The 54,508-nt window shown below is 61.5% G+C and carries 48 protein-coding genes and 1 riboswitch; of the genes, 27 read left to right on the top strand and 21 right to left on the bottom strand.

Annotated features, from left to right (window positions below):
* From ENJ54_03165 to ENJ54_03155, 3 genes are all read right to left on the bottom strand, one after another.
* On the bottom strand, positions 1–843 hold an 843-nt coding region (locus ENJ54_03165), incomplete at its 3' end, for a hypothetical protein (GenBank protein ID HFC08848.1).
* Between the two features lie 31 nt (positions 844–874).
* Positions 875–2,230, bottom strand: a complete 1,356-nt coding sequence (locus ENJ54_03160; protein HFC08847.1) for an HlyC/CorC family transporter — start codon at positions 2,228–2,230, stop codon at positions 875–877.
* Between the two features lie 223 nt (positions 2,231–2,453).
* Positions 2,454–3,653 carry a hypothetical protein gene (locus tag ENJ54_03155; GenBank protein HFC08846.1) on the bottom strand — a complete coding sequence of 400 codons (1,200 nt, stop codon included), beginning with the start codon at positions 3,651–3,653 and terminating at the stop codon, positions 2,454–2,456.
* A gap of 205 nt (positions 3,654–3,858) precedes the next feature.
* Between ENJ54_03155 and ENJ54_03150 the strand changes: the two genes are divergently transcribed.
* The gene (locus ENJ54_03150; protein ID HFC08845.1) at positions 3,859–4,920 is read left to right on the top strand and encodes an ArsR family transcriptional regulator; all 1,062 of its coding nucleotides are present in this window, start codon (positions 3,859–3,861) and stop codon (positions 4,918–4,920) included.
* Complete coding sequence (locus ENJ54_03145) at positions 4,772–6,226, top strand: MFS transporter (protein ID HFC08844.1); 1,455 nt, start codon at positions 4,772–4,774, stop codon at positions 6,224–6,226. The genes ENJ54_03150 and ENJ54_03145 overlap by 149 nt, the downstream gene beginning before the upstream one ends.
* A 157-nt stretch (positions 6,227–6,383) precedes the next feature.
* On the opposite strand, the gene ENJ54_03140 is transcribed toward ENJ54_03145, so the two are convergent.
* A complete protein-coding gene (locus ENJ54_03140; protein ID HFC08843.1) occupies positions 6,384–6,725 on the bottom strand; it encodes a hypothetical protein in 342 nt (113 codons plus the stop codon).
* A gap of 103 nt (positions 6,726–6,828) precedes the next feature.
* On the opposite strand from ENJ54_03140, the gene thrB reads away from it, so the two are divergent.
* Positions 6,829–7,749 (top strand): homoserine kinase, encoded by a 921-nt coding sequence (thrB, locus tag ENJ54_03135; GenBank protein HFC08842.1) that lies wholly within the window; start codon positions 6,829–6,831, stop codon positions 7,747–7,749.
* Between the two features lie 12 nt (positions 7,750–7,761).
* Here thrB and ENJ54_03130 read toward each other — a convergent pair whose 3' ends face one another.
* Entirely contained in the window at positions 7,762–8,253 is a 492-nt protein-coding gene (locus ENJ54_03130) for a metallophosphoesterase (protein HFC08841.1), read from the bottom strand.
* 145 nt (positions 8,254–8,398) lie between these two features.
* On the opposite strand from ENJ54_03130, the gene ENJ54_03125 reads away from it, so the two are divergent.
* From ENJ54_03125 to ENJ54_03080, 10 genes are all read left to right on the top strand, one after another.
* The gene (locus tag ENJ54_03125) at positions 8,399–8,818 is read left to right on the top strand and encodes a universal stress protein (protein HFC08840.1); all 420 of its coding nucleotides are present in this window, start codon (positions 8,399–8,401) and stop codon (positions 8,816–8,818) included.
* Positions 8,819–8,895: 77 nt separating this feature from the next.
* Positions 8,896–9,876: a diphosphomevalonate decarboxylase gene (gene mvaD / locus ENJ54_03120; GenBank protein HFC08839.1), complete on the top strand. Its 981-nt coding sequence runs from the start codon at positions 8,896–8,898 to the stop codon at positions 9,874–9,876.
* A 176-nt stretch (positions 9,877–10,052) separates the two neighbouring features.
* Positions 10,053–11,915: a formate--tetrahydrofolate ligase gene (locus ENJ54_03115; protein HFC08838.1), complete on the top strand. Its 1,863-nt coding sequence runs from the start codon at positions 10,053–10,055 to the stop codon at positions 11,913–11,915.
* A 34-nt stretch (positions 11,916–11,949) separates the two neighbouring features.
* Positions 11,950–12,792 carry a twin-arginine translocation signal domain-containing protein gene (locus ENJ54_03110; protein HFC08837.1) on the top strand — a complete coding sequence of 281 codons (843 nt, stop codon included), beginning with the start codon at positions 11,950–11,952 and terminating at the stop codon, positions 12,790–12,792.
* Positions 12,793–12,809: 17 nt separating this feature from the next.
* The gene (locus ENJ54_03105; GenBank protein HFC08836.1) at positions 12,810–13,799 is read left to right on the top strand and encodes an ornithine cyclodeaminase; all 990 of its coding nucleotides are present in this window, start codon (positions 12,810–12,812) and stop codon (positions 13,797–13,799) included.
* Positions 13,800–13,881: 82 nt separating this feature from the next.
* The gene (locus tag ENJ54_03100; GenBank protein HFC08835.1) at positions 13,882–15,036 is read left to right on the top strand and encodes an FAD-binding oxidoreductase; all 1,155 of its coding nucleotides are present in this window, start codon (positions 13,882–13,884) and stop codon (positions 15,034–15,036) included.
* A gap of 59 nt (positions 15,037–15,095) precedes the next feature.
* Entirely contained in the window at positions 15,096–16,259 is a 1,164-nt protein-coding gene (locus ENJ54_03095) for a CinA family nicotinamide mononucleotide deamidase-related protein (protein HFC08834.1), read from the top strand.
* On the top strand, positions 16,256–17,131 hold the full coding sequence (gene folD, locus ENJ54_03090) for a bifunctional methylenetetrahydrofolate dehydrogenase/methenyltetrahydrofolate cyclohydrolase FolD (GenBank protein HFC08833.1): 876 nt from the start codon (positions 16,256–16,258) through the stop codon (positions 17,129–17,131). The genes ENJ54_03095 and folD overlap by 4 nt, the downstream gene beginning before the upstream one ends.
* 14 nt (positions 17,132–17,145) lie before the next feature.
* Entirely contained in the window at positions 17,146–17,427 is a 282-nt protein-coding gene (locus tag ENJ54_03085) for a DUF3592 domain-containing protein (GenBank protein HFC08832.1), read from the top strand.
* A gap of 11 nt (positions 17,428–17,438) precedes the next feature.
* Positions 17,439–17,654: a hypothetical protein gene (locus tag ENJ54_03080; protein ID HFC08831.1), complete on the top strand. Its 216-nt coding sequence runs from the start codon at positions 17,439–17,441 to the stop codon at positions 17,652–17,654.
* A gap of 120 nt (positions 17,655–17,774) precedes the next feature.
* Here ENJ54_03080 and ENJ54_03075 read toward each other — a convergent pair whose 3' ends face one another.
* The 4 genes from ENJ54_03075 to ENJ54_03060 all read right to left on the bottom strand — a co-directional run bounded on the left by ENJ54_03075 (position 17,775) and on the right by ENJ54_03060 (position 21,606).
* The gene (locus tag ENJ54_03075) at positions 17,775–18,875 is read right to left on the bottom strand and encodes an aminopeptidase P family protein (GenBank protein ID HFC08830.1); all 1,101 of its coding nucleotides are present in this window, start codon (positions 18,873–18,875) and stop codon (positions 17,775–17,777) included.
* Positions 18,876–18,949: 74 nt separating this feature from the next.
* Positions 18,950–19,276: a hypothetical protein gene (locus tag ENJ54_03070; GenBank protein HFC08829.1), complete on the bottom strand. Its 327-nt coding sequence runs from the start codon at positions 19,274–19,276 to the stop codon at positions 18,950–18,952.
* Between the two features lie 201 nt (positions 19,277–19,477).
* Positions 19,478–19,687, bottom strand: coding sequence for a cold-shock protein (locus ENJ54_03065; GenBank protein HFC08828.1), 210 nt, complete (start codon positions 19,685–19,687; stop codon positions 19,478–19,480).
* A 206-nt stretch (positions 19,688–19,893) separates the two neighbouring features.
* Positions 19,894–21,606, bottom strand: coding sequence for a long-chain fatty acid--CoA ligase (locus tag ENJ54_03060; GenBank protein HFC08827.1), 1,713 nt, complete (start codon positions 21,604–21,606; stop codon positions 19,894–19,896).
* Positions 21,607–21,767: 161 nt separating this feature from the next.
* Between ENJ54_03060 and ENJ54_03055 the strand changes: the two genes are divergently transcribed.
* From ENJ54_03055 to ENJ54_03025, 7 genes are read left to right on the top strand one after another with little or no spacing between them, the layout of a single operon-like run.
* Positions 21,768–23,738, top strand: coding sequence for a serine/threonine-protein kinase (locus ENJ54_03055; GenBank protein ID HFC08826.1), 1,971 nt, complete (start codon positions 21,768–21,770; stop codon positions 23,736–23,738).
* A gap of 39 nt (positions 23,739–23,777) precedes the next feature.
* Positions 23,778–24,326 (top strand): hypothetical protein, encoded by a 549-nt coding sequence (locus tag ENJ54_03050; GenBank protein HFC08825.1) that lies wholly within the window; start codon positions 23,778–23,780, stop codon positions 24,324–24,326.
* A 45-nt stretch (positions 24,327–24,371) separates the two neighbouring features.
* Positions 24,372–25,409 carry a serine/threonine-protein phosphatase gene (locus ENJ54_03045; protein ID HFC08824.1) on the top strand — a complete coding sequence of 346 codons (1,038 nt, stop codon included), beginning with the start codon at positions 24,372–24,374 and terminating at the stop codon, positions 25,407–25,409.
* 12 nt (positions 25,410–25,421) lie between these two features.
* Entirely contained in the window at positions 25,422–26,876 is a 1,455-nt protein-coding gene (locus ENJ54_03040; protein HFC08823.1) for a VWA domain-containing protein, read from the top strand.
* On the top strand, positions 26,873–27,391 hold the full coding sequence (locus tag ENJ54_03035; protein ID HFC08822.1) for an FHA domain-containing protein: 519 nt from the start codon (positions 26,873–26,875) through the stop codon (positions 27,389–27,391). The genes ENJ54_03040 and ENJ54_03035 overlap by 4 nt, the downstream gene beginning before the upstream one ends.
* Before the next feature lie 3 nt (positions 27,392–27,394).
* Positions 27,395–27,637: a hypothetical protein gene (locus tag ENJ54_03030; GenBank protein ID HFC08821.1), complete on the top strand. Its 243-nt coding sequence runs from the start codon at positions 27,395–27,397 to the stop codon at positions 27,635–27,637.
* 12 nt (positions 27,638–27,649) lie between these two features.
* Entirely contained in the window at positions 27,650–28,390 is a 741-nt protein-coding gene (locus ENJ54_03025) for a response regulator transcription factor (GenBank protein HFC08820.1), read from the top strand.
* Between the two features lie 21 nt (positions 28,391–28,411).
* Here ENJ54_03025 and ENJ54_03020 read toward each other — a convergent pair whose 3' ends face one another.
* The gene (locus tag ENJ54_03020) at positions 28,412–29,395 is read right to left on the bottom strand and encodes a serine/threonine protein kinase (protein ID HFC08819.1); all 984 of its coding nucleotides are present in this window, start codon (positions 29,393–29,395) and stop codon (positions 28,412–28,414) included.
* 12 nt (positions 29,396–29,407) lie between these two features.
* Entirely contained in the window at positions 29,408–30,727 is a 1,320-nt protein-coding gene (locus ENJ54_03015) for a signal recognition particle protein (protein ID HFC08818.1), read from the bottom strand.
* A gap of 138 nt (positions 30,728–30,865) precedes the next feature.
* On the opposite strand from ENJ54_03015, the gene ENJ54_03010 reads away from it, so the two are divergent.
* From ENJ54_03010 to ENJ54_02980, 7 genes are all read left to right on the top strand, one after another.
* Entirely contained in the window at positions 30,866–31,882 is a 1,017-nt protein-coding gene (locus tag ENJ54_03010; GenBank protein ID HFC08817.1) for a LacI family transcriptional regulator, read from the top strand.
* An 83-nt stretch (positions 31,883–31,965) separates the two neighbouring features.
* Positions 31,966–33,417 carry an extracellular solute-binding protein gene (locus tag ENJ54_03005; protein HFC08816.1) on the top strand — a complete coding sequence of 484 codons (1,452 nt, stop codon included), beginning with the start codon at positions 31,966–31,968 and terminating at the stop codon, positions 33,415–33,417.
* A 74-nt stretch (positions 33,418–33,491) separates the two neighbouring features.
* Positions 33,492–34,427 (top strand): sugar ABC transporter permease, encoded by a 936-nt coding sequence (locus tag ENJ54_03000; GenBank protein HFC08815.1) that lies wholly within the window; start codon positions 33,492–33,494, stop codon positions 34,425–34,427.
* A 42-nt stretch (positions 34,428–34,469) separates the two neighbouring features.
* Complete coding sequence (locus ENJ54_02995) at positions 34,470–35,336, top strand: carbohydrate ABC transporter permease (protein HFC08814.1); 867 nt, start codon at positions 34,470–34,472, stop codon at positions 35,334–35,336.
* A 248-nt stretch (positions 35,337–35,584) separates the two neighbouring features.
* Positions 35,585–35,700, top strand: a riboswitch (SAM riboswitch).
* 146 nt (positions 35,701–35,846) lie between these two features.
* Positions 35,847–39,398 carry a methionine synthase gene (locus ENJ54_02990; protein HFC08813.1) on the top strand — a complete coding sequence of 1,184 codons (3,552 nt, stop codon included), beginning with the start codon at positions 35,847–35,849 and terminating at the stop codon, positions 39,396–39,398.
* A 207-nt stretch (positions 39,399–39,605) separates the two neighbouring features.
* Complete coding sequence (locus ENJ54_02985) at positions 39,606–40,358, top strand: hypothetical protein (protein ID HFC08812.1); 753 nt, start codon at positions 39,606–39,608, stop codon at positions 40,356–40,358.
* A gap of 153 nt (positions 40,359–40,511) precedes the next feature.
* A complete protein-coding gene (locus tag ENJ54_02980; GenBank protein HFC08811.1) occupies positions 40,512–42,407 on the top strand; it encodes a bifunctional homocysteine S-methyltransferase/methylenetetrahydrofolate reductase in 1,896 nt (631 codons plus the stop codon).
* A 54-nt stretch (positions 42,408–42,461) separates the two neighbouring features.
* Here the strand turns inward: ENJ54_02980 and ENJ54_02975 are convergent, their stop codons facing one another.
* The 10 genes from ENJ54_02975 to ENJ54_02930 all read right to left on the bottom strand — a co-directional run.
* Positions 42,462–43,469 carry a rod shape-determining protein gene (locus ENJ54_02975; protein ID HFC08810.1) on the bottom strand — a complete coding sequence of 336 codons (1,008 nt, stop codon included), beginning with the start codon at positions 43,467–43,469 and terminating at the stop codon, positions 42,462–42,464.
* 8 nt (positions 43,470–43,477) lie between these two features.
* On the bottom strand, positions 43,478–43,930 hold the full coding sequence (gene atpC, locus ENJ54_02970) for an ATP synthase F1 subunit epsilon (GenBank protein HFC08809.1): 453 nt from the start codon (positions 43,928–43,930) through the stop codon (positions 43,478–43,480).
* 8 nt (positions 43,931–43,938) lie between these two features.
* A complete protein-coding gene (atpD, locus tag ENJ54_02965; GenBank protein ID HFC08808.1) occupies positions 43,939–45,345 on the bottom strand; it encodes a F0F1 ATP synthase subunit beta in 1,407 nt (468 codons plus the stop codon).
* A 168-nt stretch (positions 45,346–45,513) separates the two neighbouring features.
* Positions 45,514–46,437 (bottom strand): ATP synthase F1 subunit gamma, encoded by a 924-nt coding sequence (atpG, locus tag ENJ54_02960; GenBank protein HFC08807.1) that lies wholly within the window; start codon positions 46,435–46,437, stop codon positions 45,514–45,516.
* Between the two features lie 12 nt (positions 46,438–46,449).
* Positions 46,450–48,117 carry a F0F1 ATP synthase subunit alpha gene (locus ENJ54_02955; GenBank protein HFC08806.1) on the bottom strand — a complete coding sequence of 556 codons (1,668 nt, stop codon included), beginning with the start codon at positions 48,115–48,117 and terminating at the stop codon, positions 46,450–46,452.
* Between the two features lie 16 nt (positions 48,118–48,133).
* The gene (locus ENJ54_02950; protein HFC08805.1) at positions 48,134–49,204 is read right to left on the bottom strand and encodes a M42 family peptidase; all 1,071 of its coding nucleotides are present in this window, start codon (positions 49,202–49,204) and stop codon (positions 48,134–48,136) included.
* A gap of 194 nt (positions 49,205–49,398) precedes the next feature.
* Positions 49,399–50,415 (bottom strand): ABC transporter permease, encoded by a 1,017-nt coding sequence (locus ENJ54_02945; GenBank protein HFC08804.1) that lies wholly within the window; start codon positions 50,413–50,415, stop codon positions 49,399–49,401.
* A gap of 54 nt (positions 50,416–50,469) precedes the next feature.
* The gene (locus ENJ54_02940) at positions 50,470–51,534 is read right to left on the bottom strand and encodes an ABC transporter permease (GenBank protein ID HFC08803.1); all 1,065 of its coding nucleotides are present in this window, start codon (positions 51,532–51,534) and stop codon (positions 50,470–50,472) included.
* A 70-nt stretch (positions 51,535–51,604) separates the two neighbouring features.
* On the bottom strand, positions 51,605–53,620 hold the full coding sequence (locus ENJ54_02935) for an ABC transporter substrate-binding protein (GenBank protein ID HFC08802.1): 2,016 nt from the start codon (positions 53,618–53,620) through the stop codon (positions 51,605–51,607).
* Positions 53,621–53,748: 128 nt separating this feature from the next.
* Positions 53,749–54,508: ATP-binding cassette domain-containing protein (locus tag ENJ54_02930; GenBank protein HFC08801.1), on the bottom strand; the 760-nt coding region annotated here is incomplete at its 5' end.

Genomic DNA, 54,508 nt, shown 5'->3' with positions numbered 1-54,508 from the left:
GGGGGGGGGGCCGGGGGGGGGGGGTTCGGTCAGGTCGGCGAGGGGGGCGCGGCGGCGGGTTTCGGTGTAACGTTCCACCAGGCCGAGTCTGGCAAGGGCTTCCAGGTCGCCGGGGCGGGCATCGGTTTCGGCGCGCAGGGCGGCAACTTCGCGGGGGCTTTGGGCGGCTAAGGCTTCCAGCACCTTCCGGCGGCGTCGGGCCGTGGCTTCACGCCGCGAAAGGTGCTCCAGGGGCAGGCCCAGTGCCTCGGCCTGCGGCACGGCCAGGCGCGCCATGCGGACGGTGTTGCGGGGAAGATGAGGCTTAGGCAGCACCGGCTCGCTTTCCAGCCAGCCGCGGCGCTGCAGGCGGGCGGCGGCAGCGCGCCAGTTGTGGCGGGGCAGGGCGCGGTCGAACTGGCGGCCGCGCAGCGGGCCGCGAGTGTGCAGCAGGGCCAGCAGGCGGCGCTCGGTCTCGTGCAGGTCGGGCGGCAGGGCGTCAGCAGCAGGGGCTTCGGCGGTGAGATGGTAGCGGGTGTCGGCAGCCTGCAGCACGCCGGGCGGCAGCATCAGGGCAATGCAGGCCGAGAGGGAGGCCAGGGTGTCGGCAGCAATTTGTTCGGCCAGCCGCAATTGCAGCGGCGTCAGCGCCACTTCGGGGGCTGGCACGCTCAGCACCGGTTTGGTTTCCGGCACTGCGGGGGTGGGCAAAAGCCGCAGCACCACGCCATAGACCTGCCGCTGGCCGAAAGGCACCACGACCACTGCCCCTGGCTGCACCGCTTCGGCCAGTTCGGGGGGAATGTGGTAGTGAAACACGCCCTGAATTTTAGGTTCGTGAACGGCAATTTCGGCGTAGTGCATGAGCAAGGCTCAACAAGGGACAGCGGAAGCCTCACCCTGCCTGCGAGGCGTCTTCCTCTGCTTCGTCGGCGTCGGCGGGCAGGCGCTCGATCTTCAGGCGAGAGACGCGCAGACCGTCCATGGCCAGCACGGTGAGGCGCGCTCCGTCTTCTTCGACAACATCGCCCACTGCAGGAATGCGCCCCAGTTTGTCGAGAATGTAGCCGGCGATGGTGTCGTAATAAGGGGTGGTGAGGTCCAGCCCCAGGGCTTCGTTGACCTCTTCCAGCAGCGCGCGGCCGTCCACAATGGCCGTGCCGTCGGGATGAGGCTGGATTTCGGGGGTGGCTTCATCGAAGGGGTCGCTCACTTCGCCCACGATTTCTTCCAGCAGGTCTTCCAGGGTAACCAACCCGGCCGTGCCGCCGTACTCGTCCACCACAATGGCAATGTGGCGGCGGGTTTCCCGGAAACGGCGCAGCACGTCAATGACCGGCAACGTTTCGGGCACGAAAAGCGCCTCGCGCGCCAGGTCCCCCGCGGTGCGCTGGTCGAATTCTTCGCTTCCCCACAGCCGCACGACGTCTTTGATGTGCAAAATGCCCACGATGTCGTCCAGGTCTTCGCCGTAAACAGGGAATTTGGTGACGGCGTGGCGGGAAAACAGGCGGATAATCTCTGGCAGAGGGGTGGCTGCCTGCACGGCGATGATGTCGGTGTGGGGCACCATGACCTGCCGCACCAGCAACTCGCCGAAATCGAGTACGGCCGAAAGCATTTCGCTGCTTTCGGGCTGCAAATCGGCTGGCGGCGTTTCTTCCACCAGGTGTTTGAGTTCCTCGACGGAAAGGTGGCCGTGGGTGGCATCGGCTTCAGGAATGCCCAGCAACCGCAAGGTGAAGTGGGTTGCCCAGTCGAGCATATCCACAAACCAGCGGAAAGTGGTCTCGAACAGCCGCATGGGGTAGGCCGCGCGCAGGGCAAAGGTTTCGGGCGAGCGGAGCGTGGCGACTTTGGGCACCTGTTCGCCAAAGACGACATGGAAACTGGTCACAATGGTGAGGGAAAGCAGCAGGGGCAGGCTGGGCAGTATCCCTTGCAAAAAACTCAGTGCGGGCGGCAAAGCAGCCTGGTGGACGAGAGGCGCCAGCGCGCTCTCGAAGGCTTTTTCGCCCACTGCCCCTAATGCCAGGCTGACGATAGTGATGCCGAGTTGCGTGGCGGCAATCAGGCGGTCGCGCTCGGCTGGGCTGGAAAGCCATACCCGCACGATGCGCGCCGCCCCAGAGCCTTGTTGCGCCAGCGCGTCAATGCGATGGTAACGGGCTGCCACCGCGGCGAATTCCACCGAAACGAAGAAGCCGTTCAGCGCAATGAGCGCGAAAATCAGTACGAAATCCCAGAACATGGTCACCTCGAGAGGGGAAGCAACGGTTGCTTTGAGGGTAGCACGGTGCGGCGATGGCGTCAAGGCAGAAACTGAAGTCTGGGCGTGCCTGGGGGCATTTTTGAGGGGGGCGCTGCGCTGGCGAGGCGCCGCACCTCTTTGCCCATTGTGAGGTGTGCTGAGGGCTTACAAAAAAAACACCCCCAACCGAGGTTGGGGGTGTGGCCTTTGGGGAGACTCCGGCTCACTTTTGCTGGTAACACAGCAGCGCGCCGTTGACGCGGTCTTTGTACTGGATTTTGGTGGTATTGTCTTTGAGGTAGAAATCCGCGCTGACGATGATGCAGCCGTCTTTGGCGAAGGTGGGCGGTGCAAAGGTGCAGGATGGTCCCTCTTTCGTGGCCTGGAAGGTGGCCAGCCCGTTGTCGGGTTGCAGGGCGAGACTCTTGGGGTCGATGAAGCCCGCGCGGCCATCTTCGTCTCGCCCGCAGAGCAATTGCCCTGGCCCCACCAGCGACATGTTCATCCGCAGCACAGCCCGCCAGGTGAACAGGTCTTCATTGGGCGGAAAACTCGCCAGTTGCATCGTTACGGGGGCATTCCGGGGGGCCAGCGAGGTTTGCAGTTCAAGGATGTCGGCATCGTTCAGCGGCAGGTTGTTGGTCTTGTGGGTCAGGTCCATGATGTCGTCGGGGGCGTCTTTGATCGTCATTGCGGTTTTGCCGTCCCAATACACTTTGGGCTTGGGCAACATGCCACTGCCTACTTCGTCGCAGTACCACCGCCCGCCGCTGCTCTTGGTGTTGAAAGTGGTGAGGTGCCATTCGGTTTGGTCGTCGGCTCGCGGCACCGCGTGGCAGGGGATGCTCAGCACGAGGGTATTGCCTTGCACTTCCATCCCGAAATCCTGGAAGTTGTCGGGGTGGATGGCGGCATGGCTATCGGTGTTGGTCGCGGTGCCTTCCCAGGTGAATTTGTTGTTGTTGATGTTGAAGGTGTATTCCACACTCACCCGCCCACCGGTGAACACGAGCGAACCCTCTAAAAGGCCGGTGGTATCAATGGGGCGGCCGTAGTCGAGGGTAATCTGGTAAGCGCACATTTTCCCTTTGATTGCCACGGTGGGGTCCTTTAGAGAGATCTGCTTCAAAGTGGCGTGCACCACGTCGACGTAAATTTTCGAGCCCAGGCGGGAAGACTGGCTGGCGGGCACCGGGTCGCCTGACGAGCACGAGAGCAGATCGTTCTTGGGGTCGTCGCGTTCCCACGTGCCGCTTTTGACCTCGCCGCTGGTGTTCGACACGGCTGTTTGGGTGGCGACGGCCGCGGGGGTGTGGGCTTGAGCCGGCGTGCTTTGGCCAGAAGAGGATGTCGTCCCTGGGATGGCGCAAGCACCCAGCAAAAATGCTATCAGAAGCAACCATACATAGCGTCGTTGACTCATTTTCGACCTCCTTCAGGAAGCACACAAGGTTCCAAGGGGTAGGGTATGCCCGCTGGTAACCCCATTGTACAGGCTTTCACCTCGGGCACGCCTTTTTTGGGGGTGGGACAATAGTCCCGTTTAGGGGCGTTCGAGCGGCCTGGTGCTTGCAAAATCCTTGTTTCCGGCGCAGCATTAGACTATAATCTAATCGCGGAGGCGAATTATGGCGAGCCTGACCTGGCACACCGGCACGGCCTATGACTTGTTTGCAAGCATCCATGTACTCCACCGCCCCCAGGAATTCGGCCTGCGGCGGGCGTGGGCGGCGGGGGTGCGGGCGCGCCTGCCAGAGCCCCACCGCCGCACGTTGGAACGCTTCGCCGCTTCCCTGATGCTGCCCTTCCCTTGGGTTGCGACGTTGCCCCGCCAGGAAGCGGCAGATGCCCTGGATGCCCTGCGCGCCATTCCCGCGGAGGAACGGCTGACGCAGGTTTTCCTGGCCGCCGACACGCCGCCTGAGGCGCGGGAAGTGCTCCTCTCGGTTGCCCGCCGCGGCACATGGAACGCCGACGACCTGCGCACCCTCCAGCGCGCCTTTGCCACCCTACCCAAGCCGCCGCGCAAGGCCGCTCTGGCAGAGCGCCTGAACCTGTGGGCCGAGGCTGCAGCCTTTGGTGAGGCTCTGCTCGGTGCCTTGAGGGCCTACCTGCATGTATTCTTTGCCGAAGAAGAGGCGCGACTGCGGCCGGTGCTGGCCGAGGCTGTGGCTCAGGCTCGTCAGCAGGCTGCGAGGCTTCCCCTTGCCGACCTGCTTCTTGCCCTTACCCAGGGTGTACGCTTCCCCGAAGCCGAAACCATGACGCACCTTACCCTGGCTCCCTCGTTCTGGCTTTCCCCGCTGGTGGTGTTTCGTCGGTTAGGGGAAAGTGAAGGGTTGCTGGTGTTCGGCGCGCGCCCGGCAGGGGCTTCCCTGGTGCCCGGCGAAGGGGTGCCCGACGCGCTGCTCCACGGCCTGCAGGCCCTGAGCGACCCCACCCGCCTGCGCATCCTGCGCTACCTGGCCGAAGGCGCCCACACGCCCACGGAACTGGCGCGCCGCCTGCGCCTGCGCCCGCCTACCGTGGTGCACCATTTGCATGTGCTGCGGCTGGCCGGGCTGGTGTACCTCACCGTGGAAGGCCGCCAGCGGCGTTATGCTGCCCGCACCGAACAACTGGAAGCCCTGTGGGCGCAACTGCAGGCTTTTGCCATCCCCCGACACGACATCTCGCCCCCTGAGGAATGACACAACCATGAGGCCTGTTTCCTCCCTGCCCCAAGAAGTGAAACAAAGCCTGCAACGCTATGGTGAGCGGTTGCAGGCTTTTCGTCCGAATGCGCGCCTTTACCTGCTGAGCGTGGTGCTCACAGGTGCTTCAATGGGCGTGTTCCGCCTGTTGTTCAACTTCTACGTTGTCAGCCTGGGCTACAACAATGCGCTGGTCGGGCGGCTGATTACCGCCAGCAGCCTTGCCGCGCTGATTGCCGCGCTGCCGATGGGGTACCTGGCCGATGTGCTGGGGCGCAAACGCTCCCTGCTCATCGGCACCGGCACGGTCAGCCTGGCCGTGCTGGGGATGGTGCTCTTCCCCACCACGGCGATGCTGTACGCGATGAACGCGCTTTCCGGTGTGGCGCAAAGCCTGTTGGGCGTCACGATGGCGCCTTTCCTGATGGAAAACAGCGGCGAGGAAGAACGCACCTACCTTTTCAGTTTCGGGTCGGGGTTGCAGATGGCCTCGGCCTTTGTAGGCAACTGGATCGGCGGCTACCTGCCTTCGTGGGTGGCCCAGTGGCGCGGGGCTGCGCCGACTTCTTCCCAGGCGTATGCTGGGGCGCTGATTGTCGTGGCGCTGCTCTCGCTGACCGCCTTGTTGCCGTTGACCCGCCTGCGCCCCCAGCGCCTGGCGCGGGAAGACAAATCGCTGTTTGCCCCCTTTGCCTATGCGGCCAAACGCCCTGCCCTGCTGACCAAACTCATCCTGCCGATGCTGCTGACCTCCATCGGCGCTGGGCTGATCATGCCGTTCATGAACCTCTTCTTCCGCGAAGTCCATCACCAGCCCGACCCGGTCATCGGATCGCTGTTTGCCTGGGGCGCGCTGGCCATGGGCGTAGGGCTGCTGATTGCGCCGCCCATCGCCGACCGTATTGGCAAGATTCCTTTGGTGGTGATCACCCAAGGGCTTTCGATTCCCTTCCTGGCGTTGTTGGGCTTTGCGCCGTGGTTCTGGGTGAGCGCGGCGGCCTACCTGGTGCGGCTGGCGCTGATGAACATGAGCGGGCCGGTGTATCAAACCTTTGTGATGGAACACGTCGAGCCCAGCGCCCGCGCGACTGTGGCCAGCCTGGTCAGCCTTTCGTGGAGTTTCGGGTGGGCCTTCAGCCCCACGGTTTCCGGCTGGCTGCAAGACCGCTATGGCTTTGGGTTGCCTTTCCTTGGCACGATTAGTTTTTATAGCGTGGCGGTGTTCCTCTATTGGCGCTTTTTCTGGCACGCGAGCGAGGAAGAGGCGCTTCCTCAGGCGGTGCAGGAAGCCAGCATCTCTTGAGTTCCCCCTGGGCTGGAATGTTGGGCGTGCGAAAAGCGCGCTTTGGGCTTTTGCGCCCTCACGCCAACCCCTCTTCCGCTGGGAGAGGGGTTTTTCGATGGCATGATAAACGGCGCGGGTTGGCTACAACACGGGGAGGGATTTCTGGGGGCGAGGCTCAGGTTTCCTGAGTGGGGTGTTCGCCTTTTTCCGCGTCTCGCCACTGCCCACGGACGACTTTTTGGTTTTTCGTGCCCTGGCGATGTTCTGCCACCACTTCCGGGGGGCAGAGTTCCACGAAAAAGTAGAACGCCAGGCTGACCACGGCAGCATCGTCCAGCGGGTTGAGGGGCAGTAAATCGACCGGCGAAATGGCATAGATGGCCGCCCCGACGGGCAGCAGCTTGAGGTACCAGGGCACACGTCGGTCTAAAATCAAGCGCCCCACGAGCCGCGCTTCGCGGGCGATGACCAGCCACACACTGCTTTCAGGGGCTTTGCGAGAAGTTTCATCAGGCATCGCGTCCTCCTTGTGCGCCGATGCGCTTGCTCCCATTATACCCTGCGATTATAATCGGCGACGGCAGTGATGGCGCTCTTGCCCTTGATTGGGAAAGGTGAAGATGATGTCCATTGTTCGTGTGCCTGCTTCGTGCGGCAATGTGGGGCCGGGCTTCGACGTGCTTGGCCTGGCGCTGGATTTGTGGAATACCGCGGTTTTTACCCTGGAAGGCGACCGTTGGGAAATCACGGTGCAGGGGGAAGGCGCGGGCCGCCTGCCTGTGGATGAGAGCAACCTGGTGCTGCGGGCTGCGCGGCGTGTGTGGGAAGCCGTGGGGAAACCCCTCCCCCGGGGGCTGCGCGTGCGCTGTGAGAACGGCATTCCCCTGCAATCAGGGCTGGGTTCCAGCGGGTCGGCGGCGTTGTTGGGCGTGTTGGGGGGCAATGCGGTCTTGGGCAACCCGCTCGCGCCCGCCGAGGTGTTTGCCCTGGCTGCCGAGGTGGAAGGCCACCCCGACAACGTCGCGCCCTCGCTCTACGGCGGCCTGACGGCTTCGGTAGCCGCGGAAAGGGGTTGGCACGTGCAATCTCTGCCGGTTGCCGAGGCGTGGCGCAGGCGGCGCTGGATTGCAGTGGTGGTGCCGGCGGTATCGTTGAGTACTGAAGCGTCGCGGCGCGTGCTCCCCGCCGAGGTGCCGATGGCCGATGCGGTCTTCAACATCGGCCATAGCGTGCTGGTGGCCGAAGCATTCCGCCGGGGCGAGGCCGATTTGCTGGCGTTGGCCTTTCAGGACCGGCTGCACCAACCTTACCGCCTGCCGCTCATTCCGGGGGCTGAGGCTGCCCTGGCCGCGGCGCTGCAGGCAGGGGCGGTGGCAGCCGGGCTTTCCGGCGCAGGGCCTGGCCTGATTGCCTTTGCGCCGCATTTCGACGATGCCACCCCTGTGGCCGAGGCGATGGCCGCGGCTTTTCGGGAAAGCGGCGTTGCCGCTCGCGGTTGGGCCGTGGGGGTTGCGGGCGGCGCTGAGGTCAAACCGGGCTGAGCGCCCCGCTGGTTACACCGTGTGCCAGTGCACTTTCCCTGTAATCGTATTTAGCAGCACCCAGGTGGCGCGGCCGGTGAGCACCCCTGCCAGTTCGCCGGGGTTGAGCAACCATGTCGCGCCCACGCGTTCCTCATGGGCGTGATGGTCGTGGCCGTAACACACCAGCCCGTATTGCCCGCTTGCCGCGACCGCACGCGCCACCGCTGGGTAGTGGCTCATGGCCACCCGCAGGTCGCCCAAGGTGAAGTCGGCAAACTCACCGTGCAGGTGGACGTTGCCCGCGTGCGCGGCAATCTCGGCCAGCATGCGCCGGTCGCCGTCGTTGTTTCCCCACACCAGATGCACTGGCTTGCCAGCCACACCTTCGGCCAGCCGCTTCAGCGTGAAAGGCGAGCAGACGTCGCCGCAATGCAGCACGACATCCGCGTCTCGCAAACCTGGCAGCGCTCGCGCTAAGGTTTGCACATTATCGTGGGTGTCGCTGAGAATGGCGATTTTCATCGCTGCACCTCCTGAAGTCAAGTTTAGCACATCGCGGGGGCGTTCTTACAAAGTTCTAACGCCTTTCTAACGCATTGTTTCTCAAAACGCCCTATACTGAAAGTAGAGCAAGCGAAACCGGCAGTGCAGAAAAGGAGGCGGAACCATGTTCAAGCAAATTCTGGTGGGTGTGGACGGTTCGGACGATTCCATCAAAGCAGCACAGTTGGCAGGCGACCTGGCGCGACAGTTGGGGTCGCATGTGATTGCAGTGGCTGCTTTTGATCCCATTCCCGATTATCTTGGTGAGCCGTTCTGGGAAGAAGCCGCGGCCGCCCGCCTGGGCAAGGCGCAGGAGATTCTGGAGCAGGCCACGGAGGCTATCGGTGAGGTGCCTGGCGGCGTCGAGACCGAGATGATCGAGGGCCGCCCGGCCGATGCGATTTTGGATGTGGCTGAGAACCGCAAGGTGGATTTGATTGTGATGGGCGCACGGGGCAATCATGCGCTCAGCGGCTTGCTGCTGGGCAGCCAGAGCCACAAGGTGCTCAACAAGGCCCCTTGCCCGGTGTTGATTGCCCGGTAAGGTATGGGCTTGCCAGGGGGCGGCTTTTTGGGCCGCCCCTTGTTGTTGTGGAAGGGGCATGTAGTACAATACCCCCCATGAATGCCTACACTGCCACAGCCGAAGCCCATCCCAACATTGCCTTCATCAAATATTGGGGAAACCGCGACCACGAAGAGCGCATCCCCAGCAACGGCTCGCTTTCCATGAACCTGCGCGGGCTGGTGACGCGCACCACGGTGACCTTCCGCGCCGATTTGGGCAGCGACCGCCTGGTTTTGCACGGGCGCACGGTGGGAGGGCAGGCGCTGGCGCGCGTCAGCCGCGTGTTGGATCGCGTGCGCGCCTGGTCGGCGATGGGATGGTATGCCGAAGTGCGCTCGGAAAACAACTTCCCGACGGGGGCGGGGGTGGCCTCTTCGGCGGCGGCCTTTGCCGCGCTGGCGGTGGCCGCAGCCGCTGCCGCCGGGCTGACGCTGCCAGAGCGCGACCTCAGCCGCCTGGCGCGCCTGGGTTCCGGCTCGGCCAGCCGCTCGGTGCCGGGCGGTTTTGTGGAATGGCACGCGGGGGCTTCCGATGAGGATTCGTATGCCGAAAGCATCGCCCCGCCGGAGCATTGGGCGCTGGCCGATTGCATTGCCATTGTCAGCGCGGGCCACAAGGCGGTCGGCTCCAGCCGCGGGCACCGCCTGGCCGAGACCAGCCCTTACCAGCCTGTGCGTGTGGCCGACGCCCCCCGGCGGCTGAACCTGTGCCGGGAAGCCATTTTGCAGCGCGATTTTGCCGCCTTTGCCGAAATTGTGGAAGCCGACTGCCACATGATGCACGCCGTGATGCAGACTTCCCAGCCGCCGCTGCTTTATTGGGAACCACCGACGGTCGCGCTGATGCACGCCGTCCGTCGCTGGCGTGAACAGGATGGGCTGCCGGTGGCTTATACCATCGACGCCGGGCCGAATGTGCACGTGCTCTGCCCCGAGACGGCGGCTGAAACCGTGCGCCGTAGGCTGCTGGCTGTGCCTGGCGTGCAAGACGTGCTGGTCGCCCAACCAGGCGGTGCGGCGCATCTTGTCTCCTGAACCTGCTGCCATGCTTCTTTTTGCACCCAAAGCGCGACTTTCTCGTCGCGCTTTTTCTTTTCCTCTCCCACCCTGCCCAAAGCAGGCTATAATTGAAGCGCGTATTCGCTTTCCCCTCCTGTGAGGTTGTCGTGTCTGCCAAAATTACCCCTACTCCCCTCAAACGACGTTTCCCGGTGCCGCCCGACATCGAAATTGCCCAGGAAGCCACCCTCAAGCCCATCGCCCAGGTTGCCGAAGAAACCGGCATCCTGCCCGACGAACTGGAACGCTATGGCCCTTACAAGGCCAAGGTTAGCCTGAGCGTGCTGGAACGCCTGGCCGACGCGCCCAACGGCAAGTACATTGATGTTACGGCCATCACCCCCACACCCCTCGGCGAAGGGAAAACCACCACCACGGTGGGGTTGAGCCAGGCCCTCGGCGCGCATTTGGGGCAAAAGGTGTTTACCTGCATCCGCCAGCCCAGCCAGGGCCCGACTTTTGGCATCAAAGGCGGCGCAGCCGGTGGGGGCTATTCGCAGGTCATCCCGATGGAAGACTTCAACCTGCACCTCACCGGCGACATCCACGCGGTGACCGCGGCCAACAACCTGCTCGCCGCCGCGCTGGACACCCGCATGTTCCATGAATGGCGGCAGAGCGACGAAGCCCTGTTCCGCCGCCTGTTCCCCGTCAAGAACGGTAAACGCCAGGTCGCGCGCGGCCTACGCTACCGCATGGCGAAACTGGGCATCACCGAAGACGACCTGGACAACCTGACCCCTGAGCAACGGCGCCGCCTGGTGCGGCTGGACATCGACCCTGAGACCATCACCTGGCGACGGGTGATCGACACCAACGACCGCCTGTTGCGGGAAATCGAAATCGGCCTCGGCCCCGACGAAAAGGGCTTTACCCGCCGCACCGGCTTCGACATCAGCGTGGCCAGCGAAATCATGGCGATTCTGGCGCTCACCACCAGCCTGGCCGACATGCGCGCCCGCTTAGGGCGCATGGTCGTGGCCCTGAGCCGCGACGGGGAACCCATTACTGCTGAGGATTTGGGCGTAGCCGGGGCTTTGGCCGTGCTGATGAAAGATGCCATTAAGCCCACCCTGATGCAGACCCTGGAAGGCACGCCGGTTTTCGTGCACGCCGGGCCCTTTGCCAACATCGCCCATGGCAACAGTTCCATTATCGCCGACCTCATCGCCCTCAAACTGGTCGGCCCCGATGGCTACGTCGTGACCGAATCGGGCTTCGGCGCGGATATCGGCATGGAAAAGTTCTTCGACATCAAGTGCCGCTATTCTGGTCTGGTGCCCGACGCGGTGGTGATGGTTGCCACCGTGCGGGCGCTGAAGATGCATGGCGGCGGTCCCAAAGTGGTGGCGGGCAAGCCCCTCGACCCGGCATACACCCAGGAAAACCTCGACCTGCTGCGCAAGGGACTGGTCAATTTGCAGCATCATATCACCGTGGCGCGCAAATACGGCGTGCCGGTGGTGGTGGCGGTCAACCGCTTCCCCACCGACACCCCTGCCGAACTGGAAACCGTGCGGCAGGCGGCACTGGAATTCGGCGCGTTCGATGCAGTGGTGGCCGAGCACTGGGAAAAAGGCGGCGAAGGCGCGGTGGCTCTGGCGCAGGCCGTGATGCGGGCTGCCGAACAGCCTTCCGACTTCCGCTTCCTTTACAACCTCGAGACTTCCATCAAAGAGAAAATCGAGACCATTTGCCGCGAGGTTTACGGCGCCGACGGGGTGGATTACGAACCCCTGGCTGAAGAGCGCATTGCGGAATATACCCGCCTGGGCTACGCCCACCTGCCCATTTGCATGGCGAAAACCCATCTCAGCATCAGCCACGACCCCGCGCTGAAGGGCGCGCCGCGTGGCTTCCGGGTGCCGATTCGCGACATTCGCCTTTCGGCGGGCGCGGGCTTCCTCTACCCCTTAGTGGGCAAAATGCGCACCATGCCCGGCTTGCCCACCCGCCCGGCTTTCCTGAACGTGGATATCGATCTGGAGACCGGTAAAGTCGTGGGGCTGTCGTGATTGCCCACCGGGTTTATCTCATTTCGGAGGCAATATGCCCCTTTCCCGCCGAGACTTTCTCAAACTAAGCGCCCTGGGCGCGGCGGCTGTGGTTGCTCCCCGGCCGCGGCTGACGGCGCGCGCTGCGGCTGGCGGATTGCCGGAAGGCGTGTATCACATCCGCACCATTGACCCGCGCTTTGGCGTGCTGCTCAGCGTGGACGATGGCTATTCGGAGACGTTTTCCCGCATTGCCGCCGTCATTCGCCGCAAGAAGTGCCCGATTGCCTTTTTCCCCATGGGGCGCATGTTGCACATCCTTGCCGACCTCGACGGCGAAAACCTGCTGGAAGTGCTGGTGGAAAACGGCTGCATCATCGGCAATCACTCGTATTCCCACCCGTATTTTACCCATCTGGACGACAAACAAATCGCCGAGGAACTGCTGAACTGGGAAAAGGCGCTGGCCAACGCCCTGGGCACCGACTACCTGCGGATGATGAAAGACCGTTTTCCCTATTTCCGCATTCCTTTTGGCGCGGGCAAAAATACGCCGCGGGTGCACCGGGTGGTCACCAGCCTGGGCTACAAACTGGTTGATTGGACATGGGATGACGGCGCGCTCCTCACCGAGTATCATGCCATCGACCGCCCGGAGGAAGCCCTCAAGCAGCCGCTGTTCGGCAAAATTGTGACGGCCATCAAGCAGTCTACCGACTCGTTGCACCGCGGCGATATCGCGTTGATGCATTCCAACTGGTGGGATGCTTATGCCTTCGAAGCCTTGTGTGACCGAGCCCTGGCCCTTGGCCTGGCCGACCCGGAAACCAGCCTGGCAGGCACTTTTGCCATCCTCAACCGGTTGGCTGACCGGCCGTGGGGGGGCGCCACCCCGTAACTGTTGGGAGAAAGCCTATGCTCATTTTGACCGCCGAAGAAGTCCGCCAAGCCCTTCCCATGTCTGCTGCCATTGAAGCCGTCAAAGCGGCCTACCGCGCGCTCTCAGCGGGGGAAGCCGAGGTGCCCCTGCGCCTTTCGCTGCCCGTCGCGCCGCACGAGGGCGTGAGTTTGTTTATGCCGGCCTATGTCGGCGGAAAGGCCGAAGAAGCCCTCACCGTCAAGGTGGTGTCGGTCTTCCCCCACAACCCTGAGCGCGAGATGCCCACGATTTACGCCGCGGTGCTGGTGCTGGAACCCGACACCGGCCGCCCCCTCGCGCTACTGGAGGGCGGCACGCTGACGGCCCTGCGCACGGGGGCGGCCTCGGGCGCAGCCACCGATGTGCTTGCCCGCCCCGAAAGCCGCGTGCTTGCCGTGTTCGGCGCGGGCACCCAGGGGCGCACCCAGGCCGAAGCCGTGTGCACCGTGCGCCCTATCGAGACCGTGTGGGTGTACGACGTCAGCCGCGAGCGCGCCGAGGCCTTTACCGCGGAAATGGCCGGTTTTGGCCCCGTGCCGCGCGATGTGCGCGTGGCTTCCACCCCTGCGGAAGCCGTGCGCGACGCGGACGTCATCTGCACCGCGACCATCGCCACCCGGCCCGTTTTTGATGACGCCGACCTCAAACCCGGCGTGCACATCAACGGCATCGGCGCCTATACCCCCGAAATGGCCGAGGTGCCGCCCGAAACCGTGGCCCGGGCGCTGGTGGTGGTGGATTCCCGCGAAGCCGTGTTGGCCGAAGCCGGCGACCTGATTCAGCCCATTGAAGCGGGCATCATCACCGCTGATCACATCCACGCCGAACTGGGCGAAATTCTGCTGGGGCGCAAGCCCGGACGCACCAGCGAAGCCCAAATCACCTTCTTCAAGTCCGTAGGCGTGGCCGTGCAGGATGCCATGGCTTCTCAAGTCGCGCTGCGAAACGCAAAAGCGCAAGGATTGGGGAAGGAAGTGGCGTTTTAAGTGTCTTAGTGTCAAGTGTTCCGGTGTCCGGTGCATCGGCGTTTTCACAACTCGCAACTCTTAATTTCCCTTGGAGGCTTCCATGACCGACTTCCCAAAAACTGCCGAAATCGTCATCGTTGGCGGCGGGGTGATGGGCGCGAGCATTGCCTATCACCTCGCGGCGCGCGGCCAGAAAGGCGTTGTGCTGCTGGAAAAGGAATCGTTTTTCGGCCTCGGCGCAACGGGGCGCTGCGCAGGCGGCGTGCGTTACCAGTTTTCCACCGAAATCAACATCCGCCTTTCGCTGGAAAGCCTGCCCATGCTGGAACGCTTCCCCGAGGAGATCGGCTACCCCATTGACTACCGCCAAATTGGCTACCTTTTCGTGCTCACCAACGAAAGAGACGTCGCCACCTTCAAGGAAGTGGTTGCCCTGCAGCACCGCCTGGGCGTGAACACCGAATGGTGGAGCGGCGACGACGTCCGCAAGCGCCTGCCGATGATGCGCTGGGACGATGCACTGGCCGCGACCTTCAACCCCAAAGACGGCCTGGTGGACCCCAACGGCGTGGTCATGGGCTATACCCAGCGGGCGCGGCAGTTGGGGGCAAAGACCCTCACCGATGTGGAAGTGACCGGCATTCAAGTGGAAGGCGGCAAGGTCGTGGGCGTGGAAACCAACCGCGGCACCATTGCCACGCCCATCGTGGTCAACGCGGCCGGGCCGTGGGCCGGCCTTGTCGGCAAAATGGCGGGTGTGGAGATCCCCATTGACCCCATCCGCCGCCAGTGGCTCACCACCACCCCGCTGGAACTGCCGCCCGACTTCCCCTTTGTGATTGACTTTGCCCAAAGCCTCTACTTCCACCCCGAGGGCGAGGGGCTGCTGACTGGCATGTCCAACCCCAACGAAAAACCCGGCTTCAGCCAGGTCGTGGACCCCGATTGGGAACTGGTGCACATGGAGGCCGCCATCGAGCGCTTCCCGCTGCTGGAACGCGCCGGCGCGGTTTCCCGGGTGGCGGGCCTCTACGAAGTCACCCCCGACGCGCACCCGATTTTCGGCAAAACGCCGGTGGAAGGCTTCTACGTTTGCGCCGGTTTCTCCGGCCACGGCTTCATGCATGGCCCGGTGGCGGGCAAACTGATGACCGAAATCATCCTCGACGGCCAGGCTAAAACGGTCGACGTCTCCACCCTCGACCTCGCCCGCTTCACCGAAGGCCGCCTCATCGAGGAATACAACGTCGTTTGACCCCCGACCATCTGACTACCAGACTGTCTGACTACCCGACTACCCCAAAGCGAGTTTTTATGCCAAGTGCTGAGATTCTCACCATCGGAACCGAGTTGTTGCTGGGCGAAATTGTCGACACCAACAGCCGCTACATCGCCCGCCGCTTGCGCGACGCAGGCATTGACCTTTACCGCACCACCACCGTGGGCGACAACGCGGCGCGCATTGCCCAGGCCGTGCGGGAAGCCCTCGACCGCGCCGACATCGTGATTACCACCGGCGGCCTTGGCCCCACAGTGGACGACCCCACCCGCCAGGCTGTGGCCGACGCGGTGGGCGTGCCGCTGGAATTCCGCCCCGAACTGTGGAAGGCCATTCAGGAGCGCTTTGCCCAATATGGCCGCCAGCCCACCGAAAACAACCGGCGGCAGGCGTTCATTCCTCAGGGCGCGCAGGCCATTCACAACCCCGTGGGCACTGCACCTGCCTTCGCGGTGGAAACCCCCGACGGCGTGGTGATTTCCCTGCCCGGCGTGCCGCGCGAAATGGAATACCTTTTCACCCACGAAGTGCTGCCCTATTTGCAGCGGCGCTTCAACCTGCGCGGTGTCATCCTTGCCCGCGTGCTGCACACCGCGGGGATGCCCGAAAGCGCGCTCGATGAGCAAATCGGCGACCTGGAGCGCCTGAGCAACCCCACCGTGGGGCTGCTCGCCCACCCCGGCCAAGTAGATATCCGCATCACGGCCAAGGCCGAAAGCGAAGAAGTCGCGCAGGAGATGATTGCCGAGGTGGAAGCCGAACTGCGTCGCCGCCTCGGCACCCGCATTTACGGCGCAGATGGCGAAACGCTGGAAAGCGTGCTCTCGAAGCAGTTTGCCGCACTCGGCTTGACCTTTACGGTGTTGGAAGCCGGGTTGGGAGGATTGTTGCTTCAGCGGGTGGGGCACGTCGCGGGGTTCCTGGGCGGCAAAATGGAAGCCGACCCGCTTTCGCCGGAGGTTTTGGCGACCCGCACGCGGGCATGTTGTGATGTGCGCGAGGCCGATTGGGCGGTGGGCGTCAGTTTGTTCCCAGCCGAGGGCGCCAATCGCTGCCACGTGGTGCTGGCGCGCCCGGAAGGCGATGAATTGCGCGAATTCCACTTCGGCGGTCCGCCCCAAATGGCGCCTAACTGGGCTACCAACATGGTGCTCAACTTGCTGCGCCGCCGTTTGCTTGAGATGGAGGACACCCCATGACTGCGAAAATCATCGACGGAAAGGCCGTTGCCGAGCGCATTCGGGCGCAGATTGCCGCGGAAGTGCAGCAACGTGTGGGAAACGGCCTGCCCCGCCCCGGCCTGGCGACCGTGCTGGTGGGCGACAACCCGGCTTCCCAAATCTATGTCCGTATGAAGCACAAAGCCTGTGAACAGGTGGGCATCAACTCCTTTGGCTACGAACTTCCCGCCGATGCCTCGCAAGAGGAAGTCGAAGCCCTGGTGGAACGTCTGAATGCCGACCCTGCAATCCACGGCATTTTGGTGCAACTCCCCCTGCCCGCCGGGCTGGATGAGGAAAAGGTGTTAGGGCGTATCCGGCTGGAAAAGGATGTAGACGGCTTCCACCCCCTCAACATTGGCCGCCTGGCGCAAAAAGGCCGCGAGCCGCTGTTCGTGCCCTGCACGCCCGCGGGCATCATGGTGCTGTTGGAAGAGGCGGGCGTCACCCTGGAAGGCGCCCGCGCGGTGGTGCTGGGGCGTTCCAACATTGTGGGGATGCCGGTGTCGCTTTTGCTCCTGCGCCGTAATGCCACGGTCACGGTGTGCCATTCCCGCACGCGCGATTTGCCTGCGGTGACGCGGGAAGCCGACGTGCTCATCGCCGCGGTAGGGCGCGCGGCCATGGTGCGCGGCGATTGGGTAAAGCCCGGCGCGGTGGTCATCGACGTTGGCGTGAACCGGGTGGAAGACCCCACCGCGAAGAAGGGGTATCGCCTGGTGGGCGATGTGGCCTTTGAGGAGGTGAAAGAGATAGCCGCGGCCATCACGCCGGTGCCAGGTGGTGTGGGGCCGATGACCATCGCCATGCTGCTGAAAAATACCCTGCGCGCGGCGAAGCTGGTCGATTGAGCGGAGCCGTTGCCATGGGGACTTCCTGCTGGTGGTTGGCCCAGGCGGCGGCTGGCGTGCTGGCGTTGTTTGGTATCGCTTTGGTGGGGTGGTATGGTTACACCTGCCGGCAAGCCAGCGCAAGCCGCCGCTGGCCCACCGCGGTGGGCACGATTACCGAGGCGGAGGTGCAGAAGTCCGTAGAGGTAATTCGCTCTCGAATGCATCGCGTTTTTGCATCCAGGCCTGAAGTGTATTTCGTGGTGGTGAAGTACGCTTACAGTGTGTTGGGCAAGCCCTATGAAGGGTATCGGTAGGCCCTAAAGGGGTGTTGGTTTTTAGCAACAAAGCCTTGGCCGAAGCCGCGGTAGCGCGTTATGCTCCCGGCAGCACGGTGGAAGTGCACTACGACCCGCGGCAACCCGAGGTCGCCATGCTGGAAACCGACACGCCGCCGCTGGCGCCTTTGCTGGTGGGCGTTTTCATGGGGGCGGTGGCAGCCGTGTTGCTGCTGAAGGCGAGTTCCTGGTGCCTCTTTTTTTGATGCTTTCTGGAAAAATCAAACCCATTGCCTGACCAGGGCAATGGGTTAAAGCGGGCGGGTGGTTGCTCGTTTTGTGGTGCTTTGTTCGGCGCAAACGCCGCGCCGCGGGCTGATGCGCGGCTATCCCAGCCGCTGAAGGCCGCGTGGAAAATCGCTCAGGCTGCGCGCGCCATCGGCGGTGATGACGACATCGTCTTCCACCCGCGCACCGCCGCGGCCGGGCAGGTAGATGCCGGGCTCCACGGTGAACACCATGCCGGGGCGCAGTGCCTCGTCATTGTCGGCAAAAATGAATGGTCGCTCGTGGGCATCCATGCCCAGCCCGTGGCCGGTGCGGTGGGTGAAATAGCCGCCATAGCCCGCCGCGGCGATGACTCCGCGGGCGGCTTTGTCCACCTCGCCGGCGGGAATGCCAGGGCGGGCGGCTTCCCGCCCTGCGGCGTTGGCCTGCTGCACGATGGCCGCGATGTGTGCCAGTTCCTCATCTACCTCGCCGATGGCGAACGTGCGGGTGAGGTCGGAAAAATAACCCTGATGGGTGGCGCCCCAGTCGATGATGAGTAAATCGCCGGGCTGGATGGGGCGGTCGGTGGGCACGGCATGGGGGTTGGCGCTGTTGGGGCCTGCTGCCACGATGGGCTGGAAGGGCAATTCTGGCTCAGAACCGTGGCGGAGCAACTGCGCCACCAGTTCGGCGGCCAGTGCTTTTTCGGTCATGCCCACGCGGAAGGTCTGCAGTGTGGCGGTGAGGGCTTCCTGCGCGATGTGCACGGCGTATTCCATCGCGGCGATTTCCTCTGCGTCTTTGCTCACCCGCAGGGCTGCGATGATTTTAGCAGCCGATGGGAAAACCGCGTGGGGCGCGGCGGCTTCCAGAAAACGCAGTTCCAGCACCCGCAGGCGGTCGGGTTCCACCCCAATGCGGGCTTGCTGAAGCCCTAAGGCCTCCATCGCGCTGCGGAAGGCGTCGTGCCAGTGGGCGGGGTCTTCGTCGTAGAAGAAAGGCTGAATATCCCCCCGGTCGGCCACTTTGGGGGCTTCCAGCCGCGGCAGCACGATGGTCTGCTGGCCTGTGGCGGTGAAAAAGGCCACCACGGGCCGTTCCATGAGGTGAAAGCGCAGGCCGGTGAGATAAACCAGCGAGGGGCCGGGGTTGAGCGCGAGGGCGTCCAGTTGGGCGCGCTGCAATGCTGCTTGCAGGCGGCGCTGGCGAGGATGCATGGGTGCCTCCTGGAAACGGGATGCTGCTATTATAAGCCCGACAGGCTGATGCCGCCCTCGGTGAGGCCTGTTTTTTAGTCGGCGTCGAGGTCGATTTCTAAGCCCCCGGCAATTTTTGCCACCAGGTTGTAAATCAAAGCGCCGATGAGCCAAACGACGGCTATCGCCACGGCCTCGATGAGGATGACGGCGATGTAGATCGCGAGGGCTCCTACCAGGCCGCCGCCCAGCATGTGCAGCGCGCTCGATTGGTCTGGCGCGGCAGATGCCAGCAGGCCGGGCATGGCGACCATGGGCAGGAAGAGGAAGAAACAGCCAAAAATGGCGGTTAGCAGCCCGCCCAACAGGCAGCCGACTTTGCCGGCAGAAAAGGGATTGATGGAACGGATTTCTTTACGCATGATGCGCCTCCAGAGAAGGAATCATCAGACCAGGGAATCCAGCGTGCTGTGTCCTCATCTTAGCATAAAAACGGCTGTTTTGTGGTGAGGAAGGAAGCGGCGCGCTTGGGCTGCGGTGCGGTCGTGGGAATGCTTTGGCTTCAATGCCCTTTAAAACGAAACAGCCCGTCCGAAGACGGGCTGAGGGATGTGCGTCGTCGTTTAGAGAGGCACAACGTTGGCAGCCTGCAATCCTTTCGGGCCCTGCTCGATGGAGAATTCCACTTTTTGGCCTTCTTCCAGGGAGCGGTAGCCGTCCATCTGGATGGCGCTATAGTGAACGAAAACGTCCTCGCCATCCTCGCGCCCAATAAAGCCGAAGCCCTTGGTCGCATTGAACCATTTGACCGTACCGATGTAACGTTCAGACATGCTTACTATCTCCTTACAAAAAATTTGCAGCGGCCCCTCGGCCGCCGCCTTGGGTAGTGCTCTTTGGCTGCGGTTGTCCGTGCCTCCGATGCGCACCAAGGATAACACCCCCCGCCCCCTACGTCAAGCAAATGACAGGCGTTGGGAAAAAGTGCAAGGAGCAGCCCTGGTTGGCTGCTCCCTGGTCAAGGCAAAGCGAGAGGCGATCAGCCGTTTTTCTCCTGCTGCTCGGCTTCCAGGTGCTGGCGCACCAGTTCGCGCCGCAAAATCTTGCCCACAGTGGTTTTCGGCAGTTCGTTGCGGAATTCCACGTGGGTGGGCACCTTGAATTTTGCCAGCCGGTCGCGGCACCAGGTTTTGATTTCCTCGGCTGTGAGGCTCTTGCCGGGCTTGGGGACAATCCACGCTTTCACGGTTTCCCCGCGGTAGGGGTCGGGAATGCCGGCCACGGCGACTTCCAGCACGTCGGGGTGGGCGGCGATGACTTCTTCCACTTCTCGCGGCCACACCTGGTAACCGCCGGGCTTGATAACCTCTTTCTTGCGGTCGACGATGTAGAAATAGCCGTCTTCATCCATGTAGGCAATGTCGCCGGTGAAGAGCCAGACCTGGCCGTCTTCCCACTGGCGCAGCACGTTGGCGGTTTCGGTGGGCATGTTATGGTAGCCCTTCATCACCTGCGGGCCGTGGATGACTAATTCGCCCACCTCGCCGGTTGGCAGTTCGGTTTTGCCGTCGTCCAGGCTGATGATTTTGGCATCCACATCGGGCAGTGGCAGGCCGATGGAGCCGGTGCGGTTTTCGCCCAGCACAGGGTTGCAGTGGGTGGCGGTGGGGGCTTCCGAGAGGCCATAGCCCTCGAAGACTTTACCGCCGGTGAGGGCTTCGAATTTCTCTTTGGTTTCCCGCATCAGCGGGGCCGAGCCGGAGATGCAGACTTTGATGCTGCTCAGGTCGTATTTGCCAGCCACCACCTCGGGGTAGTTGTTGATGGCGTTGTAGAGGGTGGGTACCCCGGGGAAAATCGAGGCGTGGTATTTCTGGATGTTGCCCAAAACATCTTTCAAATTGCGCGGGTCGGGCACCATGACCAGCGTGGCGCCGGAGGCAATGCCGAACAACATGCCGGAGACCATGCCGTAAACGTGGAAGAGCGGGATGGCCATCAGCACGACTTCGTTGCCCTCTTCGAGGTTGGGCACCCAGTTTTTGATTTGCAGAGTGTTGGCTACCAGATTGCGGTGCAGCGCCACCGCGCCTTTGGAAAGCCCGGTCGTGCCGCCGGTGTATTGGAAGAGCGCGACGTCTTCCGGCCCTACGGCGACTTTGGGGCGGTCGGCAGGCTGGTGAGCGGCAATGAGATCCTGCATCCACACGTCGTTGTCGCGCAAGGTGACGCGAAAGCCGCCCTTTTTCTCTTGGGTGAGGGTAAAGAGGAAGCGGAGAACCGGCGGCAAGGTTTCTTTGAGGTTGGTGACGACCAGCCGCTTCAGTTGGGTCTTGGGTTGCACCTCTTTGATGCGCTCGTAGTAGTTGCTCATGACCACCATGTACTCTACGCCCGCGTCGTTGAGCTGATGCTCGATTTCGCGGGGGCTGTAGAGTGGGTTGGTGGCAACGACCACCCCACCCACTTTGAGGATGGCGAAGTAAGCCATCACAAACTGGGGCGTGTTGGGCATGAACAGACCGACGCGGTCGCCCTTGCGAATGCCAAGGTCGTAGAGGCCCGCTGCAAGGCGGTCGGTCAGGTCGTTGAGTTCCCGGTAAGTGATTTTCGCTCCCTTGAAAATCGTAGCCGGGCGGTTGGGGTATTTCCGGGCGTCCTCTTCCAGGAAGTGGAACAGCGGCACAGGGGGATAATCAATGTGGAACGGCACCCCCTCATCATAATGCCGGAACCAGGGGCGGTTTTCCATCGGTGTACCTCCTCCATCCATCAAAGGGAAATCAGCCGTGCCAGCGCGCGGCATGTCCATCCATCCGCGAGTAAGTATAGGATGAGAGGAAGGAAAAGTCAACTTTGCAAAGTTTGCAAAACCTCCAGCAAGCGGCTATAATAACCTTACCGTGATTCAGCGTGCAAAGGCTGTTTTCACGAGGGAGGGAAGCCGCACGCCTGATCAGGAGGTACAAACTGGAAACCCGGCGCATTACCCAGAAACTGGAAACCGAAACCCCACCGGAAACAGGGCATCGCCTGACCCCAGGCATGGCGCTGGCCGACCGTTATTTAATTCAAGAAGTTGTCGGTGTGGGCGGTATGAGCGCGGTCTACCGGGCGCGCGATCTGCATTTCCCCAACATCGTCAAACTGGTGGCGGTCAAGGAAATGCACATTCAGACCAACGACCCGGCTACCCGCGAAACCATGTTCCGCAACTTCGAGCGGGAAGCCCACATCATTGCCAGTTTGAGCCATCCTGCGATTCCCCACATTTACGATTATTTTACCCACAATGCGCGGGCCTACCTGGTGCTGGAATTCATCAACGGCCGTGACCTGGAAGACGTGCTCAACAGCACCGAGGGCTTCCTGCCTGAAGAGCAGGTGTTGGCCTGGGCCATTGAACTGTGCGACGTTCTCCATTACCTTCACACCCGCCAGCCGACGCCTGTCATTTTCCGCGATATGAAGCCTTCCAACGTCATGCTGACGGCGTCGGGCAAACTGATGGTGGTAGATTTTGGCATTGCCAAATTGTTCCAGGCCGGGCAGAAAGGCACGATGATTGGCACCGAAGGCTATGCCCCGCCGGAACAATATCGCGGCGAGGCCACGCCCCTGGTGGATATTTACGCCCTGGGCGCGACGCTGCACCATCTGCTGACGCGGCGCGACCCGCGCTCTGAGCCGCCGTTTTCGTTCCACGAGCGGCCAGTGCGCAGCATCAACCCCAGTGTTTCCCCCGAGTTTGAGGCTGTGATTCAGCGGGCAGTGGAGTACAGCCCTGAGAAACGCTTCCAAAGCGCGATGGAGATGAAAGCCGCTTTGCTGGCCGTGGCCCGCAAGACTGGAACGCTCTCGCTGCTGAGCGCCAGTCTCAAAGGCGAAACGCATAGCATGACGGCCGGGTTGGTGGGGCAGGGCGACATTAAGCCCATCTGGGTTTTCGAAGCGGAAGACGAAATTCGCGGCACGCCGCTTTTCCACGATGGCGTGGTGTATATCGGCTCTTACGACACCAACGTGTATGCCTTGCGGGCCAGCGATGGCGAAATGCTGTGGAAGTTCCCCACTCACGATGGGGTGGTGACCCGCCCCCTGGCCGACAAAAAGCACCTTTACTTCGGCTCACGCGACGGCAAATTCTATGCCGTGGTGCGCGCCTATGGCCGCCAGGCATGGACGTATGGCACGCAAAGCCCTATTTATTCCTCGGCGCGCATGTCGGAGGGGTATCTTTTCTTTGGGGCTGACGATGGCCGCCTGCACGTGGTGCATGCCAGCAGCGGGCGGCGCGTGTGGGCTTTCGAATCCGGCGCGCCTATTCGCTCTACCCCGGCGTTGGGTGAGCAGCATGTCTATTTTGGCAACGAGGCCGGCGAGTTTTACGCGCTTGATTTCCGCGGCAAACTGCTGTGGCGCTACCGCGCCAAGCGCAGCATCACGGCCTCGCCCACGGTGATTGCCAAAACCGCCTACTTTGCTGACCTCAGCGGGGTGCTCCACGCGCTGGATGCGGAAAGCGGCTGGGTGTTGTGGCGCTACCGCATGGGCAAGGGGACGGTCTCTTCCCCCGCGGTCGAGGATCGCTATGTGGTGGTTGGCTCGGCCGACGGGCATGTGTATTGCATCGATGGCGAACGCGGGCGCGAATTGTGGCGTTTCAAAACCGAGCACCAGGTGCCCGGCTCGCCGGTGATTTATCAAGATGTGGTTTACATCGGCTCAGCCGATGGCAATATGTATGCGCTGGATCTGCACAATGGTCGCTTGCGCTGGAAATTCCCCACCGATGGCCCGGTCATCGGGGGGGGCGTGATTTATAACAACGTCCTTTATTTTGGCTCGACCGACCACCGTCTTTACGCTTTGGTGATTGCTTGAGGCCTGGGCGCTTCAAGCCTCCTTCATGAGGAGAAAAAGATGAAACGATATGCTGTGTTCTTCTTGATGTTTGTAGGAAGTCTGGGATTGGCCGCGTGCGGCGGCGCATCGCCTACGCCCAATACGCAGGCTACTGTGCAGGCCGCTGTTGCCACGCAACTGGCAGCACTCACTCACCAGGCGCCGACGCCCGACTATCCGGCCACCATTGCTGCTCAAAGCACGCAAATTGCCGGCTGGCAGGCTACGGCATCCGCTCCTACGGCCCAGCCCCCTACGCCAGCGCCGACTCCAACGCCCGACGATGCCACCGCCCTGCGCAACGCCCTCGCGGCTTACCTCGCCTGGCCGCCTTCCCAGGTAGATATGAGCATTGGTGAAATTCGCCCCGACGGCTTCGCACGTGGCGGTGTCAAGAGGGTTGGCGAGACGATGGGTGCCGCGTGGTTTGCCGCCAAGGTGGAAGGCCTGTGGATGATCGCCTACGTCGGCCAGGGTGTGCCCCCCTGTGAGCGCGTCAACGCCCTCCACATTCCGGTGGCATGGGCCGATTATTGCATGCAGGGGAACAACACCGTGCACCGATAGCCACAGTGGGCACAGGCCAAAAGCACGGCCAAGAAGGAGCATTTTATGAAATTGCCGTTTGTAGAGCGACTTCGTGAATGGCTATCGCCGCCGGAGGCCGACCAGGGGCTGCAGCCCTCGTCACCCCCTCAAACCGAGGAACACACCCCGCAGCCCGGCCCGCAGAACCCGCCAGCCGAAGCGGAGCAGGCTACGCGGCCCATCCCTCGCGAGGAACTCCATGCTGCCGCGGGTGTTGCCAGCACCCGCCCCCTGGAAGAGGGTGAAGTGGAAAGCCTGCTGGAAACCGTGGGCGTGCCGTTGCGCCCCGACCAGGTGAACGTCGGCCTGGGGTATTCCACCGGCTTGCAGCGAGAGCACAACGAAGATGCGCTCTACGCGACGGTTTCTAACCTCAGCGCCAATGGGCGCGATCACCTTTTTGGGTTGTTTGTTGTTGCCGATGGCATGGGAGGGCACCAGCACGGCGAGGTGGCTTCCGAGGTCGCGGCCCGCGCGATGGCCCAGTATTTGATGGACGCGGTCCACAGCCCGCTTTTCAAAGTCAACCCCGAAGTGCCGCAAGAAGCCCTGATGGATCTGATGCGCGAGGGCGTACGCCGTGCCCACCGGGCAGTGGTGGAATACGCCCCTGGCGGGGGCACGACGATTACCGCGGCCTTGTTGCTCAACGAACAAATTACCATCGCCCACGTTGGCGATAGCCGCGCTTATGCTATTTTCCCCGATGGGCGGATGGAGGTGTTGACCCGCGACCACTCGCTGGTGAAACGGCTGGAAGAACTGGGGCAGTTGACAGCCGAAGAGGCGGCTATTCACCCCCAACGCAATGTGCTTTACCGCGCTTTGGGCCAGGCAGAGCCATTTGACCCCGACGTGTTTATCACCCCCGCCCCGCGCCAGGGCTTCCTGATGCTGTGCTCCGATGGCCTGTGGGGCGTGGTTTCGGAAGAGGACCTGTTCCAGATTGTCGTTTCTGCGCCTTCCCCTGCCGTGGCGTGTCAGGAACTGGTCAAGGCGGCCAACGCGGGTGGCGGACCGGATAACATTTCCGTCATCCTGGTCCAATTCCCACGCAAGTAGGGGGAGGCACCGATGCAGGACTATTACCAGATCCTGGGCGTGCCGCGAGACGCCACACCGCAAGAGATTAAGAAAGCCTATCTTGCGCTGGTGCGGCGCTACCACCCCGATGTAGCCCCCGACCCCCAGGCGCACGAAATCTTCCTGCGTGTGCAGGAAGCCTATGAAGTGCTTTCGGACAGCCTGAAACGGGCTGAATATGATGCCACCCTGCCCCCGGAGCCGTTGCTGGTGCACCTCAGCACCAGCCGGGCCAGCCTGCTGCGGGTCAACGAGCCCCAACTGGTATATGCCCTGGTGACTCTGCGCCCTTCGGCTGCTGCTTTGCAGCAAAAGCGGCGACCGTCGTTGAATATGTGCCTGGTGTTGGACCGCTCGACCTCGATGGGGGGCGCTCGGTTGGCGGCGGTCAAGCGGGCTGCCGGGTTGCTCATTGACGAACTGCGTGACGACGACATTTTCTCGGTGGTCACTTTCAACGACCGCGCCGAAGTGGTCATCCCGGCCACGCGCGGCCAGCAAAAGGATTTCCTCAGGCAGCAGATCGCGGCCATTGACGCTTTTGGCGGCACTGAAATCTTTCGCGGGCTGCAGGCGGCCTACCGGCAGGTGGGGCGTTTCTATTCGTCCGACTACCTCAACGACATCGTGCTCATCACCGACGGCCACACTTATGGCGATGAGGAAAAATGCTATCGCCTGGCCGAACAGGCGCGGCAGCGCGGCATTGTCATCAGCGGCTTGGGGCTTGGCAGCAAGTGGAACGACGCCTTTTTGGATAAACTCACGGCCATTACCGGCGGAAGCGCCCATTTGGTGACTTCCACCCGCGACATCGAAGCCTTTTTGGAAGCCCATTTCCACGGCATGGGCGACCGCTTTGCCGAGCAGGTGAGGCTGGACTTTCAACTGGGGGCAGGGGTAGAATTGCAATACGCGTTTCGCCTGACACCTATCCCCGCGCCCCTCACCCTGCAAACGCCCATGGTGTGGGGGTACGTGCCGCGCGAAGGCAAACTGGAGGTGCTGCTGGAACTGCTGGTGCAGCCGCAAGACCTGCAAGCCGAAACGCACGGCATCGTGACGGGGCAATTGCGAGCCCGCCTCTTGAACGGCCATGCTGCCCCGTGGGAGCGGCCTTTCCGTATGGCTTTGCCCCTGCGCGACGAGGCTGACCTGACCAGCCCGCCAGCGGCGTTGGTCGAAGCCATGGGCAGGCTCACCCTCTACCGGTTGCAAGAAAAAGCCCGCGCCGAAGCCAAAAGCGGCCAGGTTGACCGGGCCACGCGCCGCCTTGAGCGCCTGGCAAGCCGTCTTTTGATGGCCGGGCAACCGCGGCTCGCTCGCACGGTTCAAAAAGAGATAGAATCGCTTCGCATGACCCACACCCTCTCGGAAGCAGGTGAGAAGGCCATCAAATTTGGCACCCGCGCCCTGATTACGCCTAAAAGGGAAGAAGGCTTATGATCCGTTGTCCGGTCTGTCAGCATGAAAACTTCGATGGCGCGCTTTATTGCAGCGAATGCGGCGCGCCCCTTTACGTGCCTGCCACCACCCAAAACCTGACCGTGGGCGAAGATACCTGGCTGCCCACCTCGGAGAACTTCCGCTCTGAAGGGGCGGGCAAAGGCGCCCGCATTGTGCTTTTCCTTGTGGAAAGCGGTCAGCGCATTTTTCTGGAAAGCGGCCAGGAGTGGACCTTGGGACGGTTGGCTTCAGGGCAGGCCGTGGTGCCTGATGTGGACCTGACGGCTTACAACGCGTATGAGCAGGGCGTTTCTCGTCTTCATGCTGCTTTGCGTGTGGATGCGCATGGCCGGTTGACCATCACCGATATGGGGTCTTCCAATGGTACCCGAGTCAACGGCATCAAAATTCTTCCCAACACCCCTCACCCCCTGCAGCATGGCGACATCGTCGCCTTGGGCAAACTGGTTTTCCAGGTGCTCATTCAACCGGTTTCTACCGAGGAAGGAAAGTAGCATATGGCCGTGACGCTTGTCTTGCACATCCCCAACGAGGAACCCATCGCTGGCGAAGTAGACGAAATGCCGGGCCCTCAAGACACCCTCATTGTGCTCAACAACCCCCGGCGGCGGGACGGTAAAGACATTCACTATCTGGACCCTGAAGTTTCTACCATTATCCTTCCCCTCAGCCGCGTCACCGTGATTGAGGTCATGCCCAGCGCCGAAGAAGCCGAGATTATCGGTTTCGTGCGGGAGTAAATGGAATCTGTTATGCCAGAAGAACAAAAACGCCCTTACCGCATTCTGATTGTGGACGACGAAGATCGGATGCGCCGGTTCATCCGCCTCAACCTGGAATACGATGGCTTTGAGGTGCTGGAAGCCGCCAACGGCCGGGAAGCCCTCGACCAGGTGCGGGAAGGCTTCCCTGACCTGGTGTTGTTGGACGTGATGATGCCCGACCGTGACGGCTTTGAGGTGCTGCGGATGCTCCGGGAAATTAGCGAAGTGCCCGTCATTATGCTCACGGCCAAAGGGGAAGAAGAAGACATTGTGCGCGGCCTGGAATTGGGTGCCGACGATTACATTACCAAGCCGTTCAGCACGCGGGAACTCGTCAGCCGCATCAAGGCAGTTCTGCGTCGCACCCAGGCTGTGCGGGGATCGCTGCACGGCGTGGTGGAAGTGGATGAGCGGTTGAAAATTGACTTCGACCGGCGCGAAGTGTGGGTGGACGGGAAACTGGTCAAGTTACGCCCGACCGAATATCGCCTGCTGTATCATCTGGTGCAGAACGCAGGCTGGGTGATGACGTATGAGCAGTTGCTGACGCGTGTGTGGGGGTACGAGTATCGCGACGAATACCACTATGTCCGTCTTTACATCAATTACCTGCGCCAGAAACTGGAAGAGGACCCGTCTCACCCCAAATACATCCTCACCGAGCGGGGCGTAGGTTACCGGTTTGTGGATTTTCGCCGTAACCAGCAGCAAAAAGAAGAGGGAAAGTGATGACTGGGGGGCGCGACGCCCTCAGCGCAGTGTAAGCACAAGGCCGGCCAGTGCGAGCAAGATAGCCACCCACGTCAGCACGCGCTCGGCCGGTGCGGCGAAGAGGTCGGCCCACGTGGCGGCGGGCACCGGCGGCGCGGTGACGTAGTTGGGCATCCAGCCGCCTAACAAGGCTTCCCGGAAGGCTTCGACGCTTTCGGGGCGCTCGTCGGGGTGCAGGCGCATGGCCCAGAGGATGGCGCGCTCGGTGCGGGGGCTGATTTCGGGGTTGAAAGCCCGTGGGGGGCGGAAGACGCCGGGGTTGAGGAACCGGTCGCGGGCCGAGGGTGGTGGTTGGTTGGTCAGCAAGTGGTAGAGGGTCGCACCAAAGGCGTAAATATCGCTGCGGGCATCGGTGCGACCGGTGTCGCCGCCGTATTGTTCTAAGGGGGTGTAAAGGGCTGTGCCGCGCCCTTGCACGACCGTGACCGTGACTTCGTCCGATTCCAACACTTTCACCAGCCCGAAATCGACCAGTTTAATCACGCCGCCGGGGGTCAGTTTGAGGTTGCCGGGCTTGATGTCGCGGTGGACAATGGGCGGGTTCTGGCTGTGAAGGTAAGTGAGGGCGTCGGCCAGTTGTCCGGCCCATGCCAGCACTTGTCTTTCGGGCAAGAAACGCCCGGCATAGCGGGCTTCCTCGATCAGGGTACGGAGGTCTTTCCCCGGCACGAAGTCCATCACCAGATAATCGCGTCGCCCTTCCGAGAAGAAATCGGAAACTTTGGGCAGGTTGGGATGGTCGAGGCGCGCCAGCACGGTGGCTTCCTGCAGGAATTGGGCGCGGGCTTCTTCCAGCAGGTGTGGGGGAAGGCCGGGGTCGTGGGCGACTTCCTTGACTGCGCACAGCCGCCCCGCGAGGCGGGTGTCTTCGGCCAGGTAGACGTTGCCCATCCCACCCTGGCCGATGACACGGCGGATGAGGTAGCGCTGGTGCAGAAGGGTGTCGGGAGGGAGGGAAGGCATGGTAGGAGGGGGTTAGAAAGGTAAACCGAGGCCGCGGAAGCCGGTTTTCTTCAGTGTTTTGAACATGCGGCGCATTTGGCGATATTGTTTCATCAGCTGGTTGACGTCTTGCACGGTGGTGCCCGAGCCGCGAGCAATGCGGCGGCGGCGGCTGGCGTTGAGAATGTTGGGGTTGCGCCGCTCTTCGGGGGTCATGGAATTGAGGATGGCTTCGGTGACTTTGAGCTGCTTTTCGGCTTCCTGGGGGGAGATTTGCCGCGCCGCTTGCCCTAACTGACCGGGGAGCATATCCAGCAGTTGGCCCAAGGGGCCGAGTTTGCGCAGTTGCCGCAGTTGCTGGGCGAAATCTTCGAGGGTAAAGTCGCCGGAAAGCATGCGCTCGGCCTGGCGTGCGGCTTCTTCTTCGTCGAGGGCTTCTTCGGCGCGCTCGATGAGGCCGATGATGTCGCCCATGCCCAGGATGCGGTTGGCAAGGCGGCTGGGGTCAAAGGCTTCCAGCGCGTCTAACTGTTCGCCGGTACCCAGGAATTTGATGGGCACGCCGGTGACGCTGCGGACGGAAATCGCCGCACCGCCGCGCGCATCGCCGTCCATTTTGGTGAAGACCAGCCCGGTGAGGGGCACGGCTTCTTTGAACCCGCTGGCAACATGGATGGCTTCCTGGCCGATCATTGCATCCACCACCAGCAGCACTTCGGCGGGATGAATGCGGTTGGCGATGGCGCGGATTTCGTCCATCAAAGCGTCGTCCAGTTGTGAGCGGCCGGCAGTATCTAAAATCGTGACGCTAAAGCCCCCGGCGGCTGCTTTTTTCTGGGCGTGCACGGCCAGGTCGGGCGGGGCTACACCTTCTTCGTAGAAGACCGGGATGTCTAATTGTTTGCCGAGGGCTTGAAGTTGTTGCACGGCCGCGGGGCGGTAGGGGTCGGCGGCCACTAACATCACCCGCTCACCCTGCTTGCGCAGGAAGCGCGCCAGTTTGGCCGCGGTGGTAGTTTTACCGGAGCCCTGTAAGCCGACCAGCATGATGCTACGGGGTTTGGGGCCGCTCAGTTCCAGCGGGGCGGGTTCGCCCAGGGTCGCAATGAGTTCCTCGTGAACGATTTTGATGACCTGCTGGGCGGGGTTGAGCGCGCGCGAAACCTCGTGGCCGATGGCCCGTTCGCGCACCCGAGCGACGAAATCTTTGACGACTTTGTAGTGAACATCGGCTTCCAGCAACGCCAGGCGAACTTCCCGCATGGCGGCATCGACGTCGCGCTCGGACAGTTTGCCGCGTCGCTTGAGTTGGGAAAAGACCTGGTTGAGCCGTTCGGTCAGGGTTTCAAACATGGGCATCCTCGCAGAAGACAGGTAGTGTCAAGATTGTAGTCTTGAAGCGGGGGGAGGTCAAGCGCCTTGACAAAGCATTTCCCTTTCCCTATAATGTAATTGCGTTTCCAAATCGTTTTGGAAAAACGGGTGCCTGCTATGACCGACGCTGTGACGATTAAAGACATCGCCCGCCGGGTGGGAAAATCGGTGACCACCGTTTCGCGAGCGCTGCACGGCTATTCCGATGTGGCGCCGGAAACCCGCGAACTGGTGCAGCGTGTGGCGCGGGAAATGGGTTACACCCCCAACGTCATGGCACAGCGCTTGCAGAAGCAGCGCGCCGAGACCCTGGGGCTCATCTTGCCGACGTTTGGGCCGCGCTTTTCTGACCCCTTTTTCAGCGAGTTTGTGGCAGGTGTGGGCAACCAGGCAGCAGAACGGGGCTATGATTTGTTGCTTTCTACTCGCGCCCCAGGCGAGGAAGAAATGGCGGCCTATCGCAAGGCGGCGTTGGGCCGTCGGGTTGATGGTTTCATCATCATTCGTACTCGCGCTCGGGATGAGCGCATTCGCTTCTTGCAGCAAATTGGCTTCCCTTTCGTGGCCTTTGGGCGCACGGCCTCGGAGAACGATTTCCCCTATGTGGATGAAGATGGCGTGGAAGGCATGCGGCAGATTGCCCATCATCTGGCGGACCTGGGGCATCGCCGCATTGGCTATCTTTCCCCACCGTTGGATTTGATGTTCGCCCAGCACCGCCTGGAGGGCCTGCGCCGCGGCCTGGCCGAGCGCGGCCTGGCCCTGGATGAGGCGTATCTGCGAATTGGCGCGCTGACCGAGCAAAGCGGCTATGCTCTTGCCCGGGAGTTGCTGACGCTTCCCGTCCCCCCCACAGCGTTGGCTTGCGGCAATGATTTGATGGCTATTGGCGCGATGCGCGCGGCTCAAGAGCGTGGCCTCAAAATCGGGCGCGAAATTGCCATTAGCGGTTTTGATGATATTCCCCTTGCCCAGCACACTTTTCCCCCGCTGACCACGGTGCATCAACCCATTTACCAGATCGGCAAGCGGGTGGCTTCTATGTTGATTGATTTGGTCGAAGGCAACCCTCTGGCCGAGCGCCAGGTATTGTTGAAACCCCAATTCGTTGTTCGACAGTCGACGTTGCCTTAGAGGAGGTGGTGCCCACAAAACTATCTGACTCGGTTGGTTTTTTCGCCTGTTTCGTTTGAGCGAGAGATGAGGAGGAAAGCAAGATGAAACATAAACTTTATGTCCTTTTTGGGCTGCTGTTGGTGTTGAGCATGGTGTTGGTAGCCTGCGGACAGCAGTCGCCTGCCACTGTTGTCGTCACGAAGGAAGTCAAAGAAGTGGTGACGCAGGTGGTAACGCAAGAAGTGGTCGTCACCAAGGAAGTCCAGACCAAGCCGACGCACATCATCGAGTTCTGGACCACCGATAACGAGGAAGAGCGCGTCAAGCGGTACGAAGAGGTGGCCGATCGCTACATGAAACTGCACCCCGATGTGGAAATTCGCATTGTGCCCATCGATGAGGCCACCATCAGCCAGCGGATTGCCACGGCCCAGGCGGCTAACCGGCTGCCCGACATTGTGCGCATGGGCGTGGAGCGGGTTGCTGCTTTTGCTGCCGACGGCATTTTGGATGAGGATTTGGCGACAAAGGCCATTGATGCCATCGGGAAGGACGACTTCCGCGCCGGCCCGCTGCAAATGGTCACCGACCCCTCGACCGGTAAATATGCCGCCGTGCCTTACGATGGCTGGATTCAGGCCATTTGGTATCGCAAAGACATCTTCGACCAACTGGGCCTGCAGCCGCCCATCACGTGGGACGACATCAACGCTGCCTGCGACAAGCTGCCCGGCACGGAGAACTTGCTGTATGCCCTGGTGTTGCCCACCGACCCCGGTCAGAACTACCCGCACCAGGTGTTTGAGCAGGTTGCCATGTCGAACGATGCCTGGCCGTTTGATAACCAGGGCAATGTGACGATGAATTCGCCCAACATGGTGGAAGCCCTGAGGTTCTACACCGGCCTGCAGCGTTGTGCCGCCCCTGGCCCGCAGTACTGGCGCGGGGCGCGCGAGATGTACGAACTCGACCAGTCGGGGATGCTCTTCTACTCCACCTACATCATGGACGACTTGGTCGAAGGTTCGGGCAAGGAAGGCGGCGGGAAGATTCAGCTGGCTGTGCCCGATCTGGCAAAGAAGACCGGTTTCGCGCCGGTGATGCAAGGCCCGAATGGCCAGGCCACTTATGGTCAGTTGGTGACTTTGGGCCTCATGAAGGGTGCTGACCCGGTCGCCGCCGATGTGGTCAAATTCTTCATGACCGGCCAGAATTACCAGGATATTCTGGCCCTGGCGCCGTTTGGCAAAGTGCCGGTGCTGAAGAGCGCGGTGGATGGTTGGAAGGGGTTGAGCAAGTACTTCCAGTATTACAGCCCCGAAACGTTGGATGAAATTGCCAACGGTTACGACCACATGGAACGCTGGCTCTTCCGCCCCGATTACAATGCTACCGAGCGCGCGGTCATTGGTGATATGGAGGGCCGGCTGCTCATTCCGCAGGTCATCAGCAATATTGCGCTGGAAGGCAGCATGACGCCCGAAGAAGGCGCACAGTGGCTCCAGCAGCAGGTGGAGCAACTCTACACTGACCGAAAGAATCAGCAGAAGTAACACGTTCTCGCTCTCAGCCGAGGGATGGCCGTGTCCAGCCGTCCCTCGGCTTTTTTGGCTTGCCGAGGTGACTTATGTCTTTGGTTTCCCGCTGGCGGTCGCTGCGCGCCCAAGAGGCGCGCTTGGGATGGGCTTTACTCGCGCCGACGCTCATCATCGTTTTTGGGGTGGTCATTTTTCCGGCTTTCTTCAGCGTCTGGATTAGTTTCCACGCTGTGGGGTTGCATAATTTGAACGATGTTTTCCATGCACCCTTCAACGGCCTGGAGAACTACAAGCGCGTAGTTACCGATTTCGCTTTCAAGTATCACAGCATTCAAAACATGGGGGCGGCGCTGACCAGCATTGTGTATTCGTTCAGTGCGACGTTTTTGGCCCTCGTTGGCGGCCTGGTGGCGGCTTTGCTGCTCAACAGGCCTTTTCGTGGCCGCGGGCTGGTGCGGGCCACTTTTCTGTTTTCCTACGTGGCGCCGATTGTTAGCGTGGCTTTTGTGTGGCGCTGGATTTTAGACCCGCGCCCCTCGGGGGTGATGAACGATATCCTCATGCGGCTGGGTATCATTCATGCCCCGATGGCGTATCTTTCCCAGCGGGGGTTGGCGCTCGTTGTGGTGATTTTGCTGGATGCATGGCGTTATTTCCCCTTCGCGATGTTGATGATTCTGGCGCGATTGCAGGCCATCGACAAGAGCCTTTACGAGGCTGCCGAAGTGGACGGCGCGAACGTTTGGGCTCGTTTCCGCTATATCACCCTGCCTGAATTGCGGTATGTGTTGGGCGCGGTGTTCCTGCTGCGCCTGATTTGGACTTTCAACAAGTTTGACGACATTTTCTTGCTGACGGGCGGCGGCTTTGGCACTAAGGTTTTGCCCATTTTGGTGTACGAGTTCAGTTTCCGCCTGCGTGATTTTGGTCGCGGCGCGGCGGCGGCGATGATTTTGGTGGCGTTCCTTGTGGTGTTCATCGCCGTGTATCTGCGCTTTGTCATGCGTTCCGATGAGGAAGCCTGAGGAGGAGCGGCAATGAGCGAGCGCGAGAATGTGCTGACTTACATGGCGCGGCGGCTGGACCTGGGCAAAATCGTTTGGCTGATTACGCTGACTTTCTTTTTGGTGGGGGTGCTGTTCCCCTTCTATTGGATGGTCTCTTCTTCGTTCAAAACCCAGGTGGAAATCGGTGGGCGCCACCCTGTGTATGTGCCTCATGCCCTGAGGCTGGATGCGTATAAAGAACTTTTCGATCCCAATGCGCCGCATTTTCAGGATTTTGGGCGCAATATCGTCAACAGCCTTAAGGTTTCTGTGCCCACGGCGTTGATTGCGGTGGTTTTGAGCGTGTTAGGGGCCTATGCCATCGCTCGCCTGCGTTTCAAAGGCAAGGAATTGATGCTCAACGGTGTGCTGGCGGTGTATCTCATTCCGGGGGTATTGCTGATCATTCCTCTCTTCGCCATGGTGGCGAAAATCGGCGATGCTGTAGGCTTTGAAGTGCAAGATAACCTCGGTGTGTTGGTGTTTACTTACCTTGCGCAGACGCTGCCGGTGGCGCTTTACATGCTCACTAATTACTTCCGCACCATTCCCGACGAAATTGAGCAGGCTGCTCTCATGGATGGTTGCAATCGGCTGGAAGTCATTTGGCGGGTGACGTTGCCGCTCTCGATCCCGGCGATTGTGTCGGTGTTTGTCTATACTTTCATGATTGCCTGGAACGAATTCCTGTACGCTTTCGTGTTTCTCAATAGCCCCGAAATGTTCACGATGCCGATCAAAATCCAGGCGATTTTCAACGCCCCCAGCCCGCGGCCGAATGTGGTGATGGCGGCTTCAACCCTCATGACAATACCGGTGGTGTTGCTCTTCCTGGTGTTGGAGCGGTTCCTGGAGGAAGGTTTGACGGCAGGTGGCGTGAAGGGGTGATGCCTTTGCTGAGGTGGTAAGGCGGAGGGCGCTGTTCGGTTTTATGGAGCACCCTGCCCCTGCACCCTAAGTGAGTGCGGGGGCAGGCCGCGTGGTGGGACTTGTGCACGGCGGTGTTCTGGTTTGACTAAGCGTCGTTTCGCGAAGTTCTTCCCTGGGGCTTCGGCACGGCGTAAGGGGCGTTTTGGGAAACTTGCCCTTCCTGCGTCGTCGTGGTAAACTTGCGCTCAACAATTGCATAGGATGTTTCCTCATCCAGAGAGGTGGAGGGACCGGCCCTGTGAAACCTCGGCAACCAGGCGCTTTCGGCAACGAAACGCCCAGGTGCCAATTCCGGCAGGCATTTTTGCCTGGAAGATGAGGGTTGAGACGACTTTCAGCCTTCCGCTTCCAGGAAGGCTTTTTCCATTTAGTCGCGTAGTCGCGTCGTCGGGCAGTCTGATAGTCAACGCCTGACCATCCGACGACCTGACTAAATGACTATCTGACTAAACGACCAAAGGACTACCTATGAACCACACCAACCGCCGCTACCTTGATGCCCTCGCCGAGCGCGTCCTCATCTACGACGGCGCGATGGGCACCAACCTCGAAGCCCAGCACCTGCCCGTGGACTGCTACGGCGGCGAAAAGTACCGCGGCCTGAACGAAATGCTCAACCTGACCTGCCCGCAGGCCGTGGAACGTGTCCACCGTGCTTTCCTTGAAGTGGGCGTGGATGTCATTGAAACCAACACCTTCCGCGCCAACCGCATCACCTTAGCCGAGTTCGGCCTCGCCGACAAGGTGCTGGAAATCAACCGCGCCGCGGCTTCCCTTGCCCGCCGCGTGGCCGACGAATACGCCGCCAAAACCGGCCAGCCCCGCTTTGTCGCCGGCTCCATCGGCCCCACCGGCAAACTGCCTTCCGCCGACGACCCCGACCTTTCCGATATTTCCTTTGACGAACTGGCCGACGTCTTCCGTGAGCAGGCCGTTGGCCTCATTCAGGGCGGCGTGGACGTGCTCCTGCTGGAAACTTCGCAGGACATTCTGGAAGTCAAAGCCGCCGTCCACGGCATTTTGCGCGCTTACGAGGAAACCGGCGAATGGCTGCCCATTCAGGCGCAAATCACCATGGACACCACCGGCCACATGCTCTTGGGCACCGACATTGAAGCCGCTTTAGCCATTCTGGAAGGCTTGCCCATTGACGTTATCGGCATGAACTGCTCCACCGGCCCGGAGCACATGCGCCCCTCGGTGGAATTCCTCGGCAGCCACTCCCCCCTGCCGATTTCCGTCATCCCCAACGCGGGTTTGCCCATCAACGTGGATGGCGAGGCGGTTTACCCCTTGGAGCCTGAACCCTTTGCCGAACAACTGGCCGAGTTTGTGGAAAAGCACGGCATCAGCGTGGTCGGCGGCTGCTGCGGCACTACCCCTGCGCACCTCAAAGCCTTGGTGGAACGCGTCCACGGCAAGCGCCGCCCGGCGCGCCCGATTTTGGACATCCCTCGGCTGGCCTCTGCCGTGCGGGCGTATTCCATGCGGCAGGAGCCGCCGCCCCTGCTCATCGGCGAGCGCTGCAACGCACAGGGCAGCCGCAAGTTCAAGCGCCTGCTCCTCGCCGAAGATTGGGACGGCATCATCGCCCTCGCCCGCCAGCAGGTGGAGGCTGGCGCGCACGCCTTGGACATTTCCGTCGCCGTCACCGAGCGTCCCGACGAGGCCGCACTGATGCGCACCGTGGTGCACAAACTCACCGCCGCGGGCATTGAAGTGCCTTTGGTGATTGACACCACCGAGCCTGAGGTGATGGAAGCCGCGCTCAAAGCCGCGCCGGGGCGCTGCCTGCTCAATTCCACTCATTTGGAAAGCGGGCCGGAGAAGGCTTCGCGCGTGCTGCGGTTAGCCAAACTGCACAACGCCGCGGTGATGTTGCTCACCATTGACGAGCGCGGCATGGCAAAAACCGCCGACCGCAAGGTAGAAGTTGCCAAGCGCCTGTACGACCTCGCGGTGAACGGGCACGGCCTGAAGCCCGAAGATTTGGTCTTTGACCCTCTCACTTTCACTTTGGCTACCGGCGACTCTGATCTCGCCGACGCGGCCAAAGAGACTTTGGAAGCCATCCGCCGCATCAAGGCCGAACTGCCCGGTGTGTTCACCTCATTGGGCGTGAGCAACATTTCGTTTGGGCTAACCAAGGCGGCGCGCCCCGTCATCAACAGCGTTTTTCTCTACCACGCGGTGCAGGCGGGGCTGGACATGGCAATTGTGAACCCGGCGCGAATCACCCCCTACGCCGACATCCCCGAAGAAGAGCGCGAACTGGCGGAAGACCTGATTTTCAACCGCCGCCCCGACGCGCTCCAGCGGGTGATTGAATTTTACGAAGGCCGCGAAGCCCGCCCCTCCACCCACCGCGACCCGCTGGCCGGCCTTCCACTGGAAGAGCGCCTCTACCAGCGCATTGTCCATCGTTACAAGGAAGGCATTGAGGCCGATATTGATGCTTTGGTGCTGCAGCAAATAAAAACCACAGATTACACAGATTACACAGATTTCACAGAAGAAAAATCTGCGGAATCTGTGAAATCTGTGGTTGCCACCCCCGCCACCCACGAAGCCGCGATCCACATCCTCAACGACATCCTCCTGCCCGCGATGAAAGAAGTGGGCGACAAATTCGGTGCGGGCGAACTCATCCTGCCCTTCGTGCTCCAGTCCGCCGAGGTGATGAAAAAGGCCGTCAACCACCTGGAACGCTACCTGATGCGGCAGGAGGGCGTTTCCAAAGGCACCATCGTGCTCGCCACCGTGTACGGCGACGTCCACGACATCGGCAAGAACCTGGTCAAGACCATTTTGAGCAACAACGGCTACACCGTGATTGACCTCGGCAAGCAGGTGCCGGTGGAAACCATCGTCAAGGCCGCGGAAGAGCACAACGCCGACGCCATCGGCCTGAGCGCGCTGCTCGTCAGCACCAGCAAACAGATGCCCGCCTTAGTCAACGAACTCCACCGCCGCGGCTTGCACTACCCCGTGCTCATCGGCGGCGCGGCCATCAACCGCCGCTTCGGGCGCCGCATTTTGCTCACCGAAGACGGCCATTTCTACGACGCGGGCGTCTTTTACTGCAAAGACGCCTTTGAAGGGCTTGCCATCATGGACGCCCTGCAGGACACCAACCGCCGCGACCTCATCATCCGGCAGGTGATTGACGAAGCCAAACGCGAACTGGGGCAGGAAAGGGCGTCCAGCGGCGAAAAGCGCGCCCCGCGCCCGCGCCGCCGCGTGCCGCCAGCGCCCGACATCCCCATACCGCCGTTTTGGGGCGCCAAGGTGGTGGAAAGCATCTCCCCCGAAGCCGTGTTCCCGCTTTTGGATAAACGCGCCCTCTTCCGCCTTTCGTGGGGCGCGAAAAACGCCCGCGGCGAGGCGTGGAAAAAACTGCAGGCCGAATTTGAAGCCCGCCTTGCCCAAATGCAGCGCCAGGCCCTGCGGGAAGGCTGGTTTCACCCGCAGGCGGTGTACGGCTACTGGCCGTGCCAGGCCGACGGCGACAACCTGCTGGTTTACGACCCTGCCTCGGTGGAAGCGGACGAGCCGCGCGTGCTGGAAATTTTCACCTTCCCCCGCCAGCGCAGCCGCGAAGGGCTGTGCCTCGCCGATTACTTCGCCCCGGTGGATTCCGGCGTGATGGACGTCGTCGCCTTCCAGGTGGTCACGGTGGGGAAGCAAGCCACGGCGCGCTTTGACACCCTGCAGGAAGCGGGCGAATACACCGAAGCCTACTTCTTCCACGGCCTTGCGGTGCAAACCGCGGAGGCCACAGCGGAATTTCTGCACCGCCACATCCGCCGCGAACTCGGCCTGCCGCCCGACCGCGACAAGCGCTACTCGTGGGGCTACCCGGCCATCCCTAACTTGGAAGACCACGCCAAGGTGTTCCGCCTGCTGCCTGCAGAAAGCGCCCTGGGCATGAGCCTCACCGCGGCGCATCAGTTAGTGCCCGAGCAATCCACCGCGGCCATTGTGGTGCACCACCCGGAGGCGAAGTATTTTGCGATTTGATTTTGGAGTGCGGCGACGAGTCGCCGCTTTGGAAAGCGGCATCGTGATGCCGCACTCCAAAGGAGGCTGCGATGAAACAATGGTCTCATGCTCCCGCCCACTGGACTTTCCAGCCGGGAATTTACATGGTGACCGCCGCCGCTTGTTGCCGACTTCCCCATTTGGCCGCTGCGGCGCAATTTTGGAGTGCGGCGACGAGTCGCCGCTTTGGAAAGCGGCATCGTGATGCCGCACTCCAAAGGAGGCTACGATGAAACAATGGCCTCATGCTCCCGCCCACTGGACTTTCCAGCCGGGAATTTACATGGTGACCGCTGCCACTTGTCGCCGACTTCCCCATTTGGCCGCTACGGCGCAATTTTGGAGTGCGGCGACGAGTCGCCGCTTTGGAAAGCGGCATCACGATGCCGCACTCCAAAGGAGGCAGCGATGAAACAGTGGCCTCACGCCCCCGCCCACTGGACTTTCCAGCCGGGAATTTACATGGTGACCGCGGCCACTTATCGCCGCGCTCCCCATTTGGCTGCTCCTGAGCGCAAGGATTTGTTCCAAAACGCCTTGTTCGCCATCGCAAGCGAGTTCGGCTGGGAACTCCACGCCTGGGCTATTCTCAATGAGCATTACCACTTCATCGCCCATTCCCCCGATAACCCTGCGACACTCCGACGCTTTATCAGCAAATTGCACATGACCACCGCCAAAGCCTTCAACCGTGAAGACGGCACGCCAGGGCGCAAAGTATGGTTTCAGTATTGGGATAGCCAAATCACCTTTCAGCGGTCATATCTGGCAAGACTTCGTTACGTCAACCAGAACCCTGTCAAGCACGGCCTGGCAAAAACTGCCGAAACGTATCCTTGGTGCTCTGCCCAATGGTTCAACGAACACGCCTCGCCTTCTTTTGTAGAAACTGTGCAGTCTTTCAAAATTGACCGCGTGAAGGTTTACGAGCCGATATAAACAAGCGGTGGCTTTGTTGGAATGTGACATGCATCACGCCGAGGCGAAATACTTCGCGATTTAGGATTTGCGATTAGCGGTTTGCTCCGCCTCCCGCCTCCCGCATCCCTCCAAATTACCCACGCAACCAAGTAACCAGGTATCCAACCCACCATGCCCACTCCCCGCGAACGCTTCCTCAACCTCCTTGAAAACGCCGACAAGCCCATTTTGCTTGACGGCGCGATGGGCACGCTTTTGCACGAGCACGGCATCGGTTTCGACGCGTGCTTCGACGCCCTCAACCTCACCAATCCTGCGCTGATTGCCGACATCCACCGCCGCTACATTGACGCCGGCGCGCAAATCATCCTCACCAACACCTTCGGCGCAAACCGCTACCGCCTCGCCGAGCACGGGCTGGAAGATAAAGTCGCCGAAATCAACCGCGCCGGCGTGGAACTTGCCCGCCGCGTGGTGCTGGCTTCTTTCAAAGACGTGCTGGTCGGGGGTGACGTCGGCCCCCTGGGCGTGCGCTTAGCCCCCTTTGGTCGGGTGCAGCCCGAAGAGGCGCGAGAGGCCTTTCGCGAACAAATTGCCGCGCTGGCCGAAGGTGGGGTGGATTTTGTCGTTATTGAGACCATGAGCGACCTCTACGAAGTGCGGGAAGCCGTGGCCGCGGCCCGCGAAGTCGCCCCTGACCTGCCGGTGGTGGCTTCCCTTTCGTTCACCCGCGACGACGTCACCCTCTTGGGCGACCCGCCCGAAAAGGTGGCCGAGGCGCTGCTTTCCTACGGCGTGGACGTGCTCGGCGCGAACTGCTCCGGCGGGCCTGCCCAGTTGCTCCGCATTCTGCGGCGGATGCGCAAGGTCGCGCCCGATGCCTATTTTTGGATCAAGCCCAACGCAGGCTGGCCTGAGCGCCTGCCCAATGGCCGCATTGCTTACCCCGCGGGCGCGGCCTATTTTGGTGAGTATGCTCGCTTTTTTGCCCAGGAAGGCGCTTCGTTAGTGGGGGGCTGTTGCGGCACCCGGCCGGAGCACATCGCCGCGATGCACCAAAACCTGGCCGAGTTGCCGCCGGTGCTTTCGCTGGAATGGAATCCTGCTCAGCCCCAGGAAGACGCGGCTCCCGAAGCGGCAGCATTGTCTCCCAGCGGGTTGGCGCAGAAACTGGCCGCGGGGGAATTCGTGGTGGCGGTGGAAGTCCAGCCGCCGCGAGGCTTTTCGGCCCACAAGGTTATCGCTGCAGCGCAATTGCTGGCGGACGTGGGCGCGGACGTGCTGGACGTGGCCGACAGCCCGATGGCACGGATGCGCATGAGCCCGTGGGCAGTCTGCCACCTCATCCAGCGGGAAGTAGGCATTGAGACTACCCTCCACTTCCCCACTCGCGGGCGCAACCTGCTGCGGGTGCAGGGCGATTTGCTCGCCGCGCACGCCCTGGGCATCCGCAACGTCTTTGTGGTCATGGGCGACCCCACTTCCATCGGCGATTACCCCGAAGCCGCCGACAACTACGACCTGGTGCCTTCCGGCCTGATCAAACTCATCAAGCAGAAATTCAACGCCGGGGTTGACCACGCGGGCAGCACCATCGGTCAGCCGACGTCGTTCTTTGTGGGGTGCGCGCTTAACCTCAACCCCAAAAACCCCGAGCGCGAGTTCAAGGTGCTGCGCCGGAAGATCCGCGCCGGGGCTGATTTTGCCCTCACCCAACCGGTCTTCGACCCCGAAAAAGCCCGCCGCTTTCTGGAAGCCTACGAGGCCGAGTTTGGGCCGCTGGAAATCCCCGTGCTGGTGGGGGTGATGCCGCTTTACAGCCGCCGCCATGCCGCCTTCCTGCACAACGAAGTGCCGGGCATTGAAATTCCGCCGGAGGTGATGCGACGCATTGAGCAAGCGGGCGACAAAGCGCCGCGGGAAGGTGTGCGCATCGCTCAGGAGTTGGTGGAAGCCATTCGCCCGTGGGCGGCGGGGATTTACATCATGCCCCAGTTTCGGCGCTACGAACTGGCGGCGGAGATTGTCGAGGCAGCGAAGGGTGGGGAGGCTTCCCGCCCGGCATAAAAATACCGGCCCCGTATTGTGCGGGGCCGGTGGGCGTTTGAGGTAAGCGGGGGATCACGCGCTGAGCAAGTGCCGACGCAGCACGGGCAGGTGTTCCAGCCCGCGGGCGGCGCCAATCACGGCAGCGTGTTGGGGGTTATCCACCAGGTAGGCCGGAACACCCAGTTCTTTGGTCATCAGGCGGTCCAGCCCACGCAGCAACGCTCCGCCGCCACACAGGGCGATGCCGCGGTCGATGACATCGGCCACCAGTTCCGGCGGCGTTTTTTCCATCACCAGCCGCACCGATTCCACAATAGCGTGCAGCGGTTCCTGGAAGGCTTCCACCACCTCGCTGGTGGTGAGGGTGATTTCCCGGGGCAGCCCCGTGACCTGATCCTGCCCCTGGACTTCGGCGCTCATTTCTTCGTCTAACGGCACGGCGGCACCGATTTTGAGTTTGACCTGCTCGGCCGTGGGCTGGCCGATGATCAGGCCATATTTGCGGCGGACGTAGGTGACGAGGGCTTCGTCGAGGGCGCGACCGCCCTGGCGCAGCGTTTCGGCCGCCACCACGCCATACATGGCAATGACCGCTGCCTGGGTGGTGCCCGAGCCGAGGTTGACAATCATGTTGCCCGCGGGGCTGCCCACCGGCAGGTCGGCGCCCAGGGCCGAAGCCAGCACGGTGGGAATGAGGAAGGCTTCGCTGCTGCCGGCTTGCAAGATGGCTTCGTGTACTGCCCGCCGTTCCACGCTGGTGACGCCGTAGGGCACGGTGATCATCACTTTGGGGCGGAACAGCCACGAAGCGCCGCCTGCTTTCCGCAGCAGAATGGCGAGCAGTTTTTCCGTCAGTTCGTAGTAGGCCACCACGCCGTTTTGCAGCGGGCGGATGACTTCGTAGACCTCGGGCGTGCGGCCTTCCATTTCGGCGGCCTCTTCGCCCGCGGCGACCATGCGCCGCTCGGCAACGGCGATGGCGACCAGCGTAGGCTCATCCAGCAGCACCTGGTCGCCTTCGGCAATCCGCACGCGATCGGTGCCCAGGTCAATGCCCAGGTTTCGGGAGAAAAGTGCCATCAGGGGCCTCAGTCCTTATCCTCAGCGGGGCCGGACTGGATTTGCGGGCCTTGCTTGGGGCGGAAGCGGCGGGCGGCTTCCAGGCGGATGCGGGCGCGCTGGAGCGCAGCCTGGGCCTTGAGGTGCTCCGCCGCCGTAGGAGGTGTGGTTTTGAGCAGTTCTTCGGCGCGCTTGCGGGCTTCTTCGGCGCGCTTGACATCGATTTCAGTGACGTGCTCCGACGCGTTGGCGAGGATGGTCACTTTGTCGGGGCGCACTTCAACCACGCCACCGGTGACGGTAAACACCTCTTCATCGCCGTCGTGCACAACCTTGATGAAGCCGGGTTTGAGGGTTGAAAGCAGCGGCGCGTGGTCGGGCAGGATGCCCATTTCGCCGCTCGCCCCAGGCACCACCACCATATCGGCTTCGCCAGCCCATACCATGCGATCCTGGGAGACGATTTCACAACGGATTGGCATAACGCCTCCTACGCGGCTTCGCTCGCCATCTTCTCGGCTTTCTCAACGGCTTCGTCAATCGTGCCGACCATGTAGAAAGCCTGTTCGGGCAGGTCGTCGTGCTTGCCGTCCAAAATTTCGCGGAAGCCGCGGATGGTTTCTTTGAGCGGCACGTAGCGGCCGGGGATGCCGGTGAATTGCTCGGCCACGAACATCGGCTGGGAGAAGAAGCGCTCGATCTTGCGGGCGCGGCTGACGATGAGTTTGTCGTCTTCGCTCAGTTCTTCCACGCCGAGAATGGCGATGATGTCTTGCAGGTCTTTGTAGCGCTGGAGCACCTGCTGCACTTCGCGGGCGGTGCGGTAGTGGTCTTCGCCCACGATTTGCGGGTCCAAAATCCGGCTGGTGGAAGCCAGCGGGTCCACCGCGGGGTAAATGCCTTTGGCGGCGATGGAGCGTTCCAGCGAAATGGTGGCGTCGAGGTGGGCGAACACCACCACGGGGGCCGGGTCGGAGTAGTCGTCTGCGGGCACGTAGACGGCCTGCATGGAAGTAATCGAGCCCTGCTTGGTGGAGGTGATGCGTTCCTGCAGTTCGCCCATTTCGGTGGCCAGGGTCGGCTGGTAGCCCACGGCGGAAGGCAGGCGGCCTAACAACGCCGACACCTCAGAACCGGCCATCGAGAAGCGGAAGATGTTGTCAATGAACAGCAACACGTCTTTGCCCTGGTCGCGGAAGTATTCGGCCATGGTCAGGCCGGTCAGGGCCACGCGCAGGCGCACGCCGGGCGGCTCGTTCATCTGGCCGTAGACCATCACGGTGTCGGGCATCACGCCCGATTCCAGCATTTCGCGATAGAGTTGCGTGCCCTCGCGGGTGCGCTCACCCACGCCGGTGAACACTGAGTTGCCTTTGTGCACCTTGGCGATGGTGCGGATGAGTTCCATGATGATCACGGTTTTGCCCACGCCCGCACCGCCGAAAATGCCGGTTTTACCGCCTTTGGTGAAGGGGGCAATCAGGTCGATAACCTTCAGGCCGGTTTCGAACACTTCCACGCTGGTGGACTGTTCTTCGAAAGCCGGGGCGGGGCGGTGGATGGGGTACACCGTGGAGGCTTTGACGTTGTCGCCGCCATCGACGGTTTCACCCAGCACGTTGAAGATGCGCCCCAGCACTTCGGGGCCCACGGGCACGGAAATCGGCGCGCCAGTGGCTTCCACGGGCATGCCGCGCTTCAGGCCATCGGTGGCGCCCATCGCCACGCAGCGGACCCAGTTGTTGCCCAGGTGCTTTTGCACTTCCAGCACCAGGGGTTGATCATCATCACGAAGCACCTTGACGGCTTCGTAAATTTCCGGCAATTGTTCGGCGGGGAATTCCACATCGACCACGCCGCCCAAAATTTGCACTACTCGGCCAGTTGCTTTCGCCATGCTTGCCTCCAAAATTCGCGAATGCGTAATTCGTGATTCGGTTATTGGTATTTGCGGTATCCACCGATGACACAGATTTTCACCGATTTTTGCAACCGCAGATTTTGTGGATTACACAGAAAATCTGTGCCCATCTGTGTAATCTGTGGTTTTTTGCGTCTTAGCGGCTTACCCTGCAGCCTTGCGGGCCTCGGCGGCCATGGCCTGGGCAAGCGCTTCCGCGCCGCCGGCGATGTCGAGCATTTCGCTGGTGATGCTCTGCTGGCGGGCTTTGTTGTATTCCAGTTGCAGCGCGTCGGCCAGTTCGCTGGCGTTGTCGGTCGCGTTCTTCATCGCCACCATGCGGGCGGCGTGTTCGCTGGCCTGCGATTCCAGAATGGCGTGGAAGACCTGCAACTGGGTGAAGCGCGGCACGATTTCGTCCAAAATCTCGGTTTCGTCGGGTTCGTAAATGTAGGAAGCCACCACTTTGTGGCCTGCGGTGGGGGCAAATTCCTGTACCCGCTCGCCGTCTTCGACTTCCAGGGGCAGCAGTTTTTTGCGGGTGGGGTTCTGCCGCAGCATGTTGATGAAGTCAGTGTAAACCAGGTGCACTTCGTCGGCTTTCCCGTTGAGGAACTCTTCGACCAGCAAGTGGCCGATTTGGGAAACATCGGCGAACTTGGGGCGGTCGGGAATGCCGCTGAAGTCGGCCACGATGTGTTTGCCGCGGCGGTGCAGGATTTCGCGGCCTTTGCGCCCCACGGTCACATAGTGCACCGGCACCGGATAATCGTCGAAGGTTTTGAAGGTGTAGCGCAGCACGTTGGTGTTGTAAGGGCCGGCCAGGCCGCGGTCGCTGGTAATGAGCACCACAAGGACGTTCTCGACCTTGTCGCGACGGGTCATCAAAGGGTGCATGTGTTCACGGCCAGGCTGCATGGCGACGTGCGTCAGCACTTCCCATGCTTTGGTGGCGTAGGGGCGGGTGGCTTCCACCGTGGCAATCGCCCGCTGCACTTTGCTGGCGCTGACGGCCTGCAAGGCGCGGGTGATTTGCGCGATGTTCTTGACGCTTCGAATGCGAAGTTTGACTTCTCTCGCGGTCGCCATAGGCCTCTATCCTTAGCTCCAGCCGGCCATGAACGCGTCCAGGGCCGCCTTGAGTTGCGCTTCGGTTTCGGAGGTAATTTTGCCTTCGCTGATGATGGCGCGGCCAACCTCGGGATGCGAAGTATCCATGAAGCGCAGCAGGTCCTGTTCCCACTGGCGCATCTTGTCTAACGGCACGCTATCGGCGTAGCCGTGGGTGGCGGCGTAAATCACGATGATTTCGTGTTCCAGTGGCACGGGCGAGTATTGCGGCTGCTTGAGGATTTCCTGCATCCGCAGGCCGCGATTGAGTTGCGCCTGGGTGGCCTTGTCGAGGTCAGAGCCGAACTGGGCAAAGGCCGCCAGTTCCCGGAAGGCCGCCATGTCGAGGCGCAAGCGGCCGGCCACCTGCTTCATGGCCTTGGTTTGGGCGTCGCCGCCCACGCGGGAAACCGAAATACCGACGTTGATGGCCGGGCGGATGCCCGCGTAGAAGAGGTTGCTTTCCAGGTAAATCTGGCCGTCGGTAATGGAAATGACGTTGGTGGGGATGTAGGCCGAGACGTCGCCCAGCAGGGTTTCGATGATAGGGAGGGCGGTCAGCGAGCCGCCGGTGCCGCGCACTTTGACGACCTTGTAAGCGTCGGCGTTTTCCATGGCCTTGCGGGCTTCTTCGGCTTCGTGCTCGCCCACCGGGCCGCCGTACACCTTGCCGTCCACGCCGTCTTCGGGCGCGGCCATGCCGTCTTCGCTGGCGTAGTCCGCGGGCACGATGACGTATTTGTCGGCCATGCGGGCGGCGCGTTCCAGCAGGCGGGAATGCAGGTAGAAAACGTCGCCGGGGTAGGCTTCACGGCCGGGGGGACGGCGCATGAGCAGGGAGACTTCGCGGTAAGCCCAGGCATGCTTGGAAAGGTCGTCGTACACGATGAGGGCATCACGGCCGGTTTCCATGAATTCCTCGCCGATGGCGCAACCGGCGTAGGGGGCCAGGTATTGCAGCGCCGCGGGTTCGTCGGCCGAGGCCACCACCACGGTGGTGTATTCCATCGCCCCGAACTTTTCCAGCACAGCCACGGTGCGGGCGACCTGCGCTTTTTTCTGACCGATAGCGACATAAATGCAGAGGACGTCTTTGCCCTTCTGGTTGAGGATGGTGTCAATGGCGATGGCGGTTTTACCGGTCTGGCGGTCGCCGATGATAAGTTCGCGCTGGCCGCGGCCGATGGGGATCATCGCGTCGATGGCTTTGATGCCGGTGAGCAGGGGGGTGTCGACGTCTTTGCGCTCGATCACGCCGGGGGCAATGCGCTCCACCGGGCGGTAGTGGTCGAATTTGATGGGGCCTTTGCCGTCGATGGGTTCACCGAGGGCGTTGACCACGCGGCCGATCAGGCCGTCGCCCACAGGCACCGAAGCGATGCGCTTGGTGGTGTAGACTTTGGTGCCTTCTTCGATCTCGGTGTAGTCGCCCATGATGATGATACCGACATTGTCCTTCTCTAAGTTGAAGGCAATGCCCATCACGCCGTTCTCGAAGCGCACCAGTTCCTGCGAGCGGACGTCGGAGAGGCCGCTGGCGCGGGCGATACCATCACCGGCTTCCAGCACGACCCCCATGTCGCGCACTTCCAGTTGCGGCTCGAAGGCCTCAATTTGCTTTTGTAAATCGTCTACGATTTGTTTGATGGGTTCAGCCATTTCGCCTCCAGGGTACTCACCGCGTCAATGCCGCCACCGTGTCCGCATCCAGGCGGCGGAGCACGGCCACCAGCAATTGCACGGCCTGATCAAAGTCGTCACGATGGATTATCGCGCTGTGGGAATGGATATGACGGGCAGGAATGCTGAGCACAATCGTAGGCACGCCGGTACGGTGCAGGTGAATGACTGCCCCATCGGTCGCGCCGCCTTCCACAAAGGAAATCTGCAGGTTGACGCCGATTTCCTTTGCCGTTTCCAGGAACAGGTCCCGCAGCCCCAGGTTAGGGATCATGCTACGGTCGTAAATCAGCAAAGAAGGCCCCTGGCCCATTTTGGCGGGGGCCTGTTCGCCTTTCACGCCGGGCACGTCGCCGGCAATGTCGGCTTCCAGCACGATGGCGAGGTCGGGGTCTACCGCCCACACGCCAGTATGTGCGCCGCGCACGCCGACTTCTTCCTGCACCGTGGCGACGGCATAGACGCTGTTGGGGTGGCTTTCCTGCTGCAGGGCTTCCAGCGCCTGAATCATCACCGCCACGCCCACCCGGTCGTCAAAGGCTTTGGAAAGGTAAGCCTTGCCACTGGCCAAAACGACAAAGTCGGCGCGCGGCACCACGGGGTCGCCGGGGCGCACACCGGCTTCTTCGACTTCCTCCCGCGAGGTCGCGCCGATGTCGATATACATATCCTTTTTCTGCACGACCTTGTTGCGCTCGTCGGGGGGAAGTAAATGGGGGGGCTTGGCGCCGATAACACCGACCACGTCCCCCTTGTTGGTCTTGATGATGACCCGCTGCCCCAGCAGCACCTGGTCGAACCAGCCGCCCAGGGGCAGGAATTTAATGAAGCCCTCTTTGGTAATGTGCTTGACCATGAAACCCACTTCGTCCATGTGGGCGGCCAGCATAATTTTTGGGGCTTCGGCTGCGCCGGGTTTGTAACAGATGAGGCTTCCCAGTTTGTCTTGGGAAACCTCACCGAGCGGCTCCAGATACTGCCGAATTAAAGCCCGCACGGGCGCCTCAAAGCCGGGGACGCCGTGCGCCTCAGTGAGGTGTTGCAAGAGGGTTATGGTTTTATCCATGCGCGCGCAAAATCCTTGGTTGAGGTACTGCGCCCGTCAGGCACAGTGCAACTTCCCCAACAGCCTCTTCCAAGCCTGATGGGAAACGCTAAAATGATACCCGAAAGGGGGAATATTGTCCAGTTCTTCCTGGCGGCGGTTAAAAAACACAGCCCTTGCAAAGGGCTGTGTAGGGAAGGTGGATGCAAGATGACCTACTTCCTGCCGCGCAGGCGAGGGTCTAAGATGTCGCGTAAGGCGTCGCCAACCAGGTTCCACGCCAGCACGAAGAGCACCAAAGCCATGCCGGGGTAGACCACGATGAACCAGTATTGCCCCAGGTCGGTAATCCAATCGCGGGCGAAGGAAATCAACTGGCCCCAGTCGGCATAGCCCACTTCGGCGCCGACGCCCAGGAAGCTCAGGGCGGCGAAGCTGAGCACATACGAGCCCATATCCATCGAGGCGACCACCAGCGTGGGGTAAATGGCGTTGGGGAGGATGTGTTTGAGCAGAATGCGGCGGTCAGAAGCGCCCAATACTTTGGCGGCGAGAACGTATTCCCGCTCTTTGACGGAAAGGATGTCGCTACGAATGAGGCGCGCGTAGCCCATCCATCCGAACATAATCAAGGCAATGGATGGTGGTATCAGACTCTTTCCCATCACAGGGGCAAGGATGGCGGAAAGGGTCAACGCGGCCAGCAGGAAGGGGAAGCTCATGAAGACGTCGGTGACGCGCATGATCACCATATCCACGGCGCCGCCGTAATAAGCCGAAACGGAGCCGAGGAAGATTCCCAGTGTTGCCACAGAAAGCGTGATAATCAGCCCGACTTTGAAAGCGGTGCGGGTGCCCCAAACGACACCATAATAAATATCCCATTGGCCGCTGGCTGTACCCATCAGGTGCACCCAATGGTCTTTGTGCATGATGGGTTCCCACCAGAACGGTAAGGGGGGCTGGCGGACGCGCCAGTCCGTGCCGGGCATTTTGGGGTTCGGGCTGAAGCCATCGCGCGGGATGTGGTAAGGGTTAGCGTTGGGACGGGGCGGCGCCAACACGGGGGCAGCCAGGGCGACAATCAAAAACAGCCCAAGTAATGCCAACCCCGAGAGAGAAAGGGGGTTGGTCAGCAGCCCCTTCAACATGCGGTAAAAATCGGGGCCCAGCAGGCGCTCCAGCCGTCCCGGTTCTTTGCTTTTGAGTGCTATCGTGTCTTGAGATGCCATCATTGCTCCTCGTAAATCAAGATAGGGGGTGCAGGGGGGCCTATCTTGGTTAGGTTATTCCAGCCGTACGCGGGGGTCAATGTAGGCGTACATGATGTCTACCACCAGGTTGGAGAAAATCAGCAAGGTGCCGCTGAACAAAGTGAGGCCGAGCACGGTGACGACGTCCAGGTTAAGGGCAGCATCGGCTGCGGCTTTCCCCATGCCGGGGTAGTTGAACACGGTTTCGGTGATCACCACGCCGTTGAGCAGGCCAACGACCATCATGCCGCCGATGGTGACCACCGGCATGAGAGCATTCGGGAGGGCGTGGCGGAAGATCACGCGCCGCTCGCTCAGCCCTTTGGCCCGGGCGGTGGTGATGTAGTCTTGTCGCAGCACTTCCAGCATCGAAGAGCGGGTGACGCGTAGCAGCAGGGCCCAGTTGAGGTAAGAGAGGGTGGTGATGGGGAGGATCAGGTGTTTGAAGGCATCCCAGAAGACATCCAGGCGGCCGTTGAGCAGGGCGTCGAAGGTAATCATGGTGGTGTAATTGTGAAACTGCGGGGAACGCACTACGGCGTCAGCCCAGTCTGAAATGCGCCCTGGGGGGAACCACTTGAGTTCGGCGTAGAAAATCATCAGCATCAACAAGCCGAACACGAACGTGGGGAACGACCATCCCAAAATGCTGAACACGCGTGCCATTTGGTCGATGAATTTGTTGTGATTGACGGCAGCCACTACGCCTAAAATCACGCCGCCGAGAATCACAGGAAGAACACTCCATAAAGCCAATTCGAGCGTTGCCGGAAAACGGCGCTTAATGATTTCGATCACGGGCTCAGAGGCCGTACGCGAATAGCCAAATTGCCCGAACAGAATGCCGCCTTCGTGCTTACCGGTTTTTTCGTCGGTCACACCGACCAACCAACGCCAATATTGCACGTAAAACGGTTTGTCCAGCCCGTATTTGCGGATGACGCCTTGCAGCACGCGCTCATTGCGCGGAATGTCGCGGACGTAAAGCGCGGAACGCTGGGTTGGCCCCAAAAACTGCAGCATCAGGAAAATCAGTACGGTGACTCCGAAGAGTAACAGCGGAATCATCAGCAACCGCCGCATGATGTAATTGAACATCCTGATCCACCTCCAAAAGGGCGGGGGAGCGCCTGCAAGCACAGGCGCTCCCTGCCCTTTGCCAAGAAGGTTACTTCTTGATAGAGTAGAGATAGTAGAACGCGGGGGCGATGGGGTTGTAGTACCAGCCTTGTACCCACCGCTGTTCGTAATGCCGCCCGGTTGCCACCGCCAGGCGGATGGCCGGCGCGTATTTGTAGTCCAGTTCGGTGAGTTGCTTGTAGATCTCGGCGCGTTTCGCCGGGTCGGTCTCGGCCACGCCTTCGCTCACCAGTTTCTGGAACTGGTCATGGATGTCTTTGGGCATGTTCTGCCGCCGTGCGTAGGTGCCGACGGTGAACGGTTGCGCCCAGTTGTGCGGGTCGTGGATGTCTTCAATCCACCCGCTGATGAACATCGGCAGGCGGCCAGCGCGATAGGCGTTCAGGAAGGCCGGCCACGGCAGACCCACTGCCTCGATCTCGAACTTGGGGTCGATGTCGGCGAAGTCGGCCTGCAGAATCTGCGCCACGGTCTGGCGGGTGACGTTGCCGCTGTTGTAGGCCACCTGGAAGCGGAAACCTTTCTCCCACACTTGACCATCCCAGGCCTGCTTCAGTTCTTCCACGCACTTGTCTTTGTCGTAAGTGTAGTGCGGGCCATTGGGGTCGTAGCCAATCATTCCGGGGATGAGCGGACCGACGTTCTGGACGCCTTCGCCGTTGAGGGCATCTTTGATAAAGGTGTCCCAGTCGAAGCAGTAGTTGAAGGCCTTGCGGACGTGGATGTCGGAGAAGAAGTCGGCAGGAATGCCGTTGCCATCCAGTTTGCCACTGCCAATGTAGGGGTTGCCGCCGTCGGTGTTGATCTTGAAGTTGAAGAAGACGTCGGTGCGGATGACGGTGGGCATGCCCTTCCACAGGCGCAGCGGCTGGTTGGGGTTGTCAGAAGGCTTGCAGTCGAAGTCGCTCTTGTCGGCGTTCCAGACGCAGATCTCGCCAACCAGTGGGTCGACCTGAGCCACGTTCTGGCGCGGCACATCGGCGAAGTCGGCATCGCCGGCCTTCAGCATGGCGAAGCGGGTTCCCCACTCTTTCACGACCTTGAGCACCACGGTCTGGATGGAAGGTGCGGTCGGGGCGCCGTCCCACGCCGGGACGTTCTGCTCGGCGCGCCAGTAGTTGGGGTTCGCCTTGAGGACGATTTCCTCACCCGGCGTCCAGTGATCCAGAATGTAGGGGCCAGTGCCGTTTTCCACCTTGCCGAGCGGGGCGGTGGAGTCGTCAACGCCGTAGTAATTCTGCCAGGTGTCGCAGGAGCCATCCCAGGCGCCTTGCTTGATCGCCCATTGCTTGTCAATAATGGAAGCCCAGCCCTGGGCAATCGTTGCCAGGAAGGGGCCCCACGGCTGCGCGAGCTGCATCGTCACAGTGCCTTTGTCGTTGTCGTAGGTGATGGCGTTGACGATTTTCTCGCAGGCGGCCTTGAGTTTCTCGGGGTCGGCTTTCTTCAAGGCGTCGGGGTCGTCATCCAGCGCGCCGGTCGGGTCGACCAGCTCGGCGATGTCGTAGGTGCCGATGCCGAAGAAGGGCTCGGTCAGCAGCCACATCGGCGAGTCCGTGCCGCCCTGCAAGATCGCACGCTGGAAGGTATAAGCGACGTCTTCGGGGGTGAGCGTGTCGCCGTTGTGGAACTTCACGCCCTTGCGGATGTAGAAGGTGTAGGTCTTGCCGTCTTCGGAGATTTCCCACTTGGTTGCCAGGTCGGGCACAAAGTGGGTGGCGTCGCTCTTGTCGTACGTCACCAGCTGATCGTACAGGTTCATGATGACGCCGATCCCCGAGCTTTCATAGTCCCACGCCGGGTCCAGGCTTTCAGCGTCGCCGATGGTGGCCACCACCAGGGTATCGGGGTGCGGCGACTTGAATTCCTTGGGCTGCTGGGGGGCGGGGGTGGCTTCCACAATCTGGGTTACCACCACTGTGCCGCCGGGTTTTTCGACCACCTGGGTCACCACGACGGTCTGAGGGGCCTGCTGGCCGCATGCTGCTAATGCCAACGCCGCGACGACCAGCACGGCAAACAAGACAATCCACGTGCGTTTCATGCTCCTCCTCCATTAGGAATTAGGAAACAGCGAAAAGGGAAGAATGGGTCAGGAAAAGACGGGGCTTCTCCGATACACATCACCTCCTTTCGTGGGGGTTGAGGCATCTGGCTTAGGGAACAGTATGGCTAAATCAGATGGCACGCGGCCCAGTGGCCGGGGGAAACCTCGCGCCATTCGGGCTCCTGTTCGGCGCAGATGTCTTTGGCAAGGGGGCAGCGGGTGCGGAAACGACAACCGCTGGGTGGGTTGACCGGGCTGGGAACGTCGCCCTCCAGCACAATGCGTTTGCGTTGGCGTTCTTTCTTGGGGTCGGGAATGGGCACTGCCGAAAGCAGGGCCTGGGTGTAAGGATGCAGGGGGTGGGCGTAGAGTTCGTCGCGGTCGGCGAGTTCCACTATTTTGCCCAGGTACATCACCGCGGTGCGGTCGGAGATGTGCCGCACCATGCTCAGGTCGTGGGCGATGAAGAGGTAGGTGAGGTTGAATTTTGCTTGCAGGTCTTCAAGCAGGTTGACGACTTGGGCCTGGATGGAAACATCCAGCGCGGAGATCGGCTCATCTAACACGATGAATTCGGGTTGCAGCGCGAGGGCGCGGGCGATGCCGATGCGCTGGCGCTGGCCGCCTGAAAATTCGTGGGGGTAACGGCTTACAAAGGAGGGGCTGAAGCCCACCAGGTTGAGCAGTTCGGCCACCCGTTCTTTGCGTTCCTGGGGCGTGCCGATGTTGTGGATTTCCAGCGGCTCTTCCACAATTTTGCCGACCGTCATGCGAGGATTGAGCGAAGCGTAGGGGTCTTGGAAAATCATCTGCATGTGACGGCGGGCTTTCCGCAATTCGGCGCCCTTGAGGCGGGTAAGGTCTTGCCCTTTGAAAATGCCGCTC

The sequence above is a fragment of the Chloroflexota bacterium genome, from assembly GCA_011322445.1.
GTDB lineage: Bacteria > Chloroflexota > Anaerolineae > Anaerolineales > DRMV01 > DRMV01.
The sequence above is the reverse complement of the archived record's forward strand: the minus strand, read 5'-3'. Positions and strand labels throughout refer to the sequence as shown.

Coding starts and splice junctions, on each gene's coding strand:
- ENJ54_03160 (HFC08847.1), bottom strand. CDS start 2,230: ATGTTCTGGGATTTCGTACTGATTTTCGCGCTCATTGCGCTGAACGGC.
- ENJ54_03155 (HFC08846.1), bottom strand. CDS start 3,653: ATGAGTCAACGACGCTATGTATGGTTGCTTCTGATAGCATTTTTGCTG.
- ENJ54_03150 (HFC08845.1), top strand. CDS start 3,859: ATGGCGAGCCTGACCTGGCACACCGGCACGGCCTATGACTTGTTTGCA.
- ENJ54_03145 (HFC08844.1), top strand. CDS start 4,772: ATGTGCTGCGGCTGGCCGGGCTGGTGTACCTCACCGTGGAAGGCCGCC.
- ENJ54_03140 (HFC08843.1), bottom strand. CDS start 6,725: ATGCCTGATGAAACTTCTCGCAAAGCCCCTGAAAGCAGTGTGTGGCTG.
- thrB (HFC08842.1), top strand. CDS start 6,829: ATGATGTCCATTGTTCGTGTGCCTGCTTCGTGCGGCAATGTGGGGCCG.
- ENJ54_03130 (HFC08841.1), bottom strand. CDS start 8,253: ATGAAAATCGCCATTCTCAGCGACACCCACGATAATGTGCAAACCTTA.
- ENJ54_03125 (HFC08840.1), top strand. CDS start 8,399: ATGTTCAAGCAAATTCTGGTGGGTGTGGACGGTTCGGACGATTCCATC.
- mvaD (HFC08839.1), top strand. CDS start 8,896: ATGAATGCCTACACTGCCACAGCCGAAGCCCATCCCAACATTGCCTTC.
- ENJ54_03110 (HFC08837.1), top strand. CDS start 11,950: ATGCCCCTTTCCCGCCGAGACTTTCTCAAACTAAGCGCCCTGGGCGCG.
- ENJ54_03105 (HFC08836.1), top strand. CDS start 12,810: ATGCTCATTTTGACCGCCGAAGAAGTCCGCCAAGCCCTTCCCATGTCT.
- ENJ54_03100 (HFC08835.1), top strand. CDS start 13,882: ATGACCGACTTCCCAAAAACTGCCGAAATCGTCATCGTTGGCGGCGGG.
- ENJ54_03095 (HFC08834.1), top strand. CDS start 15,096: ATGCCAAGTGCTGAGATTCTCACCATCGGAACCGAGTTGTTGCTGGGC.
- folD (HFC08833.1), top strand. CDS start 16,256: ATGACTGCGAAAATCATCGACGGAAAGGCCGTTGCCGAGCGCATTCGG.
- ENJ54_03085 (HFC08832.1), top strand. CDS start 17,146: ATGGGGACTTCCTGCTGGTGGTTGGCCCAGGCGGCGGCTGGCGTGCTG.
- ENJ54_03075 (HFC08830.1), bottom strand. CDS start 18,875: ATGCATCCTCGCCAGCGCCGCCTGCAAGCAGCATTGCAGCGCGCCCAA.
- ENJ54_03070 (HFC08829.1), bottom strand. CDS start 19,276: ATGCGTAAAGAAATCCGTTCCATCAATCCCTTTTCTGCCGGCAAAGTC.
- ENJ54_03065 (HFC08828.1), bottom strand. CDS start 19,687: ATGTCTGAACGTTACATCGGTACGGTCAAATGGTTCAATGCGACCAAG.
- ENJ54_03060 (HFC08827.1), bottom strand. CDS start 21,606: ATGGAAAACCGCCCCTGGTTCCGGCATTATGATGAGGGGGTGCCGTTC.
- ENJ54_03050 (HFC08825.1), top strand. CDS start 23,778: ATGAAACGATATGCTGTGTTCTTCTTGATGTTTGTAGGAAGTCTGGGA.
- ENJ54_03045 (HFC08824.1), top strand. CDS start 24,372: ATGAAATTGCCGTTTGTAGAGCGACTTCGTGAATGGCTATCGCCGCCG.
- ENJ54_03040 (HFC08823.1), top strand. CDS start 25,422: ATGCAGGACTATTACCAGATCCTGGGCGTGCCGCGAGACGCCACACCG.
- ENJ54_03035 (HFC08822.1), top strand. CDS start 26,873: ATGATCCGTTGTCCGGTCTGTCAGCATGAAAACTTCGATGGCGCGCTT.
- ENJ54_03030 (HFC08821.1), top strand. CDS start 27,395: ATGGCCGTGACGCTTGTCTTGCACATCCCCAACGAGGAACCCATCGCT.
- ENJ54_03025 (HFC08820.1), top strand. CDS start 27,650: ATGCCAGAAGAACAAAAACGCCCTTACCGCATTCTGATTGTGGACGAC.
- ENJ54_03020 (HFC08819.1), bottom strand. CDS start 29,395: ATGCCTTCCCTCCCTCCCGACACCCTTCTGCACCAGCGCTACCTCATC.
- ENJ54_03015 (HFC08818.1), bottom strand. CDS start 30,727: ATGTTTGAAACCCTGACCGAACGGCTCAACCAGGTCTTTTCCCAACTC.
- ENJ54_03010 (HFC08817.1), top strand. CDS start 30,866: ATGACCGACGCTGTGACGATTAAAGACATCGCCCGCCGGGTGGGAAAA.
- ENJ54_03005 (HFC08816.1), top strand. CDS start 31,966: ATGAAACATAAACTTTATGTCCTTTTTGGGCTGCTGTTGGTGTTGAGC.
- ENJ54_03000 (HFC08815.1), top strand. CDS start 33,492: ATGTCTTTGGTTTCCCGCTGGCGGTCGCTGCGCGCCCAAGAGGCGCGC.
- ENJ54_02995 (HFC08814.1), top strand. CDS start 34,470: ATGGCGCGGCGGCTGGACCTGGGCAAAATCGTTTGGCTGATTACGCTG.
- ENJ54_02990 (HFC08813.1), top strand. CDS start 35,847: ATGAACCACACCAACCGCCGCTACCTTGATGCCCTCGCCGAGCGCGTC.
- ENJ54_02980 (HFC08811.1), top strand. CDS start 40,512: ATGCCCACTCCCCGCGAACGCTTCCTCAACCTCCTTGAAAACGCCGAC.
- ENJ54_02975 (HFC08810.1), bottom strand. CDS start 43,469: ATGGCACTTTTCTCCCGAAACCTGGGCATTGACCTGGGCACCGATCGC.
- atpC (HFC08809.1), bottom strand. CDS start 43,930: ATGCCAATCCGTTGTGAAATCGTCTCCCAGGATCGCATGGTATGGGCT.
- atpD (HFC08808.1), bottom strand. CDS start 45,345: ATGGCGAAAGCAACTGGCCGAGTAGTGCAAATTTTGGGCGGCGTGGTC.
- atpG (HFC08807.1), bottom strand. CDS start 46,437: ATGGCGACCGCGAGAGAAGTCAAACTTCGCATTCGAAGCGTCAAGAAC.
- ENJ54_02955 (HFC08806.1), bottom strand. CDS start 48,117: ATGGCTGAACCCATCAAACAAATCGTAGACGATTTACAAAAGCAAATT.
- ENJ54_02950 (HFC08805.1), bottom strand. CDS start 49,204: ATGGATAAAACCATAACCCTCTTGCAACACCTCACTGAGGCGCACGGC.
- ENJ54_02945 (HFC08804.1), bottom strand. CDS start 50,415: ATGGCATCTCAAGACACGATAGCACTCAAAAGCAAAGAACCGGGACGG.
- ENJ54_02940 (HFC08803.1), bottom strand. CDS start 51,534: ATGTTCAATTACATCATGCGGCGGTTGCTGATGATTCCGCTGTTACTC.
- ENJ54_02935 (HFC08802.1), bottom strand. CDS start 53,620: ATGAAACGCACGTGGATTGTCTTGTTTGCCGTGCTGGTCGTCGCGGCG.